39 protein-coding genes (1 of these 39 only partly in view) are annotated in these 45,158 nt (G+C 63.1%); 8 read left to right on the top strand and 31 right to left on the bottom strand.

The window, feature by feature from the left end; translation table 11 throughout:
- Positions 1–38: 38 nt before the first annotated feature.
- The 14 genes from AC0V2Y_RS11555 to leuS all read right to left on the bottom strand — a co-directional run bounded on the left by AC0V2Y_RS11555 (position 39) and on the right by leuS (position 21,900).
- Entirely contained in the window at positions 39–1,949 is a 1,911-nt protein-coding gene (locus AC0V2Y_RS11555) for an SLBB domain-containing protein (RefSeq protein WP_475414111.1), read from the bottom strand.
- 55 nt (positions 1,950–2,004) lie between these two features.
- Positions 2,005–4,920 (bottom strand): YjbH domain-containing protein, encoded by a 2,916-nt coding sequence (locus tag AC0V2Y_RS11550; RefSeq protein ID WP_475414213.1) that lies wholly within the window; start codon positions 4,918–4,920, stop codon positions 2,005–2,007.
- Positions 4,921–5,300: 380 nt separating this feature from the next.
- Entirely contained in the window at positions 5,301–6,005 is a 705-nt protein-coding gene (locus tag AC0V2Y_RS11545; protein ID WP_475414112.1) for a DUF4197 domain-containing protein, read from the bottom strand.
- Positions 6,006–6,186: 181 nt separating this feature from the next.
- Positions 6,187–7,776, bottom strand: coding sequence for an SEL1-like repeat protein (locus AC0V2Y_RS11540; RefSeq protein WP_475414113.1), 1,590 nt, complete (start codon positions 7,774–7,776; stop codon positions 6,187–6,189).
- Positions 7,777–7,778: 2 nt separating this feature from the next.
- Positions 7,779–9,983 (bottom strand): EAL domain-containing response regulator, encoded by a 2,205-nt coding sequence (locus AC0V2Y_RS11535; protein WP_326459796.1) that lies wholly within the window; start codon positions 9,981–9,983, stop codon positions 7,779–7,781.
- A gap of 5 nt (positions 9,984–9,988) precedes the next feature.
- Positions 9,989–12,142 (bottom strand): HDOD domain-containing protein, encoded by a 2,154-nt coding sequence (locus tag AC0V2Y_RS11530; RefSeq protein WP_475414114.1) that lies wholly within the window; start codon positions 12,140–12,142, stop codon positions 9,989–9,991.
- A gap of 203 nt (positions 12,143–12,345) precedes the next feature.
- Entirely contained in the window at positions 12,346–13,626 is a 1,281-nt protein-coding gene (locus AC0V2Y_RS11525) for a multidrug effflux MFS transporter (protein WP_475414115.1), read from the bottom strand.
- Between the two features lie 180 nt (positions 13,627–13,806).
- Complete coding sequence (locus AC0V2Y_RS11520; RefSeq protein WP_475414116.1) at positions 13,807–15,009, bottom strand: THUMP domain-containing class I SAM-dependent RNA methyltransferase; 1,203 nt, start codon at positions 15,007–15,009, stop codon at positions 13,807–13,809.
- 197 nt (positions 15,010–15,206) lie between these two features.
- Positions 15,207–15,827 (bottom strand): DsbA family protein, encoded by a 621-nt coding sequence (locus AC0V2Y_RS11515; protein ID WP_475414117.1) that lies wholly within the window; start codon positions 15,825–15,827, stop codon positions 15,207–15,209.
- A 10-nt stretch (positions 15,828–15,837) separates the two neighbouring features.
- Positions 15,838–16,275 carry a CopD family protein gene (locus AC0V2Y_RS11510; protein ID WP_034745744.1) on the bottom strand — a complete coding sequence of 146 codons (438 nt, stop codon included), beginning with the start codon at positions 16,273–16,275 and terminating at the stop codon, positions 15,838–15,840.
- A gap of 70 nt (positions 16,276–16,345) precedes the next feature.
- Positions 16,346–17,629: a glutamate-5-semialdehyde dehydrogenase gene (locus AC0V2Y_RS11505; protein WP_475414118.1), complete on the bottom strand. Its 1,284-nt coding sequence runs from the start codon at positions 17,627–17,629 to the stop codon at positions 16,346–16,348.
- Between the two features lie 11 nt (positions 17,630–17,640).
- The gene (gene holA / locus AC0V2Y_RS11500) at positions 17,641–18,657 is read right to left on the bottom strand and encodes a DNA polymerase III subunit delta (protein WP_058048018.1); all 1,017 of its coding nucleotides are present in this window, start codon (positions 18,655–18,657) and stop codon (positions 17,641–17,643) included.
- Between the two features lie 10 nt (positions 18,658–18,667).
- Positions 18,668–19,258, bottom strand: a complete 591-nt coding sequence (locus AC0V2Y_RS11495) for an LPS-assembly lipoprotein LptE (protein ID WP_475414119.1) — start codon at positions 19,256–19,258, stop codon at positions 18,668–18,670.
- A gap of 2 nt (positions 19,259–19,260) precedes the next feature.
- Complete coding sequence (leuS, locus tag AC0V2Y_RS11490; protein WP_475414120.1) at positions 19,261–21,900, bottom strand: leucine--tRNA ligase; 2,640 nt, start codon at positions 21,898–21,900, stop codon at positions 19,261–19,263.
- A gap of 132 nt (positions 21,901–22,032) precedes the next feature.
- Between leuS and AC0V2Y_RS11485 the strand changes: the two genes are divergently transcribed.
- Both AC0V2Y_RS11485 and AC0V2Y_RS11480 read left to right on the top strand, forming a co-directional pair.
- Positions 22,033–22,821 (top strand): DUF6597 domain-containing transcriptional factor, encoded by a 789-nt coding sequence (locus AC0V2Y_RS11485; RefSeq protein ID WP_475414121.1) that lies wholly within the window; start codon positions 22,033–22,035, stop codon positions 22,819–22,821.
- A gap of 77 nt (positions 22,822–22,898) precedes the next feature.
- Entirely contained in the window at positions 22,899–23,264 is a 366-nt protein-coding gene (locus AC0V2Y_RS11480) for a VOC family protein (RefSeq protein WP_475414122.1), read from the top strand.
- Here the strand turns inward: AC0V2Y_RS11480 and AC0V2Y_RS11475 are convergent.
- Positions 23,261–24,157 (bottom strand): LysR substrate-binding domain-containing protein, encoded by an 897-nt coding sequence (locus AC0V2Y_RS11475; protein WP_475414123.1) that lies wholly within the window; start codon positions 24,155–24,157, stop codon positions 23,261–23,263. The genes AC0V2Y_RS11480 and AC0V2Y_RS11475 overlap by 4 nt on opposite strands.
- Before the next feature lie 160 nt (positions 24,158–24,317).
- On the opposite strand from AC0V2Y_RS11475, the gene AC0V2Y_RS11470 reads away from it, so the two are divergent.
- Complete coding sequence (locus tag AC0V2Y_RS11470) at positions 24,318–25,496, top strand: acyl-CoA dehydrogenase (protein WP_230539163.1); 1,179 nt, start codon at positions 24,318–24,320, stop codon at positions 25,494–25,496.
- A gap of 8 nt (positions 25,497–25,504) precedes the next feature.
- Positions 25,505–26,755: a CaiB/BaiF CoA transferase family protein gene (locus tag AC0V2Y_RS11465; RefSeq protein WP_475414124.1), complete on the top strand. Its 1,251-nt coding sequence runs from the start codon at positions 25,505–25,507 to the stop codon at positions 26,753–26,755.
- 113 nt (positions 26,756–26,868) lie between these two features.
- On the opposite strand, the gene AC0V2Y_RS11460 is transcribed toward AC0V2Y_RS11465, so the two are convergent.
- From AC0V2Y_RS11460 to AC0V2Y_RS11450, 3 genes are read right to left on the bottom strand one after another with little or no spacing between them, the layout of a single operon-like run.
- Positions 26,869–27,195: a barstar family protein gene (locus tag AC0V2Y_RS11460; protein ID WP_475414125.1), complete on the bottom strand. Its 327-nt coding sequence runs from the start codon at positions 27,193–27,195 to the stop codon at positions 26,869–26,871.
- A gap of 8 nt (positions 27,196–27,203) precedes the next feature.
- Entirely contained in the window at positions 27,204–28,013 is an 810-nt protein-coding gene (dapB, locus tag AC0V2Y_RS11455; protein WP_475414126.1) for a 4-hydroxy-tetrahydrodipicolinate reductase, read from the bottom strand.
- 19 nt (positions 28,014–28,032) lie between these two features.
- Positions 28,033–28,662: an outer membrane protein assembly factor BamE gene (locus AC0V2Y_RS11450; RefSeq protein ID WP_052139921.1), complete on the bottom strand. Its 630-nt coding sequence runs from the start codon at positions 28,660–28,662 to the stop codon at positions 28,033–28,035.
- Positions 28,663–28,857: 195 nt separating this feature from the next.
- On the opposite strand from AC0V2Y_RS11450, the gene fur reads away from it, so the two are divergent.
- Positions 28,858–29,289 carry a ferric iron uptake transcriptional regulator gene (gene fur / locus AC0V2Y_RS11445; protein ID WP_034745717.1) on the top strand — a complete coding sequence of 144 codons (432 nt, stop codon included), beginning with the start codon at positions 28,858–28,860 and terminating at the stop codon, positions 29,287–29,289.
- A 36-nt stretch (positions 29,290–29,325) separates the two neighbouring features.
- On the opposite strand, the gene hrcA is transcribed toward fur, so the two are convergent.
- Entirely contained in the window at positions 29,326–30,342 is a 1,017-nt protein-coding gene (gene hrcA, locus AC0V2Y_RS11440) for a heat-inducible transcriptional repressor HrcA (protein ID WP_475414127.1), read from the bottom strand.
- 104 nt (positions 30,343–30,446) lie between these two features.
- Positions 30,447–31,172 carry an HAD family hydrolase gene (locus AC0V2Y_RS11435; protein WP_475414128.1) on the bottom strand — a complete coding sequence of 242 codons (726 nt, stop codon included), beginning with the start codon at positions 31,170–31,172 and terminating at the stop codon, positions 30,447–30,449.
- 244 nt (positions 31,173–31,416) lie between these two features.
- Between AC0V2Y_RS11435 and AC0V2Y_RS11430 the strand changes: the two genes are divergently transcribed.
- Entirely contained in the window at positions 31,417–32,016 is a 600-nt protein-coding gene (locus AC0V2Y_RS11430) for a hypothetical protein (protein ID WP_475414129.1), read from the top strand.
- A 41-nt stretch (positions 32,017–32,057) separates the two neighbouring features.
- Positions 32,058–32,639: a hypothetical protein gene (locus AC0V2Y_RS11425; protein WP_475414130.1), complete on the top strand. Its 582-nt coding sequence runs from the start codon at positions 32,058–32,060 to the stop codon at positions 32,637–32,639.
- 187 nt (positions 32,640–32,826) lie between these two features.
- On the opposite strand, the gene mmsB is transcribed toward AC0V2Y_RS11425, so the two are convergent.
- The 5 genes from mmsB to AC0V2Y_RS11400 form a co-directional block, all read right to left on the bottom strand.
- Positions 32,827–33,729, bottom strand: coding sequence for a 3-hydroxyisobutyrate dehydrogenase (gene mmsB, locus AC0V2Y_RS11420; protein ID WP_475414131.1), 903 nt, complete (start codon positions 33,727–33,729; stop codon positions 32,827–32,829).
- Between the two features lie 122 nt (positions 33,730–33,851).
- Entirely contained in the window at positions 33,852–34,982 is a 1,131-nt protein-coding gene (locus AC0V2Y_RS11415) for an enoyl-CoA hydratase/isomerase family protein (protein ID WP_475414132.1), read from the bottom strand.
- Positions 34,975–35,760: an enoyl-CoA hydratase gene (locus AC0V2Y_RS11410; protein WP_475414133.1), complete on the bottom strand. Its 786-nt coding sequence runs from the start codon at positions 35,758–35,760 to the stop codon at positions 34,975–34,977. Before AC0V2Y_RS11410 ends, AC0V2Y_RS11415 begins: the two co-directional genes overlap by 8 nt.
- Positions 35,757–36,917 carry an acyl-CoA dehydrogenase family protein gene (locus AC0V2Y_RS11405; RefSeq protein ID WP_436500134.1) on the bottom strand — a complete coding sequence of 387 codons (1,161 nt, stop codon included), beginning with the start codon at positions 36,915–36,917 and terminating at the stop codon, positions 35,757–35,759. Before AC0V2Y_RS11405 ends, AC0V2Y_RS11410 begins: the two co-directional genes overlap by 4 nt.
- Positions 36,918–36,926: 9 nt before the next feature.
- Complete coding sequence (locus AC0V2Y_RS11400; protein WP_475414134.1) at positions 36,927–38,435, bottom strand: CoA-acylating methylmalonate-semialdehyde dehydrogenase; 1,509 nt, start codon at positions 38,433–38,435, stop codon at positions 36,927–36,929.
- 157 nt (positions 38,436–38,592) lie between these two features.
- Between AC0V2Y_RS11400 and AC0V2Y_RS11395 the strand changes: the two genes are divergently transcribed.
- Positions 38,593–39,975: a short-chain fatty acyl-CoA regulator family protein gene (locus AC0V2Y_RS11395; protein ID WP_475414135.1), complete on the top strand. Its 1,383-nt coding sequence runs from the start codon at positions 38,593–38,595 to the stop codon at positions 39,973–39,975.
- Position 39,976: 1 nt separating this feature from the next.
- Here the strand turns inward: AC0V2Y_RS11395 and AC0V2Y_RS11390 are convergent, their stop codons facing one another.
- The 6 genes in view from AC0V2Y_RS11390 to AC0V2Y_RS11365 are tightly spaced (at most 25 nt apart) and all read right to left on the bottom strand, a layout consistent with a single transcriptional unit that may run on beyond the window.
- On the bottom strand, positions 39,977–41,032 hold the full coding sequence (locus tag AC0V2Y_RS11390; protein WP_475414136.1) for an adenosine deaminase family protein: 1,056 nt from the start codon (positions 41,030–41,032) through the stop codon (positions 39,977–39,979).
- Between the two features lie 25 nt (positions 41,033–41,057).
- On the bottom strand, positions 41,058–42,002 hold the full coding sequence (locus AC0V2Y_RS11385) for a nucleoside hydrolase (RefSeq protein WP_475414137.1): 945 nt from the start codon (positions 42,000–42,002) through the stop codon (positions 41,058–41,060).
- Between the two features lie 18 nt (positions 42,003–42,020).
- Positions 42,021–43,052 (bottom strand): ATP-binding cassette domain-containing protein, encoded by a 1,032-nt coding sequence (locus AC0V2Y_RS11380; RefSeq protein WP_474293273.1) that lies wholly within the window; start codon positions 43,050–43,052, stop codon positions 42,021–42,023.
- Between the two features lie 13 nt (positions 43,053–43,065).
- A complete protein-coding gene (locus tag AC0V2Y_RS11375; RefSeq protein WP_070290842.1) occupies positions 43,066–43,845 on the bottom strand; it encodes an ABC transporter permease in 780 nt (259 codons plus the stop codon).
- Positions 43,842–44,681 (bottom strand): ABC transporter permease, encoded by an 840-nt coding sequence (locus tag AC0V2Y_RS11370; protein ID WP_436533310.1) that lies wholly within the window; start codon positions 44,679–44,681, stop codon positions 43,842–43,844. Before AC0V2Y_RS11370 ends, AC0V2Y_RS11375 begins: the two co-directional genes overlap by 4 nt.
- A gap of 21 nt (positions 44,682–44,702) precedes the next feature.
- Positions 44,703–45,158, bottom strand: partial view of an ABC transporter substrate-binding protein gene (locus AC0V2Y_RS11365; RefSeq protein WP_475414138.1) — the end only. Its footprint extends 567 nt past the window's final position; 456 of the gene's 1,023 nt are visible here — the last part of the coding sequence; the start codon falls outside the window, past its right edge; its stop codon occupies positions 44,703–44,705.

Here is a 45,158-nt window from a genome sequence, read left to right as displayed (position 1 = left end):
AGTTTCACCTGCCAAGTCTGGCGCAATGGTCAAGAGCATTAATCTTTAAGAACCTTCAGGCCCGCTGCGCCCAAACCAAACTGATAGAAAATCGCAGTCCATTCCTTCAGGCTCTGCATAAACGTGCTGCGTTCGATTTTCTCGGGCACCACTACCGTGTCACCTGGATTAAGCGCCGTGCCGCCAATACCACTGAACCAGCCGGTTCCCTGGCCACTCTGCGCCGTGCCATCGGCCCGAATCACATACATTTCGGATTTATCTGCATTTGCGGTGATACCGCCAGCTTGCTGAACATAGTCGTTGACCGTACGTTGTGGGCGGTAAACGAAGGCGTTTTGCTGGAAGACGGAACCCAGCACATCCACAGTGCCGGGACGGCGCGGAATCATAATCGAATCACCGTCCTGCAGCGGCAGGTCGGGCAGATTCTTGACTTGCGTATCGACACCTGGCAGATCGAGAACAATACGGCCCTCAGCCTTGATGGTGCGCAGTTTTTGCACGATGCGGCGCTGCTGCTCCACTTCGGCTGCGGTCTTCGCTGCATTTTCCTTGTCACCAGATGCAGACATGCGCTGGGTCGCATTCGATTCCAGCTCCCGTTCAAAGCGGTCAGCCACCTGATTCAATTTGATCTGCTGGGCGCGACGTACGGATTCACGGTTCAACTGAGTGGCGTACAGGTAACCGTTTTCATTGGCGCCGCCGACACGGGCGATCAGCTCGCGCAGGGTTTCACCTTTTTTCAGCAGGAAAATACCGCTCTGCTTTGCTTCGCCAGCCACGCGCACGTATTCATTCTGGATTTGCGCCTGGACCGGTACGGCGCCTGGTGCGAACACGCGCAGGATATCGGTCGGCTTGACGGCAATGCCTGCCAACTGGCTGCTGGAGATACCTTTGTCAGCAACCAGGTCCAGTACGGTTCTATATTGATTGTCGATGTTCTTTTCGACGACGATTTGCTTGGTCTCTGCTGCCGAATCAAAACCACCAGCCCAGCTCAATACGTCGGCCAGTGTCGCACTGCCTTTCAACTCGAAAATGGCGGGCTGCTTCACGTTACCGGTCAGGGCTACCAGCGGGCCCACTTCAGGAATATAGATCACGTCGCCATCGCGCAAGGTGACGTCGCGGCTCTTGTCACCCTTGACCAGCATGTCATACAAGTCGAAGGTACTGACGGTATCCTTGCCGCGCTTGAGCTGGATATTGCGCATGCTGCCGGTAGCGTCCGGGCCACCCGATGTAAACAGGGCGTTGAGCAGGGTACTCATGGAATTCAAGGTATAGGTGCCAGGACGTACGGCATGGCCAACCACGTACACTTGCACGGCACGCGTTTGCGCGATACTCGCCGTCAGGTCGAAATTGGTGTAGATCTTGCCAATGGCTTTCTTCAGGTAGCCCTGCAAATCCTTGTACTGCACGCCGCTGACCTTGACGGATCCGACGCGGGGAATGAAGATCGCACCGCTGCGGTCGACCGTGGCACTGACGTCAATGTCAACCATGCCCCAGCCGCGTACCTGCAACTCGTCGCCCGTGCCGATCACATATTCCTGATTCACCTGGACACCATCGAGCGGCGCAAAGGTGGATGGCACATCGCCGAACAGATCCTTACCGAAGATGTTCAGTTTCTTACCCGTCACGCCATCGACATACTCTTCGAAAGCGCCAACCTTGGCCTCGGCCGCAGCCTGCTTGCTGAGATTATTGGCAGCCAGCGTTTTCGCTTGGCGCGGGTCGCTGCGGCCGCTACGGATACTAGGCAAGGTACCGGCACCCAATTCGCTTGCTTGTGAACGAGACGGGTTCGAGCGCGGCATGTCAGCCGTGTCCAGATCCTGCCCTGCGGCATAGGCCGAAGTTGCACCCAGCAGGAAAGCCGAGAAAATCACGTGTTTCACGAAAGGCGGGGGAGTACGAAGTTGCTTTTTCATGCTGGTCTTTGTCTGGATGAATGATGTTGTATGAGTAAAGGGGCGCGATACGCGTTTAATACTTGCCCTGCCAGGTCACGCTGATTTCTTTCGGTCCGGGATTGATCGACAGGCCCGATTTACTCTGGTCGCGCTGCGCGTGCCACAGCCAGCTGCCCATGGCGTAACCTATGATGCCGCCGGCGACCGTGTCGGAGACCCAGTGCTTGCGGCCAAACACGCGGCCGGCGGAACCGACGGCGGCCACGCTGTACAGCCATGGCGCATCGTATTCCTTGGCAAACGGCGTCACGGCGGCAAAGCCGATCGCGGCATGCGCGGAAGGAAATGAGGAATTCGAGCGGGACGTACCGCTGCCGACACGGCTCCACGCTCCGCGGTCTTCTTCCGGACGGGCGCGACCAAATGCATATTTTCCAGCCACCGCCACGCCCGTTGCCGCGGCAACCGATTGCAGGGAAATGAGTCCCGTATTTTGCAGGCGCTCATCGCCCAGGGCGAAAGCGGCGGCGGCGGCGCCCACTGCCGCGTAGGGCATGGCCTTGCCCAGCTTGTCCCAGTTGCGGTAGACCTTGGAATCTTCATGTTTCTTAACGAAACGGTCGACGGGTTTGTCGGCCAGCGCGGAAGCGACCACCACGCCGCCGATCAGGGCCGTGGCCTTGACCCACTCGGCCGGTTGGGGCAAGGCGGAAGACGACTGATCCAGGCGTGCGCGAAACGCCGGCCATGGGTTGACGAATGGCCGGTCCGGCGGATTGACGGCAGGCAGGTGCTGTTCGTCCGGGCGCTCGGCAAAATTGCCCAGGCCATCGTAGCTGTGCATGTCGGCGCGCGGACGCTCGAACATGTCGTACAGGTCGCCCGGCGAAGCCACCATCTGCCCGACGTCGCGCGTCCATGGCGAGATGGCGAAGCCGGCCGTCGATTGCGTGTCCATCGGCAACATGCTGTTCAGCGGTACGGACAGGAAAATACCGCGGTCCTGGTATGGCTTCGACGGCGTGCCAGGGCTGGTGATGTCGTTGCCGTTCGTATGCGTGTACCAGGCACCGACTTCGATACCGGACTGGAAGCGGCGCTTGAATTCCATGCGCACGCCCGTGTCTTTGGCCAGGAAGCGGCCGGCGCGTGCCGTCACGGTAATGTCGTGCGGCAAGCGGTAATGCAGGGAACCGATCGCCGTCACCGTCTTGTAGTCGCGCGAATCGAGCAATCCCTTGAATCCACGCTGCTGCAAGGCATCAACGGCCACGTCAGCCGCCCAGCGGCTATCCTTCGGCAAGTACAGCACCTGGCCGCCCACACCGCGGAACATGTCTTCATACAGGCCGGCCGACATGCGGGTATACACGCGTTCGGCGGGGTTGTTGTATTTGTTCAGCAAGACGCGGCTCAGCGAGAAACGCCCGCCGCGCAGGTATTCCGCCACATCGGTACGCACATGCGGCAAGTTGCTGTTCGATGGCTGCTTGACGCCCGACACCGTTTCCAGCAACTGCAGACTAGCGGCGGTATTCAGGTACAGGCCGTCGCCCAGGCGGCGGTCGTAATTGGCCACCGCCGAAATCGAATAGCGGAAGGCGCCGCTCGGGTCATTGAAGAAGAAGCCGACCTTGGGAGCGACCTTGAAACGGTTCGCCTCCCGGTCCAGCGACTTGATCTGCACCACGTCGCCGTCGACGCCGACACCGACGGCCAGCTTGCCATCGTCCTTGAGGACATCGGCGGGCTTGGCCGGAGCAGGTGCGGGGGCCGCAGCCAGTACCGGTGCGGGCGCAGGTGCCGGTGAAGACGTAGGTGAAAGCGCAGGCGCAGCGGCAACGACGGGCGCCGGCTTGTCGAGGAATTCCTGCAGCCAACCTTGCTGATCGTCCCGGATGACATCGCTTTTTTCCGGATAGCGCAGCAGCACGACGTCGAGGAAAGCCTTGCGGTCGATCTTGCCTGCCAAATAGTCATTCAGTTTGGGCAAATCGAAGAATTCGTAGGTGGCGATCGGCTGGTCCAGCTTGGTATACGTGATGCGCAGGGTCGTCACGCCCTTCGGCGTGAAGGCAACCGCCGTGCGCGCGGCACGGCCGACGGCGCGGCCCATGTTGGAAATACGGCTGTTGGTCAGGCTCAGGCTGAGGACATTGCCCTCTTGCTCGACGCGGATATTCTTGTAGTCCTGCTTCACGAGGGCATTGACCAGGTCGGCGCCATAGACGGCATCGCGGTGCCATTCTTCCTTGCTCGGCAGCGGCGGCGGATTCTTGTCGTCCACGAAATACGCTGGTTCGTACACCTTGGGGATGAACTCGCGTTCGCCAAATGGAATGCTGATAAAGGCGTTCACGCTGAACTGATCGCGGCTCCGGGCCGCTTGCAGGGCAAGCCAGCCCCAGCGGTATTCCAGGCCCACGGAAGCGCCCTTGCGACGCTTGCCCGCATTCGTTTCGCTGGCGCGGAAGTCGCGCAAGTAATTGGTGGTATCGTATTCGGCCACCACCGACCAGCGCGGCAGCGCGGCAGGAGTCCAGCGCGCGCCGGCAAACACGCCGTCCGGGCGTTTATGGGCATAGCCCAGGCTCGCTTCGATATTCTTGCTGGCGCCAAAAGTCTTGGTGGCAACGACATATTGCCCCTTGAACAACTCGGTACCGAACAGATCCGTCATGCCGACGGCGACAGACGGCATCCACTCCGTTTCCGTCCACAGGCGCAATTTCCCGTCGACGACCTTATCTTTGTAGCGGCCATAGCCGCTGCCATATTCGCCGGGCACATTGGTAAAACCGGGAATACCCGTGATCGACACATAACGTCCCGTCATCTGCAGGAAAGGCAGGATATTCGCCGTGGCCCATAACTGGCCATACGGACTGTCGTAGCTGTAGCCGACGCTGAAGGTGCCGTCCGTTTCCACCACGGCGCTGGGCATATTGATATAGCCGGATTGACCACCATGATTCGGGGTCGCGGCCATCACCGAAGGCGCGCCAAGCACCAGACAGCCACACCAGGTATATTTGATTGATTTTCTGAGTACGCTTAACAAATCCGGCTACCTAAAATATCCTGCATCTGGAATTCCTGAGAATATATTCAGAAAATCAATGAGCTTGGGGAAACGTGAATAAAACGAAAAAAGGCCAACCGACGGGCATGTTGCAATGCCACACATCAGTTCGCCACTAAAACCGGGCACTCCCAGGCAGCTGATCGTTGCTTAACCATGCCTCAGGAGTGTATGCCGCAGAATTTTAACATTGTTTTCTTGTAGCAAATGCTTAACTTGTTTCCCTTGCGCCACACCTGTCTCTGCCGCGCAAACGCCGTCTGCGGTCCTGCCGCACGCTGGAACGGTCACTTCAAACTGCCAAACACTTTGCCGATAATCTTGCTGCCGTAGGCAAGCGGATTACTGCGGATGGCTTTTTCTTCCTCGCCGATCATCAGGTACAGGCCGTCAAGCGCACGGTCCGTGACGTAGCCTTCCACCGTCGACTGCTGCTGCGGCACGAGTCCCGTCTTGCCGATCTGGCTCATGGTGCTGTTGTATTTACCGGCCAGGCCGGAACGGTCGGTGACGGATTTCACGATGGGCAGGAATTTGACGGCCAGGGGCGCCGATGTTTTCTGGCGGAAAAAGTCCGTCACCGACGTGTCGCCGCCGGACAGGATATTTTTCGCATCCGTCACGCTCATCGACTTGACCGCATCGAGCAGCAGGGGCTTGGCCATGGGCACGGCCGACTCGGCGGCACGGTTCATCGACACCACCAGATCGTCCAGCTGCTGGCCGCGGCCCGTCATTTTCAGCAAGGGTTTGGCTTGCTCCAGGATGCCGGGCAGCTTGATCTTGACCTTGTCGTTGTTCAGGAAACCATTTTCGATGCCCAACTTGGCAACGGCGGCGGCCGAACCGGCTTCCAGCGCCGCCTTCAAGCCATTGCTGGCATCCTGGTTGCTGAGGGCATCGAGGGGCCCGGCGGCGCCCGCGCCGGACGACAGCAGCGCCAGCGCACACAGGATGGCGGCCGGACGGCCAGGGAAAGGATTCAGGCGCATGGTTTTCCTTTTCAAAAGAATAGACGGACCACCTTCTTCAGGCACCTTAGCACATCAAAACTGCAAATGCCGCAGCAATTTTATGCGTCTGGGAGGAAACAAGGGGGCCGCAGATGGCGAAGGGAAAGGACTATACAGCACCTGCTGTTGTATTCGCGCACGCTAACGCGCGCGGCGCAGCTTAGCCTGCTATTGCCGCCAGTTGTTCGCGCACCCGCGCCAGATCCGTCTCGCGCATGCGTGTCGCCGTCTGGCGCAAGGATTTTTCCGCGCCGGCCACGCCGGCCGCCGCCGCCATCGACAGCCAGATATACGCCTGCTGCAAATCGAGCGGACTACCCTGGCCGCTGGCTGCCATCAGGCCCAGATTCATTTGTGCCCGCGCATGGCCCTGGCGCGCGGCCAGCGCATACCAGTCCCAGGCGGCGGCATAGTCCTGCGGTACGTCCTGGCCATTGTCATGCCGCAGGCCCAGCGCGAACTGGGCCAGGCTGTGGCCCTGCGCGGCGGCGCGGCAATAGCAGGCGCAGGCTTGCTGGCTGTCGGGCGCCGGTCCATCGTCGCGATCGTGCAACACGCCCTGCATGTACTGCGCGGGCGCGTAATCCTGTTCCGCGGCGCGACGGTACCATCCCAGCGCCAGCGACAGATCCTGCGGCACGCCCTGGCCATGTTCATAACGCAGGCCCAGGTCGAACTGCGCCCGCACATGCCCCTGGTCGGCCGCCTTGCGGTACCAGAAGATAGCTTCCTGCGCATCGGCTGGCATGCCCTGGCCATGCTCGTACAACAGTCCCAGCTGATACTGCGCGGCGGGAAAGCCCTGCTCGGCGGCCTGACGGTAAAACGCTTGCGCCTGGGCATAGTCCTGTGCGCCATGCTCATGGTGCAGGCCCAGGTTGTGCTGGGCCGCCGCATGGCCCAGTCCCGCCGCCTTGACATACCATTCCAGCGCCGCCTGTTTATCGCAGGGCACGCCCTGGCCATTGTCGTAGATCAGGCCCAGGTTGAACTGCGAACTGGCATGGCCCTGATCGGCCGCGCGCCGGTACCAGGCGATCGCCTGCCGGCTGTCCTGCGGCAGCACGTCGCCATTCTCATAGCGCAGCGCCAGGTTGAACTGGGCCGGCGCATACCCCTGCTCGGCCGCCTTGCGCATCCAGGCCGTCGCCTGCTGGCGGTCCTGCCGCACGCCCTGGCCATTGTCGTAGCGCAGGCCCAGGTTGAACTGCGCGCGCGCATAGCCCTGTTCGGCCGCCTTGCGGTACCAAGCGATGGCTTGCGCGAAATCCTGCGGCACGCCCTTGCCATTGTCATACATCATGCCCAGATTATTCTGCGCGCCCGCGTCGCCCTGTTCCGCCGCGCGGCTAAACCACAGCATGGCTTGCCCGCTATCTTGCGCGATGCCCTGGCCCTTGGCATACAGCCAGCCCAGGTTGTATTGCGCCGCCGCGTAGCCCTGCTCGGCCGCCTGCTGGTACCAATGCGCGGCCTGGACAAAATCCTGCGGCACGCCCTGGCCCTTCTGGCACATCACGCCCAGGTTGTACTGCGCGTGTTCGAGTCCCTGCGCGGCAGCCAGACCATACCAGTGCAGCGCCAGCGCATAGCTTTGGCCGATGCCCTGGCCATTGAAATACATGAAGCCCAGACTGTGCTGGGCATTCGCATTGCCCTTCTCGGCCAGCCCCTTCAGGCGCAGGTAGTCAGCCGTGTAATGAGCAGCCGTGTAATGCGCAGCCGTGTAGCGGGGATCGGCGAGCGACACGGTCAAGCCTCGATGGCCAGCGTCTGCGGCAGCGCGGGGGCGGCATCGGCGATCAGGCGGTTCTGCTCCTGCAGCACGCCGATGAAGCTGCCCAGCGAAATGGGACGGTGGTACAGATAGCCCTGCATCGTGGTGCAGCCCTTGTCCTGCAGGTAGCGCGCCTGGCCTTCCGTCTCCACGCCTTCAGCGATCAGGTGCAGGCCCAGGCCGCGCGCAATCGAGATGATGGCCAGGATGACGGGATAGTGTCCGTGCTCGTCGTGGATCTCCTTGACGAAGGACTGGTCGATCTTGATGGTGTGGATGGGGAAGCGGTGCAGGTACGACAACGACGAATAGCCGGTGCCGAAATCGTCGATGGCCACCGACACGCCCAGCTGGCACAGCTTGTTCAACTGCTCGATCGCATACTGCGGGTTGCGGATGCAGATGTTTTCCGTGATTTCCACTTCGATCTTTTCCGGCGCGATGCCGTAGCGCGTCAGCGCGCCGCGCATCTTCTCGAAAAAGTCGCCCCGGTCCAGGTATTGCGGCGACAAATTGAGCGACAGGCGCACGGCCTCGCCGCCGGCCGCGTTCCACTGCACCAGGTCGCGGCACAGGGCGCCCAGCATCCAGTCCGAGATCGGCAGCATCAAGCCGTTTTCCTCGGCGAACGGCAGGAATTCGCCGGCCGTCAGCAAGCCCCGCTGCGGGTGGTTCCAGCGCATCAGGCCTTCGGCGCCGACGATGCGGCCCGTCATCACGTCCACCTGCGGCTGGTAATACATCTCCAGCTGGTTCAGCTCCAGCGCCTTGCGCAGGCTCTGCTCGAGCGCGATCTTCTGGTGCGACACGTCGAGCATGGACTCGTGATAGAAACTGTGGCCGTTCTTGCCCAGCGCCTTGACCTGGTACATAGCGATGTCGGCGTGGCGCAGCAGCTCGTCGATGGTCTCGCCGTCGCCCGGATAGATGGCGATGCCGATGGACGCCGAAATATGCACCTGGTTGCCATCGAGGTCGAAAGGCTGGTGCAGGCATTCGAGGAATTTGTCGGCGATCAGGCGCGCATCCTGGCGGTCGCGCAGTTCCGGCAGCACGATGGTGAATTCATCGCCGCCCTGGCGCGCCAGCGTATCGCCGCGGCGCAAACAATCCTTCAGGCGCAGCGCCACCTGCTGCAGCAGCTCGTCGCCCTTCACGTGGCCGAGCGTGTCGTTGACCAGCTTGAAACGATCGAGGTCGATGAACATCACGGCCAGTTCCGTCAGCTTGCGCCGCGCCTGGATCACGGCCAGCCCCAGGCGGTCCTTGAACAGCATGCGGTTCGGCAGGTCCGTCAGGATGTCGTGGTAGGCCTGGTAGGAGATGACTTCCTCGGCGCGCTTGCGGTCGGTGATGTCGCGTGCCACGCCGTAGGTGCCGAAATACTCCTGCTTTTTCGCTTCGTGATCGTGGCCGTGCATGCCGATGGAATTGAGCGGAATCGTCATCAGCGTATTGCTGAAAGTCCGGTCGCTGCCGCTGCCGCTATGGCATTTCAGGCGCAGTTCCACGTTGCGCGAGGCGCGCTCGTCGAGGCGGCGCTCATTGAAGGCATAGCGCGCCCGCTCCTGATCTTCATCGTGCACGAGGATCGAATAATGGCTGCCGATCAGCTCTTCGCGGCTAAAGCCCAGCAACTGGTGCACCCGGTCGTTGATGAAGGTGATGCGGCCTTCGTGGTTCAGCGTATAGATGATGTCGGGCGAGCTGTCGACCAGGTAGCGGTACATCTTTTCCGAGTTTTCCAGCTGCAGCGCGATGCGCTCGTTCTCCAGCGCCAGCTTGCGCTTTTGCAGCGCGTTCTCCACCGTCTTGAGCAGCTCCTCGCGGCTGTACGGCTTGCGCAGGTAATCGTAGGCGCCGCGTTTCAGGGCACCGATGGCCGCCTCGATGCCGACGTCGCCGCTCATGACGATCACGTCGCCCTCGATGCCGCGCCGGTTAATGTGGTCCATAATTTCATGGCCGCTCATGTCGGGCAGGCGCAGATCGAGCAGGATCAGGTCGAAGCGCAGTTTCGACAACTGCGCCAGCGCCTCGCTGCCGCAGGTGGCCGTGTACAGCTGGTAGCCGCGGTCCTTCAGCAATTCGTGGAGGGAAGCGAGCAGACGGGGCTCGTCGTCGACCAGCAGGATGCGCGGGCTGTTTTCCAGGTCAAACGGAATGGCGGAGGAGTTCATGGACGTTACGAGGACAAGGCGGTATTGCCGGGCGCGGGCAGCGCGGCCGCGGCGCTCGCCGGCATGGGAATAGGCAGCAGGATTTCAAACGCGGTGCCGGACTTGCCGCTGCGGCAGCCGATCACGCCATGCAGGCGGGTGACCAGGTCATGCACGATGGACAAGCCCAGGCCGTGGTGCGCCCCTTCCTTGCTGCTGCGCACGGGCGAAAACAGATTGGCCAGCACGTCCGGCGCCAGGCCGGCGCCATTGTCGCTGACGCACAATTCCAGATACAGGCGCCGGTCGCGGTTGACGTGGCCACGGTTCGCCACTTCGATGCGCCCGCCATCGGGCAAGGCTTCGACGGCGTTTTTCAGCAGGTTGAGCAGGATTTGCTTGAGCATGCCGGCATCGGCCTCCACCTCGCATGGCGCGTCCTGCATGCGCGTGACCACCTCGATCTTCGGCGGCAGGAAGTCGGTGGCGCGGAACAGGCGCAGCACGTCGTCGACCACGCGCGCGCAATCGGTCACGCCGCTGGCGGCCACCGGCTGCAGATCGGCCAGGCCGCCGATCAACTGACCGACCCGGTCGATTTCCTCGTTCAGGATCGCCATCTCGCCCGTGACCGGCTCCTGCTTCTCCAGCTTGTGATCGAGCACGCTCAGGTAGTTCTTGATGATGGACAGCGGGTTATTCACCTCATGCACGACGCGACGCGACGCGGCGCGGTACTCCTCGGCCACGTGATCGAGCTGGCGCCGTGCCAGGCCGCGCGCGCTGATGGCCGCTTCCAGCGCCGTGGCGGCCTGGTTGGCATAGGCGCGCAGGAAACCCTCGCGCTTCTGGCAGGCGGGAATCTGCCAGGCCGCCACGCCGCCGATCAAGACGCCCAGGCTGCGCTGGCCCGACGCCAATGGCACGCAGACCAGGCTGTCGGTACCGAGAATGCGGAACAGCTGCTCCTCGACGATGCCCAGCGCCGGCATGTCGCGTTTTAAAAAGGCCAGCTGACACTCCAGCGCCGAGGCGGCCAGGGGCCCGCCCTTGGCCAGCGGGATCGAGAAGCCGGCCAAGCGCTGCTGATGTTCGCCCGCTGCCACGCCCACCAGCGCATGACCGGTGGGGTTTTGCAGCAGGATGACGGCCGTCTCGAAATCGAACAGGATGCGCGCCGAGCGCGTGACGGCTTCGAGCAGGCCGCTCTCGCCCTGTTGCCGGGCGAAGGTCTGGCCCACTTCCGACACCAGCACCATGTTGCGCACTTCGTCGGACAGACGCTGCTGCACCGGGTCGACGGCTGGCGGCGCATAGGCGGGCGGCGTGGCGATTTCGTCCGCGCCGGCCAGGTCGATGCCCAGGTGCTGCGCGGCCTGGACCACCTGGCGCGCGACGCTGCCGGCCAGTTCTTCCAGTACCCCGGCGTCCAGCGCGCACAGGCTTGCCGCCTGCGCGATCGATTCCGCATCGTCGGCATGGCAGCACAGCAGGTGCGCCAGGCGCACGATGCGGATCAGGGGATGGCTCGCTTCCAGGCGCGCCAGCGGTTCATGGTGATACAGCACGCTGTCGGCCAGGAAGGAGTCGAGATGCCAGCGTTCGATCAGCCAGGCGCCCGCTTCGGCATGCGTGATTTGCAAGGTGCGCTGCTCCACCGCGCACAGGGCGGCATCGTCGCGCGCCGTGAAGTTGAACGCGTATTCCTTCGGCGCCGTGGCCAGCAAGGCCAGGCGGCCCACGTTGTGCAGCAAGCCCGCCAGATACGCTTCCTCGACGTGCGGATACGCCATGGCCTTGGCCAGCGCGCGCGCCATGACGGCGGCCGACAGCGAGCTTTTCCAGAAGGCGCGCAGATCCGTGCTGCCGGAATGGGGAAAACTGCTGAAGGTCTGGAAGACGGATTCGCTGATGACCAGGGTCTTGATCATGTCCGTGCCCAGCGACACGAGCGATTGCTCCAGGCTAACGACCTTGCTCTGGCGATGGTAGGCCGAGCTGTTGGCCACGCCGAGGATCTTGCTGGTCATGCCCGCATCCTTGGCGATCAGGGCGGCCAGCTCCGGCATGCCGGCATCGTCGGCCTGCAGGTGGGCGATCAGCTTGATGAGGATCTGCGGCATGGCCGGCAGGCGGGCAATCAGCAGGCGATTGCGAATATCTTGATCAGATTGATGCATCGTATCAGGCATTGCCGGTTCGAAAAGGAAGAGCGCTCAGCAGCAAAGCGCGGCCACGTTCAGAGGAATCCTCCACTCCTGTAACCCAAAAAATGTCGCCTGAGAGGATGCCGGGAAAAGAGATCATCTTATCATAAGCGCCGGATATTACTTGCAATATAGAAAATTAAGTTGAAATAAATCCAGCGTTCTGCAGTGGAAACTTATGCCCTGAAGGAACCCAGCAAACGGTGGCGGAAGCGCCGCGATAGCAGCCACAGGGCCAGCGCCAGCCCCGTAAATGCCAGCTGACCCGACGCCAGCCACAGCACGGAACCGGACAGCAGGGGCGAGATCACGCCGGCCACCACGGCACCCAGCAAGGTGCTGGCAAACGACTGGCACGAGGCCACCGTGCCGCGGATGTGCGGGAACAGATCGAGCGCCAGCAGGGTCGCGCCCGGCCCCACCAGCGACATGCCGAAGGTATAGAAGAACAGGGGCAGCACCGACCAGGGCAAGGAGGGCGGCAGGAACAGGTGATACACGACATTGACGCTGGCGGCGCACAGCAGGAAGGCAAAGCCGATGCCGATCTGGCGCGCGAACGTGACCTTGCCGGCGATGCGGTTGGCCGCCGCGGCCCCCATGAAGATGCCGCTCACGCAGGGAATGAACAGCCAGGCGAATTGCGACGGCCCCAGGCCCAGCTGCTTGGGCAGCATTTCCGGCGCGGCCGTGATGAACAGGAACAGGCCCGCGAAATTGAGGGCGACGATGCCGGCCTTGATGTGGAACAGGGGCGAGCGCAGGATCTGGCCATAGCTCGACGCCAGGAAGCGGGGATTGAAGGGCTGGCGCTTTTCCATCGGCAGGGTTTCGGGCAGGCGCCAGTAGCAGAACGCCAGCAGCACCACCGTGTAGAAGGCGAGGAACAGGAAGATCGAGCGCCAGTCGAACCAGATGACGATCCAGCCGCCCAGGATCGGCGCCACGGCCGGCGCGATGGAAAAGATCATCGTCACCAGCGACAGCAGCCGCGCCGCCGCCGCATCGGCATACAGGTCGCGGATGATGGCGCGGCTGATCACCACGCCTGCGCCGGCCGAGACGCCCTGCATGATGCGGAAGAACCACAGGTAATGCACCGTGTGCGCCGAGGCGCAGCCGAGCGAGCCGATGGCAAACATCAGCAGGGAGACGAGAATGACGTTGCGCCGGCCGAAGGTATCCGAGATCGCGCCATGCCACAGCACCATGCCAGCGAAGGCCAGCATGTAGAACGTCAGCGACTGCTGCACTTCCAGCGGCGACGCCTGCAGCGAACCCTGGATCGCGCCAAACGCGGGCAGATAGGTGTCGATCGACAGGGGCCCCAGCATCGACAGCCCGGCCAGCATCATCGCCAGCGCACCGCGGCTCAGTGGCGCCATGTGGCTCGGTGTGGGAGGCGGAACGGGCGTGACCGGGTCGGGCGGCACATCGGCCGGAGGGGTGGGAAACATGGCGGGTCCAAAGTGGCGCGCGGACCGGTTTCGGTCCGCGCGCGTGATACAGCATTTTTTAGCGCTTAAAACATTTGAGAAAACCGTAGCGAGCGGCCGCCAATTGTGGCCGAGAAGCGCAACCGTACGAAAGTACGGTGAGCATCGCAAGCCGCAAGTGGCAACGCGCAGTAGGTTTAATCAAATGTTTTTTGGTTTGGCTTCTTCGCGACGGTTGTAACCGGCCACCATATCGAAGCGGAACAAACGGCATTCCAGCGCGCCGTTGAAGAAAGGCGTCTTGCGCGCTTCCTTCAAACGCAGCAGCTTGGGCAGGCCCAGGTCGGCCGTGAACAGGAACACGGTCCAGCCGGCGAAACGCTGCTTCAGGGTCGTGCCCATGGCCGAATAGAACGACGTCGACAGTTCATCTTCGGGGATGGTGCTGTCGCCGCGCACGCCGATACGCTCGCCGTACGGCGGGTTGGTCAGCATGATGCCCGGCACGTCGCTTGGCGGCTTGACTTCCTGCGCCTCGATCTGCTTCAGGGGTACGTCGAAGCGCACGCCGGCGCAACGCAGGTTATGGCGCGTCATGGCGACCATGTCGCCCGAAATGTCGCTGCCGAAAATGGTCGGTTCGGCCGGCAGCGGATTGACCTTGATGGCGTTTTTCATGGCATTCCACGGCGCCGGATCGAAGTCGTGGAAGTTTTCAAACGCGAACTGGCGCGAGGCGCCCGGCGGAATCCCCTGCAGCATCTGCGCCGCTTCGGCCAGGATGGTGCCGGAACCGCACATCGGGTCGAACAGCACCATGCCAGGCTTCCAGCCCGACACGCGCAGCAGGCCGGCGGCCAGATTTTCGCGCAGCGGCGCGTCGCCCGTCTCTTCGCGCCAGCCGCGCTTGAACAGGGCTTCGCCCGAAGTGTCGAGGTAGACGGTGAACGTGTGCGCGTCGAGGAAGCCGACGATGCGCATGTCCGGCGTCTTGGTGTTGACCGATGGACGCTCGTTGAACTGGTCGCGGAAACGGTCGCAGATCGCATCCTTGATTTTCAGTGTCGTGAATTCCAGGCTGCGCAGCGGCGATTTGACGGCCGTGACGTCGACGCGGATCGTGTGATGCACGCCGAACCAGTCTTCCCAGGCTTGCGCCAGGGTCAGGTCGTAAATATCGTTTTCCGTCTTGTAGCCGGAATGGGCCATGCGCATCAGCACGCGCGAAGCGATGCGCGAATGCAGGTTGATGCGGTAGGAATCGAGCAGGTCGCCCGAACAGTGGACACCGCCCGGCACCTGGTTGTGGACCTTCATGGTCGCACTATCCTGGGCGATCTCGCCCAGTTCCTCGGCCAGCGCCGCTTCCATGCCGCGCGGGCATGGGCAAAAATATGAAGCCATGGTGTACCTTTTATCCGTTGAAAAACAATTAACTAAAAATTTCAAAACTTGTCGGATTACGCGCGCAGCGCCAATCCGTCCTACATCCAATATCTTGCGCAGGTCGGCGTAGGTTGGCGTAGGTCGACTTAGCCCGCCAGGGCGTAAGCCGACATGCCGCACACTGCGCCTGTCGGATTACGCGCGGCTTTGCCACGCTAATCCGACCTACCCAGCGCGCGCTCGACAAAGTCGAGGCGGTCCTGGCCCCAGTACCCTTCGCCATCGACGATGTACCACGGCGAACCGAAGACGCTGGCGGCCGTGGCCGCTTCCGTGTTGGCGTCGTATTCGGCCTGCACGCTGGCCGTCTCCGACGTTTTCAGCAGCTGGCGGCCATCGAAACCGGCATCGAGCGCGATCTGCACCAGGGTTTCCTCGTCGCCGATGTTGCGCTCTTCGGCCCACAGGCCGCGCATGATGGCGTGCGCCAGGTTCAGCGATGCTTCCACGCCGTGCGCCAGGCGCGTGGCGATGATCAGCTTGGCCGACGCTTCCGGCGACACGGGAAAGAACTTCGGCTGCAGGGTCAATGGCACTTGCAAAAAGGCCGACCAGCGCGCCAGCTCGGCCAGGCGGTACGCCTGGCGCTGCGGTGCGCGCTTGGCCAGCGGCAGGCCGCCCGAGACGCTGAAGACCTTGCCCAGGTCAAAGGGACGCACGTCGATCTGCGCACCCGTCTTCGCGGCGATGGCCATCAGGCGCGCATGCCCCAGGTAGGTCCATGGCGAGTGAGGCGCAAAAAAATACTGCACGACTTTGCTCTGGCTTGCACTCATCTCGACTCCCTTAGAAAGGCTTGACCACGACCAGCACGACGACGGCCAGCAGCATCACCACCGGCACTTCATTAAACCAGCGGAACCAGGTGTGGCTACGCTTGTTGAGACCTTTTTCAAACTTGCGCAGGATGGAACCGCAGGCGTGGTGATAGCCGAGCAAGAGCACCACGAACGTCAGCTTGGCATGCATCCAGCCCGGCATCTTCATGCGGCCTTCGCCCCCGCCGTACAGCATCCACATCAACGCGAGCCCCAGCACCATGGCCGGCAGCGCCAGCAGGGACATGAAGCGGTACAGCTTGCGCGCCATCAGCAACAGGCGCTCGGTCGCCACCGTTTCCGTCTCCATCGCCAGGTTCACGAAGATGCGCGGCAAGTAAAACAGGCCGGCGAACCAAGACATGACGAAGATGATGTGGAAGGCTTTGGTCCAGAGAAAGAGCATGGGGTTCCCAGTGTCGGAGGTGGAGAAAAATGAGAGCACGGGCCGCCTTGTGGGCAGCCCGCGAAAGAGGCTACTTACGGACTTCGCCGTGGCCAAAGACCACGTATTTGAGCGAGGTCAGGCCTTCCAGTCCCACCGGACCGCGCGCGTGCAGCTTGTCGTTCGAGATGCCGATCTCGGCGCCCAGGCCATATTCGAAGCCGTCGGCGAAACGCGTCGAGGCGTTCACCATCACCGAGGCGGAATCGACTTCGCGCAGGAAGCGCAGCGCATCGCTGTAGTCTTCCGTGATGATGGATTCCGTGTGCTTCGATGAATACCGGTTGATGTGGTCCATCGCTTCGTCGATGCCGTCGACCACCTTCACCGACAGGATGGCGGCCAGGTATTCGGTGGACCAGTCTTCCTCGGTGGCCACTACCAGGTGCGGATAAGCGGCGGCGGCCAGGATCGCATGGCTTTCCGGATCGGCGCGCAGTTCCACCTGTTTGGTCAGATACAGTTCGGCCAGCTGCGGCAGCACGGTGGCGGCGATGGCGCGCGACACGAGCAAGGTTTCCATGGTGTTGCAGGTGCCGTAGCGGTGGCACTTCGCGTTGAAGCCGATATCGATCGCCTTCCTGATATCGGCCTTGGCGTCGATGTAGACGTGGCAGATGCCGTCGAGGTGCTTGATCATCGGCACGGTGGCCTCTTCCATCAGGCGCGCGATCAGACCCTTGCCGCCGCGCGGCACGATGACGTCCACGTACTGCGGCATGGTGATCAGGGAGCCGACGGCGGCGCGGTCGGTGGTGTCGATCACTTGCACGGCATCGGCAGGCAGGCCTGCTCCCAGCAAGCCCTCGGCCACTAGCTTGGCCAGCGCGCGGTTGCAGTGAATCGCTTCCGAGCCGCCGCGCAAGATCGTCGCGTTGCCGCTCTTGATGCACAGGCCGGCCGCGTCCACCGTCACGTTCGGACGCGCTTCATAGATGATGCCGATGACGCCCAGCGGCACGCGCATCTGCCCCACCTGGATGCCCGTCGGGCGGAATTTCATGTTCGAGATTTCGCCGATCGGGTCGGCCAGCGATACGATTTGCGTCAAGCCCTCGACCATGGTGGCGATGGCGGCGTCGGACAGGGTCAGGCGGTCGAGCATGGCCGGCGCCAGGCCGGCGGCGGCTGCCGCATCGAGGTCGCGCTGGTTGGCCGCGCGCAGCAGGTCGGCATCGCGCACGATGGCGGCGGCGATCAGGCTCAAGGCGCGGTTGCGCGTGGCGCTGTCGGCACGCGCCATGGCGCGCGAAGCGGCACGCGCGCGCGTGCCCACGTCCTGCATATATTCTGTGATGTCCATGCTCGTATCCATATAGTAAAAAACTAGCCTCGGGCGATCTTCAGTCCCAGCTGCAGCATGGCGTCCCAGGCATCGCCCGCGTAGCCCTTGGCGCGCAAGCCCTTGATCATCTTGTCCACCTGCGCCGCCTGCTGCAGCGCCGCTTCCAGCACAGGCAGCGAAATGCGCCGCAGGGCCGGTTCCATCATCCGCTCGCGCGGACCCCAGATGCGGTATTCCTTCAGCAGCGCGCCCAACGGACGCCCTTGCGCCATGCCGGCCTTCAATTTTAACAGCGTGCGGATTTCTTCGGAGACGGCCCACAAGACCAGCGGCAGCGCCTCGCCCTCGCCTTTCAAGCCTTCGAGCATGCGCACCAGGCGCGCCGGATCGCCGGCCAGCATGGCTTCGGACAGCTTGAAGACATCGTAGCGGGCCACGTTCAGCACCGCGTCCTGCACTTGTTCGTACGTCAGCTTGCCCGCAGCATGCAGCAAGCCCAATTTCTGGATTTCCTGGTGCGCCGCCAGCAAATTGCCCTCCACCCGTTCGGCGATGAAGTCGATGCTGGCACGCTCGGCGCTTTGCCCCTGCGCGGCCAGGCGCTGGGATATCCACGCCGGCAACTGTGCCCGTTCCACATTCGGAATGTCGATATACACGGCCGCCTGCTGCAGGCTGGCGACCCAGGCCGCCTTTTGCGTGGCCCAGTCCAGCTTGGGCAAGGTGATCAGGGTCAGGTTGTCGGGACTGAGGTTTTTCGCGTAGCTTTGCAGCGCCGCGCCGCCATCCTTGCCCGGCTTGCCCGTGGGGATGCGCAGTTCGATCAGTTTTTTATCGCCGAACAGCGACAGCTCCTGGTTCGCCGCCAGCAGTTCACCCCACTTGAAGCTGCGCTCCACCGTCAGCACGTCGCGCTCGGAGTACCCCTGCGCGCGCGCCGCGCGGCGGATCTTGTCGGCCGCTTCCAGCGCCAGCAGGTGTTCGTCGCTGGTGATCACATACAGCTGCGCCAGCGGCTTGGCCACATGCCCATCGAGCGCGTCTATCCGCAATTGCATGGCGTCCCCGTTACTGCTGCGGGGCGACCGGCGTCACGGGCGCCACCGGCGCCACCGACATGGCCGGCAGCACCGGCTTGATGGCGGCCAGGCGGCGCATGATCTGCTGCACCATGTCGTTGCGCATGTCGCGGTACAGCGCCGCTTCCTCGGTTTCCTTGGCCAGCACCTGCGACTCGTCGAAGGTGATCGGACGCACCAGGCTGATGGTCGTCGGCGCCAGCAACTGGTTGCCGGCCTTGTCCAGCACGCGGAAATTGATCGAGTAACCGAGCTGGTACTCTTGCACGCGGCCATTTTTGTTCAGCGACAAAATGGTCTTGGTACGATTCCTCTCCGGGTCGGTGAGCACCTCAAGGACGGCGTCGGCGCCATCCTTGGTATTGACCACCTCCGTGCTGCCAATGGCGCGGATATAGCGCTTCAGGCCGATCGCCAGCGGCGACGTGTCGGGCAAGCCGATGTACATCGTCGCGAACGGCAGCATGAAGCTGCCGTTCGAACCGCGCAAATGAAAGCCGCAGGCCGACAGCAGGACGGTCAGGCCCAGCGCCAGCACGGCGCGGCGGCCCAACAGCGATACTTGAGAGGAGGTCGTCATGATTACACCACGATGCTGATTAACTTGCCTGGCACGACGATGATCTTTTTCGGCGTGGTCTCGACGTACTTCCGCACACTTTCGCACGCCAGCGCGGCCGCCTCGATGCTGGCCTTGTCCGCATCCTTGGCCACCGTGATCGAGCCGCGCAGCTTGCCGTTCACCTGGATCATCATCTCGATCTCGGACTGCTCCAGTGCCTGCGGGTCGACCTGCGGCCATGCCACGTTCAGCAGGTCGCCGTGTACGCCCGCATAGCCCAGCTCTTCCCACAAGACGTGGGTGATGTGCGGCGCGACGGGATTGAGCAGGCGCAGGAAGATGGAGAAGCCTTCGGCGATCAGCGCCTTCGACTGCGCGCTATCGTCCAGCTTGGCCGATTCCAGGGTGTTGAGCATCTTCATGCAGGCCGACACCACGGTGTTGTACTGGATGCGCTTCAAGTCGTAATCGGCTTGCTGCAGCAGCTTGTGCAATTCGCGGCGCAGGTTTTTCTGCGCGTCGCCCGTGGCCGGTGCGGCGCCGCCAGCCAGTGCGGCCTGGATCGTCGCCGACTGGGCATAGCCGAAGTTCCACACGCGGCGCAGGAAGCGGTTCGCGCCTTCGACGCCGCTGCCCGACCATTCCAGCGTCTGTTCCGGCGGCGAAGCGAACATGGTGAACAGACGGGCCGTGTCGGCGCCGTACTGCTCGATCTGCGCTTGCGGGTCGATGCCGTTGTTCTTCGACTTCGACATCTTTTCCGTGCCGCCGATTTCCACCGGCTGGCCGTCGGCCACCAGGACGGCGCTTTGCGGGCGGCCCTTGTCGTCGAGCGACAGGCGCACGTCGTCCGGGTTGAACCAGGTGGTCTTGCCCGCGGCGTCCTTGCGGAAATACGTTTCGTTGAGCACCATGCCCTGCGTCAGCAGGTTGACGAAAGGCTCGTCGAACTTGACCAGGCCGAAGTCGCGCATGATCTTGGTCCAGAAGCGCGCGTACAGCAAGTGCATGACGGCGTGTTCGATGCCGCCGATGTACTGGTCCATCGGCATCCAGTAATCGTTGCGCGCGTCGACCATGGCGTCGTTCGAGCCTGGCGAGGTATAGCGCATGTAGTACCACGACGAATCGACGAAGGTATCCATGGTGTCCGTCTCGCGGCGCGCCGGCTTGCCGCACTGCGGGCAGTCGCACTGCAGGAAAGCTTCATATTTGTTCAGCGGGTTGCCCGTGCCGTCCGGCACGCAGTCTTCCGGCAACACCACCGGCAGGTCTTTTTCCGGCACCGGCACCACGCCGCAATCGGCGCAATGGATCATCGGGATCGGCGTGCCCCAGTAGCGCTGGCGCGAAATGCCCCAGTCGCGCAGGCGGAACGTGGTTTTCTTTTCGCCCAGGCCCAGTTCCGCCAGGTCGGCGGCCACCGCGTCGACGGCGGAAGCGAAATGCAGGCCGTCGTATTTGCCGGAAGCGACGCACACGCCATCCTTGCTGCCATACGATTCCTGCCAGGCGTCCGTCGAAAATTCCTGGCCCTTGACTTCGATCACTTGCTTGATCGGCAGATTGTATTTCTTGGCAAAGCCGAAATCGCGTTCGTCGTGCGCCGGCACGCCCATCACGGCGCCGTCGCCGTAGGTGATCAGCACGTAGTTGCCGACCCAGACTTCCACCTGCGCGCCCGTCAGCGGATGGGTGACGAACAGGCCGGTCGGCATGCCCTTCTTCTCCATCGTCGCCATGTCCGCTTCGATCACGGAGCCCAGCTTGCATTCGGCGTTGAAGGCGGCCAGCGCAGGATTGCTTTGCGCGGCGTGGATGGCCAGCGGGTGCTCGGCGGCCACGGCGCAGAAGGTCACGCCCATGACGGTGTCCGGGCGGGTAGTAAAGACGTACAGCTTGCCGTCCCCGATCAGGGCGCCGTTCGCGTCCTTGATCTCATGCGGGAAGGCGAAGCGCACGCCCGTCGACTTGCCGATCCAATTGGTCTGCATGGTGCGCACGCGCTCGGGCCAGCCCGGCAGCTTGTCGTCCACATAGGCCAGCAGCTCTTCCGCGTAATCGGTGATGCGCGCGTAGTACATGGGGATTTCGCGCTTTTCGATCAGCGCGCCGGAACGCCAGCCCTTGCCGTCGACCACTTGTTCGTTGGCCAGCACGGTCTGGTCGATCGGGTCCCAGTTCACGGTACCGGTCTTCTTGTAGATGATGCCTTTTTCCAGCATCTTGAGGAACATCCACTGGTTCCATTTGTAGTATTCAGGCTTGCAGGCGGTCATTTCGCGCGACCAGTCGATCGCCAGGCCCATCGATTCCATCTGCTGTTTCATGTGGGCGATGTTCGAATACGTCCATTGCGCGGGCGGCACGTTGTTGGCCATGGCCGCGTTTTCCGCCGGCATGCCGAACGCATCCCAGCCCATCGGCATGAGCACGTTGTAGCCGTTCATGCGCAGGTAGCGGTACATCACGTCGTTGATCGTATAGTTGCGCACGTGACCCATGTGCAGCTTGCCCGAAGGGTAAGGCAGCATCGAGCAGGCAAAATACTTGCCTTTTGGGAAACGCGGGTCGTGTTCGACGGCTTTATAGGCGTCGATCGCCTTCCAGTGCGATTGGGCGGCTTGTTCGACGTCGGCGGGACTATATTTATCTTGCATGATGTGCGGCCAATAGTGGATATGAACCGAGCATTATACTGGTTGTCGCCGCCCGATAGCGCGGCGCGCTGGCGGCCCGGGCCGGCAAATTTTGGCAAGCGCACAATTATGCTGTGTAATATATGGGCAATCTTGTTCTTTGCATCAAAGCCGGCCATGATCGTCTACCAGGAATATCCGCCCCTCCCCGCCCTGCGGCCCTGGCTGGACTGCGTCTGGACCTGCCGCGTGCAGACGGGCGCCACGCCCCTGACGCACCAGGTCTTGCCCGACAATTGCATCGATATTTTGTGCCAGGACCAGCAGGACGCCAGCTTTGCCGTCGGCATGATGACGACGCCGATTGCCGTCGTCAGCCAGGGCCTCGTGCAGACGGTGGCGGCCCGCTTCAAGCCGGGCGCGGCGGCACGCTTCTTCCAGCTGCCCTTGTGCGAACTCAATGATGGACGTGCCGATCTGCGGCAGCTGTGGGGCCGCGAGCTGGCGGCGCGCCTGGGCGACGCCCTGTGGAGCGAACCCTTGTCCAACGCGCAAAGAATTGCCATTTTGCAAGATTATCTGCTGCTGCGCCTGCGCGCCGCGCCGCCACGGCGCCAGGCCGGCGTGGCCGACCATGCCATCGCGGCCATCGAGCGCGCATGCGGCCAGGTGCGCGTGGACGGCCTGGCGCAGCAGCTGGGGGTGTCGCGCCAGCACCTGGCGCTGCAATTTCGTCAGCACGTGGGCATCAGCCCGAAGCTGTTTGCCCGCATCTGCCGTTTCCGGGCCGCCAGCGCTGGCTTGAAAAGCCTGCCGCAGCAGCCGGATTGGGTGCAAGTGGCCTTGCAATACGGCTATTTCGACCAGTCGCACCTGATCCACGACTTCCAGGAATTCACCCGCCGCTCGCCCGAAGCGTGGCTGACGGGCCGACGCGCGTGAGCACCTTCCATTTTTCCAATCGCGCGGCGCGCGCCGGTGGCATGATGGCGTTATTCTTCATTCACCAGGAGCAGAACATGATCAAGGGTTTACGCACCGTCACCTATCCCGTCCCCGACCTGGAGCAGGCCAAGGCCTGGTACAGCCAGGTGTTCGGCACGGCACCGTATTTCGACCAGCCGTTCTATGTCGGCTTTGCCATCGGCGGCTTCGAGCTGGGCCTGCTGCCGGACGGCCAGCCCGGCACGCAGGGCAGCGTGACGTACTGGGGCGTGGACGGCATCGAGCAGGAGGTCGAGCGCATCGTGGCACTGGGCGGCACCCTGCATCACCCGATCACGGACGTGGGCGACGGCATCCGCACGGTGGAATTGCTCGACCCGTTCGGCAATCAGATCGGCCTGATCGACAATCCTCACTTCGATACGGCCAAGGTCGTCTAGGCCGCCTCGCCTTGCAGCCATAGCCGGAACTGCTGCAAGGCCAGCTTTTCATGCGCCGCCTCGGGCGTGATCAGGTAATACGCGCGCTGGCCGCGCAGTGGGCGCTCGCATGCGATGCGTAGCTCGCCGCGCGCCAGTTCCGCCTCCACCAGCATACGGGGCAGCAAGACCACGCCCTGCCCCTGCACGGCCGCCATGGCCAGCATGGAAAACAGCTCATAGCGCGCGCCGTAGCGCGCCCCTTCTCCATCGACCTGCATGGCGTCAAACCACTGGCGCCAGGCACCCGGGCGCGTACTTTGTTGCAACAAAGTCAGGTCCAGCAAATCCTGCGGCTGCCAGGCGCTGCGCGCCGCCAGCAGGCGGGGGCTGGCGACGGGCACGATTTCTTCATGCATCAGCAAGGTGGCGCGCGTGCCGGGCCAGCGCGCCAGCTGCTCGGGCGTGCCCGCGTACAGCGCGCCGTCGTATTCCGTATCGGCAAACATGAACGGTTTCGTGTAGGCATCGATATGCACGACGATGTCCGGGTGCATGCCCGCCAGTGATGACAGCCGCGGCATCAGCCAGCGCGTGGCAAACGTGGGTACCGAGGCCAGCTGCAAGGTCCCGCCACCGCCCTGGCGCGCCATGGTGTCGAGCGTGTCGCGCTCCAGTCCATCGAGGCGGGCCGCGATCTGCCGCGCATACGCGGCGCCGGTGCTGGTCAGCAGCACGCCATGGCGCGTGCGCTGGAACAGTTGCACGCCAAGAAAGCTTTCCAACGATGAAATCTGGCGCGACACGGCGCTTTGCGTCAGCGACAGTTCGCGCGCCGCGTGCGTGTAGCTCTGGTGGCGCGCGGCCGCCTCGAAACAATTTAGCGCCTGCAGCATGGGAATTTTGCGTGACATGGGGGTATCCGGCCGGTGAAATTCCTCTAGTATGCCGCAAGATATGCGTAGCACGCATGTCTGGGTGCGAAAAAATCGTTTGCGCAAGGCTAGGCAAGAACCTACCATGAGCCATATTCAATCTTGCGCCGATCACCGGCGCTCACCTGCGAGGCCTGTGATGAGCAAAACCGTATTCGACTGGAATTCCCCCCTGCTGCTGGAAGAACAACTGACGGGCGACGAACGCGCCGTGCTGGAAGCGGCGCGCGATTATTGCCAGGGCAGCCTGGTGCCCAGGGTCCTCGAATCGTTCCGCCATGGCCGCACGGATGCGGCCATCTTCCGCGAAATGGGAGAATTGGGCTTGCTGGGCACGACCATTCCGGAAGAATACGGCGGCGCCGGCCTGAACTACGTTTGCTACGGCCTGGCCGCGCGCGAAGTCGAGCGCGTCGATTCGGGCTACCGCTCGATGATGAGCGTGCAATCGTCGCTGGTGATGGTGCCGATCAATGCCTTCGGCAACGAAGAAACCAAACAGAAATACCTGCCGAAACTGGCGACGGGCGAATTCATCGGCTGCTTCGGCCTGACGGAACCGAACCACGGCTCCGACCCTGGCAGCATGGTCACGCGCGCGCGCAAGGTACCGGGCGGCTACAGTATCTCCGGCGCCAAGATGTGGATCACCAACAGCCCCATCGCCGACGTGTTCGTCGTCTGGGCCAAGGACGACGAGGGCGCGATCCGCGGTTTCGTGCTGGAAAAAGGCTGGAAAGGCCTGTCGGCGCCCGAGATCCACGGCAAGGTCGGTTTGCGCACCAGCATCACCGGTGAAATCGTCATGGATGAAGTGTTTTGCCCGGAAGAAAACGCCTTCCCCGACGTGCGCGGCTTGAAAGGCCCGTTCACTTGCCTGAACAGCGCGCGCTACGGCATCGCCTGGGGCGCGCTGGGCGCGGCCGAAGACTGCTACCTGAAGGCGCGCCAGTACACGATGGACCGCCAGCAATTCGGCCGCCCCTTGGCCGCCAACCAGCTGGTGCAAAAGAAACTCGCCGACATGCTGACGGAAATCACCATGGGCTTGCAAGGCTGCTTGCGCCTGGGCCGCATGAAGGACGAGGGCTCGCCGGCCGTGGAAATCACGTCTATCATGAAACGCAACAGCTGCGGCAAGGCGCTCGATATCGCCCGCGTGGCGCGCGACATGATGGGCGGCAACGGCATTTCCGACGAGTTCGGCGTCATCCGCCACCTGGTCAACCTGGAAGTGGTCAACACCTATGAAGGCACGCACGACGTGCACGCGCTGATCATCGGCCGCGCCATCACCGGCATCGCCGCCTTCAACTAATGGATGCCTTGGCTTCCACCCTCGCCTCCACCCTGCGGCCCGCGCCGTTGACCGGCTTGCGCGTGCTGGACCTGTCGCGCGTGCTGGCCGGCCCGTGGGCCGGGCAAATGCTGGCCGACCTCGGCGCCGACGTCGTCAAGGTCGAGCAGCCGGGCCGCGGCGACGACACGCGCTCCTGGGGGCCGCCGTATCTGAAGGACGAGGACGGCCGCGACACGGCCGAAGCGGCCTATTTCCAGTGCGCCAACCGCAACAAGCGCTCCTTGTGCATCGACCTGGCCGCCCCTGAAGGGCAAGCCCTGGTGCGCAAGTTGGCGCAAGAGGCAGACGTGCTGCTGGAAAATTTCAAGCTCGATGGCTTGAAGCAATATGGCCTGGACTCAGCCAGCTTGCTCGAACTCAATCCGCGCCTCGTGTATTGCTCGATTACCGGCTTCGGCCAGGACGGGCCGTACGCGGCGCGCGCCGGCTATGACTTCTTGATCCAGGGCATGGGCGGCTTGATGAGCATCACGGGCGTGCCCGATGGCCAGCCTGGCGCCGGGCCGCAAAAAGTGGGCGTGGCGCAGACGGACATCATGACGGGCCTGTACGCCACCATCGCCGTGCAGGCGGCGCTGGCCGAACGGGAGCGCTCGGGCCTGGGCCAGCATATCGACCTGGCCCTGCTGGACGTGCAAGTGGCGGCCCTGGGCAACCAGGCGGCGAACTACTTGTGCGGCGGCAAAGTGCCGCAGCGCATGGGCAATGCGCATCCGAACATTGTTCCGTATCAAGACTTTCCCACGGCCGATGGCGACATGATTCTGGCGATCGGCAACGATGGACAGTTTTCGCGTTTTTGCGCCGTCGCCGGCCACCCGGAATGGGCGCAGGATGACCGCTTCGCCACCAACCCGCAGCGCGTGGCGCACCGGGCCATCTTGATTCCCCTGATGCGCCAGACCACGGTCATGCGCACGACGGCCGAGTGGATCAGCGCCTTCGAGGCGCAAGCCGTGCCGTGCGGCCCCGTCAACCGCATCGACCAGGTCTTTGCCGACCCGCAAGTGGTGGCGCGGGGCTTGAAAGTGGAAATGCCGCACCCGACGGCGGGCACGGTGGCGCTGGTGGCCAATCCCGTGCGCCTGTCCGGCTCGCCGGTGCAATACCGCTTGCCGCCGCCCTTGCTGGGGCAGCATACGAACGAGGTGCTGCAGCAGTGGCTGGGGTTGGACGGTGAGGAGATTGACGGCTTGCGTGAGCGCAAGGTGGTGTAAATGTTGGTCGTCTGGACGTAGGTCGGATTAGCGCTTGCGCGTAATCCGACTTGCACAGCCAATAATGTTGTCGGATTACGGCCCGCAGGGCCTAATCCGACCTACGATTCTATTCACTTGAGTACCAGCTTCAACGCCGGCTTTTCACCATAATCGTCATAGCGTTCATTGATGCCGGCGATGCAAAACGTGATTTCTTCCAATAAATCAGGCACTTGCGCCTTCATCGCGTCAGCGTCCTGCACCACGATTTCCAGCACTTCGTTCGACTTCAAACGGAACTGCGTCATGTTTTCATCGTCGCGCAGGTAGCTGAGGCAATCGACCCAGGCATCCATGCTGTTGCCGTAGAACTCGGGGAAACCGAAGGCTTGCACGCATTGCGCGTGGAAGCTTGCTGCGTCGGTGATGTCTTTTCCATTCAGGATGGCAGTGGCCATGGTCTTCCTCAGTTCTTCAGCGACAGCACATCCTGCATGTCGAACAGGCCAGTCGGCTTGTCGGCCAGGAAACGCGCCGCGCGCAGGGCGCCGTGGGCGTAGGTGACGCGGCTGCTCGACTTGTGGCTGATCTCGATGCGTTCGCCGATACCGGCAAACAGCACCGTATGGTCGCCGACGATATCGCCGCCGCGGATGGTGGCAAAGCCGATGGTCGACGGGTCGCGTTCGCCCGTCACGCCTTCGCGGCCGTACACCGCGCACTCCTTCAGGTCGCGGCCCAGGGCGCCGGCCACCACTTCACCCATTTGCAGGGCCGTGCCCGACGGCGCATCGACCTTGAAGCGGTGATGCGCTTCGATGATTTCGATGTCGTAGCCTTCGGACAGGCTTTTCGCGGCCAGTTCCAGCAATTTCATGGTGACATTCACGCCCACGCTCATGTTCGGCGCGAACATGATGGCCGTCTTTTCGGCGGCGGCGGCAATGGCGGCCTTGCCCGCGTCATCGAAACCGGTGGTGCCGATGATCATCTTGACGCCGTGCTCGGCGCAATACGCCAGGTGCTGCAAGGTGCCTTCGGGACGGGTGAAGTCGATCAGGTAATCGGCATTGGCCAGGCCGGTGGCAAGGTCCGACTCGATCAGCACGCCGGCAGGCTTGCCAAGAAAGGCGGCGGCATCCTGGCCGACGGTCGGCGAGCCGACGCGGTCGAGGGCGCCGGTCAGCACGGCGTCGGGCGCGTTGCTGACCGCTTCGATCAGGATATGGCCCATACGGCCGCTGGCGCCAGCGATGGCGATTTTCAGTTCAGTCATTTTATTCTCTTACAGCAACTTATTTGGTGGGTTCGGCGGCAGGCGCAGGTGCCGGCTCGGCGGCAGGTGCCGGTGCAACTTCAGGCTTGCTCACAGGAATGGCAGGGGCGGCATCGGCCGGTACCGGCACGGCGCTTGGCGCCACGGGCGATGGCACGGCGGCGGCAGGCACGTCGGCCTTGGCGACCTTGGCGAATGGCGACGGACCGGCGATACGGTCGATATATTCTTTCTCCGTCGGCAAGTTGCCGCCTTCGAAACGCTCAACCTTGCCATCCTTGCCGAAGTACACGACCACGCGGCTGCTGGTGGTTTCGCCACTGCCCCGGGCCAGACGGAATGGATAATCCCAGCGGTCGGCATGGAAGATATCGGTCAGCAGCGAGGTGCCGAGGACGAAACGCACCTGGTCGCGCGTCATGCCCACTTTCAACTGGGCCAGCATCTCTTCGGAGACAAAGTTGCCTTGTTGAATGTCTGGACGGTACGGCGAGAAAAACCACATGAATTTTTGCAGCGGCGTAATGGTGGTCGTCTGCGCGCCCTGTTCGGGGACCAGTTCCTTGCCTTCTTTTTGAGCAGCTGCCGGCTTTTCGCCAAGGATGCCACGGCTGGCGCAGCCGGACATGGCCAGCGCGACACAGACCATGCCTGCCACGACTGGTGCTCGAAATGAAAGACGGTGCCAGAGAGATGGCAATACAGCCGGGGTTACGCGCATAAATGACCTCAATTGGATGAACAAAACGCCAGGAGTGACCGGCCCGCCAAAAAATGCATATTTTGGCACTCCCCGACAAAACGCTATATGATAAAGCACCTGACCCACATACGAGCAACAAACATGAGTAACAATCCTAGTGATCTCAAGGCAAGCGGCCTGAAAGCCACCCTGCCACGGCTGAAGATACTCGATATCTTCCAGAGTAGCCCGGTACGCCACCTGACCGCGGAAGATGTCTACAAGATTCTGCTGGCCGACAATATGGATGTCGGTTTGGCAACTGTCTACCGCGTCCTCACGCAATTCGAACAGGCAGGCTTGCTCAACCGCAACCATTTTGAAACCGGCAAGGCGATTTTCGAACTCAACGAAGGCTCCCACCACGACCACCTGGTGTGCCTCGACTGTGGCCGGGTCGAAGAATTCTTCGACGAAGAAATCGAAATCCGCCAGCAAAAAGTGGCCGAAGAGCGCGGCTTCAAGATCGCCGAACACGCCCTGGCCATCTACGGCAACTGCACCAAGACAGCCTGCCCGCACAAAACAGCCTGACCCACGCCGGCCGCTCCCGCAAGGGAAGGCCAGCCATCAATGCTGGCTGAGCGCGCTCGACAGCAGCTTGGCCGTGATGTCGACGATCGGAATGACGCGCTCGTAAGCCATGCGCGTCGGTCCGATCACTCCCAATGTTCCCACGATCTTGCCGTTGACTTCATACGGCGCCGTCACCACGCTCATCTCATCCATCGGCACCAGGTTCGATTCTCCGCCGATGAAAATCTGCACGCCCGTCGCCTTGCTCGACACGTCGAGCAACTGCATCAAGCCCGTCTTTTGCTCGAACATGTCGAACATCTGGCGCAGCGAATGCATATTCGATGACAGATCGCTCACGCTGAGCAAGTTGCGCTCGCCGGAAATGACCATGTCGTCGCTATGGTCGGCCATCGCTTCGCTGCCCGCTTCCACGGCCGCCTGCATCAGGCTGCCCATATCGTCGCGCAACTGGCGCAATTCACCCTGCAGGCGCACGCGCACGGCGTCGAAGGACAGGCCGCCGTAATTCTGGTTGATGTAATTGGCCGATTGCACCAATTGCGCCGGCGTATAGTCGGCTTCCGTCAGCAATAAACGGTTCTGCACATCCCCGCCGGGAGCGACGATGACGAGCAGGATGCGTTTTTCTGACAGGCGCAGGAATTCGATTTGCTGGAACACGGATTCGCGGCGCGGGCTGAGCACGACGCCGGCGAACTGCGACAGCGACGACAGCATCTGCGCCGCGTTGGCGATGGTTTTTTGCGGCTGCGGCGTCTGCAGGCGCATGCGCGATTCCACCAGGTGCTCGTCCAGGTGCCGGACGGTCAGCAGGGTGTCGACGAAGATGCGGTAGCCGCGCGGCGTGGGGATGCGTCCGGCCGAAGTATGGGGACTGGAGACATAACCGAGCTCTTCCAGGTCGGCCATGATGTTGCGGATCGTGGCCGGCGACAGGTCGAGGCCGGAAATTTTCGACAAGGCGCGCGAACCGACCGGCAGGCCGTCGGCGATATATCGCTCGACCAGGGCTTTCAGCAGTGTTTGGGCACGTGTATCGAGTTGCATGGTGTTTTAGGTAAGCAAATAATCTTTATTAAGCAAGCGGCAGCGAAAGCGGCCGAACCTGCATCAACAGCGCCTATTATGCACGTTCGCCCGGCCAGCGGCGATCAATCTTCCAGTTGCCCCTGCAGCCACAGCAGCAATTCATCAAAGTTGGCGCAGATGGCGTCGGGCTGCACGCCGGCGGCCAGGTGGGCGTCGCTGCCCTTGCGGTTCATCCACACGGCACGCATGCCCGCCCCTTGCGCCCCCGTCACGTCGAAATACAGATCGTCGCCCACATACACGGCTTCATGGGGCGCCACGCCCAGCGCGGCGCAAGCGGCCAGGAAGATGCTGGCGTCGGGCTTGGCCACGCCGAAATCGCTGGCGGCAATCGACACCTTGAAATGCTGCGCCAGTCCGATAATTTCAAGGTCCGCATTGCCATTCGAGATGGAGCCGAGCAGCAGGCGCTGGCGCATCCAGGCCAGGCCCGGCAAGACGTCGTCATACGGCTGGACCCGATGGCGCGCGGCCAGGAACTGCGCGATGGCGCCGTCGACCAGGGCGGCATCCTCGCCAGCGGCCTCGAAGGCGGTCAGCAGGCCCGCGCGGCGCAACTCGATCAGATTGCCATGGAAATGCGGTTGTTCCTTGAGCATGGCCAGGCGGTGCTGGCGCAACAGCTCGATGGAAAACTGCTGCGCCACCTTGGGCGCATGCGTGGCCAGCCAGTCGTGCAGCAGGGTTTCGGCGGCGGCAATCACGGGCGCGATGGGCCACAAGGTATCGTCGAGGTCGAACAGGATGGCCTTGGGCGGCACGGCAGGTTTTACAGGAGCAAGGGACATGGGACTCACGGTGGATGCCGCGCCACAGTGCGCAGCCTGCATCTATTGTCGCATTGATCGACGCCGCCAGCATGGCGGCGCCCCCATGAAATGGGGCCGGGCCAGCGCTTCCCGGCGAAAAATTGTTACAGGGTGATACAAGGCAAGATCATCCGGCTTGCCAGATAGACTAAAATAGGCGCCATTCCAATGCGGCGCCAGCGTCCGCGTTGCGCTACCCAACCTAATTCGTTTTGGAGAATGTATGAAAAATTTGTACCTGCGCTCGATGCTGGCGGCGGCTTGCGCCGTCACATTGGCGGCCTGCGGCGGCAGCGGCGGCAACCTGTATCTGAGCGGCCAAGTCTCCAATCTGGCAAAAGATGGCCTGATTCTGCTGAATGATGGCGAACGCCTGCCTGTCGCCTCAGGCCAGACCTCCTTTGTTTTCACCAAGCTGGTCAGCACCGATGACCGCTACGACATCACCATTGCGCAACAGCCAAAGGGCGCCGTCTGCACTATTACCAATGGCGTCGGCAAGGCATCGAGCTATACCGTGACCACGGCCTTCGTGAGCTGCGTGACCAACTCCTACCCGCTGAGCGGCACCATCACGGGCCTGACCGCCGACGGCTTGACCCTGGCCATCGGCAATACCACCACCAGCCCGCTGAAAGGCAGCACCAGCTATACATTCCCGAATGTCAATGACGGCATCGCCTACAATATTTCCATCGCGACGTATCCAACGGGCCAGACGTGCAGTTTCGTGGGTTCTGCCAGCGCCAACGGCCGCGACGTCGTCGGCACCATGGGTTCAGCCGCCACGACCGGCGCCACACTGAACTGCACGGCGCTGTAAGCCACGCGATTCGTCACCACTATATTGGATTGGAGAAATACATGAAGTTATCCTGCCTGCGCCCTGTCGCCGCGCTGCTGTTGACCCTGGGACTGGCTGCTTGCGGCGGCAAGGCCTCGTATGATGTCAGCGGCACCATCAGCAACTTGAACACCAACGGCCTGGTCCTGGCCAACGCCGGCGTCAACCTCCCGATTACAGCGGGCCAGACTTCGTTCACCTTTGCCAAGCGCATCGACTATGGCACCGACTACAACATCACCGTGCAGACCCAGCCAGCCCACATGACTTGCACCGTCAGTGGCGGGACCGGTTCGGCCGGTCACTACCTGAGCATCCAGGCGGCCGTCATGTGCACGCAAAATAGCTACACGGTAGGCGGCACGGTGACTGGCCTGACAGCCGACGGCCTGATCCTGATCAACGGCAATGCGCAAACCTCGGTGGCCAAGGACAGCACGACCTTCACCCTGGCGTCGCGTGTTCCCGATGGCGACACGTATGGCATCAGCATATTTGCCCAGCCGACCGGCTTGAAATGCAGCGTGGCGCCGAACACCGGCGTTGGCGTCATGGGCGAAGCGAACGTGACGACCGTGCAGATCGCCTGCAATCCGGCCTGATGCGGTGACGCTGGCAGCCGCGACGCGGCTGCCAGGAAGAGATATCATGGAAATCTATAGTTGATATTCGAAAGATAAATTGGAATTATATGTGGCGATGCAGCATAATGCATCTGTCTCCTCCAACTCTTCCAAGAATTGGATTTAGCCCGCTTTCACCAGCGGGCTTTTTTTTGTCCAAAATTTCTCAGGCCGGTTGATTCAAGCCCGGCTGCAGCATCTGCACGATGCTGGAGAAATCCTGCTGCGCATAACCGGCTTGCGCATGCATCTGGTACAGCTGGCGCACCAGCCCGCCCAAGGGCGTGGGCGCGTTCGCCGACAGGGCCGACTGCTGCGCCAGGCCCAGGTCCTTCAGCATCAGCGCCGTGCCGAAGCCGCCCGTGTAATTGCGCGAGGCGGGCGTGCCGTCCATGACGCCGGGCCACGGGTTGTACACTTCCAGGGTCCAGTTGCGGCCCGAACTCTTGGCCATGATCTCGGACAACACTTTCGGATCAAGGCCATGCGCCACGCCCAGGTTCAGCGCCTCGGCTGTCCCCGCCATCAAGATACCCAGCAGCATGTTGTTGCAAATCTTCGCTACCTGGCCCGCGCCCGCCTCGCCCGCATGGAAAATGTTCTTGCCCATCTTTTCCAGCAAGGGCCGCGCCTGCTGCAAGGCCACTTCGCTGCCGCCGACGATGAAGGTCAGGGTGCCGGCCGCCGCGCCCGCCGTGCCGCCCGAGACGGGCGCATCGATCATGGCAAAGCCGCGCTCGCTGGCCGCCTGCGCCACCTGCCGCGCCACGTCGGCCGCGATGGTGCTGCAATCGATGAACAGGGCGCCCGGCTTGGCCGAATCGAGCACGCCGCCGGCGCCCAGATACAGCTCCTGCACGTGCTTGTTGGCCGGCAGCATGGTGATAACGGCGTCGGCCGTCTGCACGGCCGCACTGGCGGACGCGGCCGCCGTGGCGCCCGCCTCGACCAGCGACGCCACCGCCGCCGGCGCCAGGTCGAACACGGACACGTGGAAGCCGGCGGCCACCAGGTTGCGGGCCATCGGCGCGCCCATGTTGCCCAGGCCGATAAATGCGATATGTTGCATGGTAAATATCTCCTGTAGCGCCTAAAAAAGCCCATGGCGTTGTTGCCTTGCCTCGTCGTACTAGTCGTACTGCCTTCGGCAAGGCGCCTAGCCCTGAGCATTTTTATGCACTACTTAAATGTTTAAATGTGTAGGTCGGCAAGTGGATGCGTGCTCCACGGCGCCGCAAAATACTCGTCCAGATACGCTGCGCTGACCTCGGCCAGGCTGGCCGGTTGCCACTGCGGCGCGTTGTCCTTGTCGATCAGCAAGGCGCGCACGCCTTCGCTGAAGTCTGCGTGGGCGCAGCATTGCACGGCAACGATCAGTTCCAGCTGGAACACTTGCGCCAGACTCATGTGCCGCGTGCGTACACGCATGTCCCACACCAAGGCGGCCGAAGTGGGCGCGCCCTTGTCCAGCGAGTGGGCCGCCTTTTGCAGCCAGACCGAATCGCCGTCATACGCGGCAATGGCGGCCACCACTTCGGGCAAGGTGGGTGCTTGCGTCAGCGCGGCGATGGCGTCGAAGTTGGCGCGCACTTCGGAGACGGGCAGCATGGAGGCTGGCGCCGAGAAGCCGCGCAGCAAGCGGCTCAGCTGCTGGTGATTCGCCTGCGGATCAGCTTGCCATTGCGCCAGCGCCAGCGCGTCGAGCACCATGTTCCGCTCTTCCTGGCGCAGGAAATAGTCGCCCAGGCCCGCGAACAGCGCGTCGGCCGCGTTCATCGGCGCGCCCGTCAAACCGAGGAACAGGCCGCTGCGGCCCGGCATGCGGCCCAGGAACCAGCTGCCGCCCACGTCGGGGAACAGGCCGATCGTGATTTCCGGCATGGCAATGCGCGTGCTTTCCGTCACCACTTTGTGGCTGGCACCGGCCATCAGGCCCAGGCCGCCGCCCATGACGATGCCGCCGCCCCACACCAGCAGCGGTTTCGCATACGTATGGATGCGGTGGTCGAGCCGGTACTCCTCGGCAAAGAAGGCCAGCGCCTGCGGGTTCGGCACGACACCCGGTTGCTCGGCCACGGCCGAACGCAGGCTGCGCACGTCGCCGCCGGCACAGAAGGCCTTGTCCGTCGACGATTGCAGCACCACGCAGGCGATGGCGTCGTCAGCATCCCAGCGCACGAGGGCGCCGTCGATGGCGCGGATCATGTCCAGGGTCAAGGCGTGCAAGGACTTCGGCGCATCGAGGGCGATGACGCCCAGCTTCTTGCCGCCGGGACAGTCGCGTTCCTCGATTTTCACGGTTTCAAGCAAAGTCTCAACCATTCTTCCACTCCGCCGGACGTTTTTCCAGGAACGCCTGCACGCCCTCTTTCTGGTCTTGCGTATCGAACAGGCCCAGGAACAGGGTGCGCTCGTCGGGCAGGGAATCGACCAGCGGATGGCTGCGCGCGCCCTGGATCAGGGTCTTGCACGCCGTCACGCTGCTGGGACTCTGGCGCGCCACCTTGGCGGCCAGGGCCAGTGCCGTGGCGGCAGCCTTGCCAGTTGGCACGACTTCCTCGACGAGGCCGATGGCCAGGGCCTTGTCCGCATCGACGCGCTCGCCACATAAAATCATGCGCTTGGCCCAGCCTTCGCCCACCAGCCACGGCAAGTGCTGCGTGCCGCCCGCGCACGGCAGCAAGCCGACGGAGGCTTCCGGCAAGGCCATCTGCGCGTGTTCCTCGGCGATGCGGATATCGCAGGCCAGCGCGCATTCGAGCCCGCCGCCCATGGCATAGCCATTGATGGCGGCGATGCTGACGCCACGAAACGCGGACAGTGCCTCGAAGGCCTCGCCAAACGCGGCGGCCATGGCGAACGCCGTGTCTTTATTGCCGTCAGCAAACACTTTCAGATCGGCGCCAGCCGAGAAGAACTTGGCGCCGCCGCCCGTGATCACGAGCGCGTACACGTCCGGATCAAGGTTCAGGTCGGCCACCAACTCTTTCAGGGCGCGCAGGCTGGCCAGGGTCCACGTGTGGGCGGGCGGGTTGTCGAGAGTCACCAGGGCCGTGTGGCCGCGGCGTTCCAGCAGCAGATTGGTATACACTTTAGTCATCGTAAGGTCTCCGTGGCGCCGTCTTTCAGAATCGCTCGCGCGACGATCAGGCGCATGATTTCATTCGTCCCTTCCAGGATCTGGTGCACGCGCGTGTCGCGCACATGGCGCTCGAGCGGGTACTCGCGGATGTAGCCGTAGCCGCCATGCAATTGCAGCGCATCGTTGGCCACATTGAAACCCACATCCGTGGCGAAACGTTTGGCCATGGCGCAATACGCCGTCGCATCCGGGCTTTCCTGGTCGAGTTTCCAGGCCGCCAGGCGCACCATCTGGCGCGCCGCCACCAGTTCCGTCAGCATGTCGGCCAGCTTGAATTGCAGCGCCTGGAACTGGGCCAGCTCGCGGCCGAACTGCGTGCGCTCCTTCATGTACGCCTGCGCCCGCGTCAGGGCCGCCTGCGCCGTGCCCACCGAGCACACGGCGATATTGATGCGCCCGCCATCGATGCCCTTCATGGCGATGGCAAAGCCTTCGCCTTCCGCGCCCAGCAAGTTACCGACAGGCACTTTCACCTGATCGAAGCTGATGATGCGCGTGGGCTGACTGTTCCAGCCCATCTTTTCTTCTTTCTTGCCATACACGATGCCGGGCAAATTCGCCGGCACGGCAAAGGCGGAAATACCGGCCGCGCCCTCGCCGCCGGTTCTCGCCATGACGATCAGCATGTCCGTCTGGCCCGCACCCGAAATAAACGCTTTCGTGCCGTCCAGCACATAAAAGTCGCCATCCTTGACTGCCTTGGTACGCAAGGACGCCGCATCCGAGCCCGACTGCGGTTCCGTCAGGCAATAGCTGGCCAGCTTCTGACCGGCGGCCAGGGCCGGCACCCACTCGTCGCACAGCGCTTCCTGCCCCCAGCGCGACAGCATCCAGGTAGCCATGTTGTGGATCGTGATGTAGGCCGTGGTCGAGGTGCAGCCGCCGGCCAGTTCCTCGAAGACGATGGCCGCGTCCTGGCGGGAGAGGCCCAGGCCGCCCCAGCGCTGCGGCGTGTACAGGCCGCAAAAGCCCATCTCGCCCGCCTTGGCGATGGTTTCCACCGGGAAGATCGATTCCGCATCCCAGTGCGCCGCGTGCGGCGCCAGTTCGCCTTCGGCAAACGCGCGCGCCGCCTGCTGGAACTCGCGCTGTTCGTCGCTCAATTCAAAGTCCATGGCCACTCCTTACTTGAGGCTGATGGTGGTGTTGACCTTGCCCACCGAGGCCGCATCCGTGAACCAGCGCTGGGTGATCGTCTGCGTCTGCGTGTAGAACAGCACGACCTGCTTGCCGAACGGACCCAGGTCGCCCAGCTTGGAGCCGCGCGAACCCGTAAAGCTGAACAGGGGCACGGGCACGGGAATGGGTACGTTGATGCCCACCTGGCCCACGTCGATTTCTTCCTGGAAATAGCGCGCGGCCGCGCCGCTTTGCGTGAACAGGGCCGTGCCGTTGCCGTTCGGATTCGCGTTCACCAGCGCAATCGCTTCGTCCAGGGTATCGACTTCGACGACAATCAGGACGGGGCCAAAGATTTCCTGGTCATACACGACCATGCCGGGCTTCACGCCGGACAAAATCGTCGGGCCGACGAAGTTGCCGTTCGGATAGCCATCGACCTTCACGTCGCGGCCATCGAGCGTCAGCACGGCGCCCTGTTCGATGCCCTTGGCGACCAGGCTGTGCACGCGCTCTTTTGCCGCGCAGGAAATCACGGGGCCCAGGTCCGGGTTGTCCTTGCCTGCGCCCACGCTCAAGCCTTGCGCCTTGGCGGACAGTTCCGGCAGCCACTCGCGCGCTTCGCCCACCAGCACGGCAACGGACGCGGCCATGCAGCGCTGTCCGGCCGCGCCGAAACCGGCGCCCAACAGCTGGTTCAGGGTCTGTTCTTTATTGGCATCCGGCAAGACGACGGCATGGTTCTTGGCGCCCATCATGCATTGCGCGCGCTTGCCGTTCAGGCTGGCGCGCTGGTACACATGCGTGCCCACCTTGCTCGAGCCGACAAACGAGATGGCCTTGATATCCGGATGGTCGCACAGGGCGTTGACCACGTCTTCGCCGCCGTGGATGACGTTCAGCACGCCGGCCGGGATGCCCGCCTGCAAGGCCAGGCGCACGAGTTTTTCCGTCACGAGCGGATCTTGCTCCGATGGTTTCAGCACGAAGGTATTGCCGCAGGCAATCGCCATCGGGAACATCCACAGGGGGATCATGGCGGGGAAATTGAACGGGGTAATGCCGGCGCACACGCCCAGCGGCTGCATCACGCTGTAGGTGTCGACGCCGCCAGCCACGTTTTGCGCGTATTCGCCCATCTGCAGGGTGCCGATATTGGCGGCATGCTCGACCACTTCCAGACCGCGGAAGACGTCGCCTTCCGCATCGAGCAAAGTCTTGCCCTGTTCCATGGTGAGGGTGGCGGCCAGGTCGGCCATGTTTTCACGGATCAGCTGCTGCAATTTCAGGAAGATGCGGGCACGGGCGCCGATCGGCGTCTTGCGCCAGGTTTTGAAGGCGCGCTGGGCCGAGGCGATGGCCGCGTTCACTTCATCGGGCGTGGCGAACGGTACCTTGGCCAGGACTTCCTGCGTGGCGGGGTTGACGACGTCGCGCCAGACGGTGGTGCGGGATTCGACCCACTCGCCGTTGATCAACAGTGGAACGGTCGGAATTGCGGTTTGCGTGGTCACTCGGTGTCTCCTCGTTGGGGTATAGGTCTGTTTGCATTATTCGCACAATCCAGCCTGCAAACAAGGCGTGAAAATGCGAGATAATGCAAAGATGAATCTGTTAATCTGCAAAGATTGTAAATTTGCAGATTCCACAAACCGGGGAAGAGGAAACGCGATGGCAAAGGTTTTCATGGGCGTGCGCCTGCAGCGGCTGCGCGAGGAACGGCGCATGACGCAGGTGGCGCTGGCCAAGGCCCTGGGCATCTCGCCCAGCTACCTGAACCAGATGGAGCGCAACCAGCGCCCGCTGACGGTGCCGATTCTGCTGCGCATCGGCAGTGTTCTCGGGGTCGATCCGCAAATCTTTTCCGAACACGACAGCGCCAGCCTGGTGGCGGACGTGCGCGACGTGTTCGGCGAATTGCCCGACGCGCCGCCCACCTCGATGGCGGAATTGAAAATGTTGGTGGAAAACATGCCGGAGCTGGCGCGCTCGATTTTGCTCTTGCAGCGGCGCTACCGCGTGATGGCGGAACGGGCCGATACGCTGGCCGCGCGCCTCGACGACGGCAGCCGCGGCGCCAGCTCGGCGGCGCCCTCCACGGACGAGGAAGTACGCGAATACCTGAACCGGCGGCAAAACTATATCGATGAACTGGACCGGGCGGCGGAGCGGGTGGCGGGCGAACTCGATCCCGCCCTGCGCACGCTCGACGCGCTGCAAGGCCGCCTGCTGGAGCGCCACGGCATCCAGGTGCGCTTGTCCGATGGCGACGCGGGCATGGTGCGCAAGCACCGCTACGACGCGCAACACCATATCCTGTTTCTGCCCGACACCCTGACGGGCGGCCAGCGCGCCTTCCAGATGGCGGCGCAAATCAGCCTGCTCGAGCACAGCGACTTGATCGACGCGCTCGTGCTGGCGGCAGGACTCTCCGGCGCGGCCGCGCAGACGGGCGCGCGCCTGGCGTTTTCCAATTATTTCGCCGGCGCCCTGCTGATGCCGTACCAGCGCTTCCTGCAGGCGGCGGAGACGCGCGCCTACGATATCGAGCGCCTGGCGCACCAGTTCGGCGTGGGTTTCGAAGCCGTATGCCACCGTCTGAGTACCATGCAGCGCCCCGATGCGGCGGGGCTGCCGTTTTTCTTCGTGCGCGTCGACCGCGCGGGCAATGTCTCGAAGCGCCAGTCGGCGACGGACTTCCATTTTTCCAGGGTGGGCGGCACGTGTCCGTTGTGGATCGTCTACGACGCCTTCAGCCATCCGGGCCAGGTGCTCACGCAAGTGGCCAGCATGCCCGACGGCTGCACCTACCTGTGGATCGCGCGCCAGGTCAGCACGGCGTCGCCGGGTTTCCGCGCACCGGGCAAGACCTTTGCCGTGGCGCTGGGCTGCGATATCTCGCAGGCGCACCGGCTGATCTATTCGAAGGGACTCGATTTGCACGATCCATCCAGCGCCACGCCGATCGGCACGGGCTGCAAGGTGTGCGAGCGCCAAAGCTGCCCGCAGCGGGCGTTTCCCTCGCTGCTGGCCCCACCACCGGCGTCGGCCTGATTTACTCGATGACCCTGGCCCGCAGCGCGTCGAACTCGCGCGTAAATTCCGCGCGCCAGTCGCGCCGCGTGCTCTCGTCTATCCAGGCCGCGTCGAGGCCATTCAACATGAAGCCGCGCATGTCGTCGAGGCCGAAGCCGAATTCGCGCATCATCATCCAGGCGCCCGTCGGCGTCACGTGGTGCAGGGTCGGATCGTCCGTGTTCGGATGCAGTTTCAGGCCCAGCTTGGCCATGGCGCGGATCGGGTGGTCGAGCGCCCAGCGTTCGGGCGCCAGGGTGCGCAGATAATACGAATTGGTGGGCACGACGGTAAACACCAGGCCCCGTTCCACGCAGCGCTGCGCCAGTTCAGGATTGTCGACGATCGTGTAGCCGTGGTCGACCCGGTCCACCTGCAATTCGTCTATCGCCGTCGCCACGTTCATCCACGGCATGCCGAATTCGCCCGCGTGCGCCGTGCACTTGAAGCCGGCGGCGCGCGCGGCGCGGTAGGCTTCGATGAAGAGCTCCGGCGGACGGTCGTTTTCGCGGTAGTCGATGCCGATGCCGATCACTTCCGGCGCGCGGTAAGCTTTCATCCACTCCACCATCTGCGCGGCTTCGGCGGGAGCCGCTTCGCGGTCGATGCTGGGGATCAGACGGCCGATCACGCCAAAATCCCTTTGCGCATCGCGGATGGCGGCCACGATGGCGTCTTGCGCCGACTCGTAGCGGATGCCCGAGACGCGCACGGTGCCGGTCGGATTCCAGAAGAACTCCGCATAGCGCACGCCATGGCCATGCGCGTCTTCCAGGTATTCATACGCCAGGCAATACAGGTCCGTCGGCGAGACGATCAGGTGCGCGTCGAGCGCGCGCAGCACGCGCAGTACGCCGACGGGCTTGTCGCCGCGCGTATAGAACGCGTCGATTTCCTCGGGCGTGACGACATTGCCCGTCTTGGCGGCCAGCGCGCGGAAAGTAGCCTGGCGCACCGTGCCGAACAGGTGGCAATGCAGCTCCACTTTCGGCATGGCGCGTAAAAACTGTTCGATGCTCAGGGGAGAATTAGACATGAAGCTCGTTTCGTAGTGAAGTGGGTCAGACGAGAATGGCGGCCAGGCGGCGCATCAGGCGCTCGATGGCGGCGGGACCGTCGGCCAGCATCGCCACCTGCGTGTTGATGGCGGCGCGGCGCGGCACGCGGAATTCGCACACCGTCATGCCGCGCGTCAATTCGCCCGTCAATTCGATGGCCACGTGAGCCGGCTGGAACTGGAACAGCTGCGGCGCTTCCAAATACAGGGCCACCACCGGGTCGTACATGGGCATGGGCACGGAACCGTCGCTGCTGCGGATGCGCACATACGCTTCCAGGTAGCCTGCCAGACGTAGCGCGCGCGGCGTGCCGAGGGCGCGCAGGCGTTCCACTTCCGCATTCGTCACCAAGAGCTGACGGCACAGGTTCAGGCCGAACATGCGCAGCGGGATGCCGGATTTGAACACCTGGGCGGCCGCTTCCGGGTCCGCATAGATATTGAATTCGGCCGCCGCCGTGTGGTTGCCCTGGTCGGTCGAGCCGCCCATCAGGATGATTTCGACGATTTTCTCGGCGATGTCGGGCGCGCGGGTCAAGGCGGTCGCCAGGTTCGTCATCGGCGCGATCGCCATGATGGTGATCTGGCCCGGATGCTTGCGCACGGCGGCGATCAGCGCGTCGACGGCGTGGCCGGCAGCATCGCTGTCGGCGCCGGGCGGCAGCACCTCGCCCGTGGTCGGCATGCCGCTGTCGCCGAGGATGCGCTGCGCCGTTTCGATGACGCCGGCCAGCGGCTCTTCGCAGCCGCGGTAGATCGGCACCGTCAAGCCGTCATGCGCCTTGATGCGCAAGGCATTGTCGTAGGTGATGTCGACGGGCGCATTGCCCGCCACCACGCTCACGCCCAGCCACTCGATAGCGGGATTGCTGCCCAAGAGCAGCATCGTCAGCCAGTCGTCGAAACCGGGATCGGTGTCGAGCCAGATCTTTTTCAAGGCTTGGGTCATGGTGGCTTTCAGTCGAGGTTAGGCGGCCAGGCACAGGGCGCTGTCGGACGGCAGCACGAACGAGACGGCCGTGCCTTCGCGCCAGGCGGCGCCGCCGGCCGCGCAAATGCCCTTGACCTGGCCCAGCGGCGTTTGCAGCAGGTATTCGACGGTGTCGCCCAGGAAGCCGCGCGCCAGCACGGTGCCCGGGTAGTGAGCCGCCGCGTCATCGGGCGCGCAGACGCGCACCTTGTCCGGACGCCAGCCCAGCACCGTGGTGCCGGCAGCGACGGGGGACGTGTACGGCAGGCTGGCGCCGGCATGGTGCAGCGCGCCGTCGCGGTAGTCGAACAGATTTTCGAAACCCATGAAGTTGGCGACGAAGCGCGTCGACGGCGTATTGAACACGGCTTCCGGCGCGGCCAGCTGCTCGATGCGCCCGCCGTTCATGACGACGATGCGGTCGGACAGGGCCAGCGCTTCTTCCTGGTCATGCGTCACGTACAGCATGGTGATACCCAGTTCGCGCTGGATGCGGCGCAGCTCGGCGCGCATCTGCACGCGCAGCTTGGCGTCCAGGTTCGACAGCGGCTCGTCGAGCAGCAGCAGGGCCGGCTCGACGACGATGGCGCGCGCCAGCGCCACGCGCTGCTGCTGGCCGCCGGACATCTGCGCCGGCAAACGCGTTTCAAAACCCGTCAGGCCGACGGCGGCGATCACGGCTTCCACTTTCGTTTTCAGCAAAGCTGGCGCCACCTTGCGCAGGCGCAAGCCGAAGGCGATGTTGTCGTACACGTTCAGGTGCGGGAACAGCGCGTAGGACTGGAAGACCATGCCGATATTGCGTTTATTCGGCGCCAGCTTGCCGATTTCGCGGCCGTCGAGCACGATGCGGCCCGACTGCAGCGGCATCAGGCCGGCGATGGCGCGCATGGTGGTGGTCTTGCCGCAGCCGCTGGGGCCCAGCAGGGAAATCAGCTCGCCCTGCTCGACGTGCAGGTCCAGGTCCTTCACGGACGTCGTGTTCTTGGCGTAGCCGAGGTTCAGCTTGTGCAGTTCCAGATAACTCATCGTGTGTTGCCTCTTACATGTATTTAGAAATGCCCAGCACCTTCTCGGTCACCATCACGAAGGCCATGGTGAACAAGACCAGCAAGGTCGACAGGGCAGCGATCGACGGATCGAAGCTGTTTTCCATATGCCCCAGCATCTCGATCGGCAGGGTGCTGATGCCAGGCCCCGTCAGGAACAGCGAGACGGGCACCTGGTTGAACGAAGTGACGAAGGCGAGGAAGAAGGCGGCGATCACGGCGTTGCGGATATTCGGCAGCACGATCATGAAGAAGGCGCGCAAACGCGACGCGCCCAGCGTGATGGCGGCATCTTCGATATCCACGCGCAGATTCACCAGGCTGGCGTACACGACGCGCACCGAGTACGGAATCAAGAGCGCGATATGGCCGATCAGCAGGCCCACGTACACGGGCGCATTGATCGTCAGCACCAGGTGGTGCAGCAAGCCCAAACCGACCAGGATGGCGGGAATAATCAGCGGCGACGTCAGGATTTGCCGGATGGCGCCGATGCCGGGCGGCGGCATGCGCGAAAACGCATACGCGACGGGAATGCCCAGCAGGAGCGCGATGACGGTGGCGATCAGGCCGATTTCCAGGCTGGTCTGGAAGGCGCGGCGGAACTCGGGCGCAGCCCACACTTCGAGGATCCAGCGCAGCGAATACGACTCGGGCGGGAAGGCCAGCGTTTCGCCGCCGGAAAAGCCGGCCAGCACGACGATGGCGAAAGGCCCCAGCAGGAACAAAAACACCAGCCACAGGACGGCGCGCGAGAATAGGCTTTCTTTCATACGGAGCTCCGGCTCGAGGAAATACGTTTAAGGCCGGCATTGACCAGCAGGGTCATGCAGACAAGGATGACGGCGATGACGTTGGCCGCGCCAAAGTCGCTCTCCACGCTGACCTTCTGGTACAGCAGCGTTTCCAGCATCAGCACCTTGGTGCCGCCCAAGAGGGCCGGCGTCACGTAGGCCGTCACGCAGCCCGTAAATACCAGCGTGCCGCCGACCACCAGGCCTTCCTGCGTCAGCGGCAGGGTGACCTTGCAGAATACTTGCCATGGATTCGCGCCCAAAGTCGCCGCGGCCGGTTCCACGTCGCGCGGCAGGTTTTCCAGCGCGCCGGCCAGCGACATCAGCATCAGCGGCAGCAGCAGTTGCAGCAGGCCGACAAAGACGGCGAACTCGCTGAACAGCAAACGCAGCGGCTCTTCCGTGAAACCCATGTTGACGAGCGCCGCGTTGACGGCGCCGTTACGGCCCAGCAAGACGATCCACGCATAGGTACGCGCGATGGGCGAAACCATCAGCGGCAGGATCATCATGCCGACCACCAGGCCGCGCCACTTCGGCGACACGCGCGCCACGGCTTGCGCGGCCGGGTAGCCGAGGATGATGGACGCCAGGGTTACCAGCGCGGCGATGCGCAGGGTGCGCCAGAAGATGGTGCGGTTGAATTCCTGCGAGAAGAATTCGATGAAGCGGTCGACGCCCCACTGCATGCCGTCGCCGACGCGGAAGGCGTCGACCAGCAAGGCCAGCACGGGCAGCAGGAAGCAGACGACGATAAAGATCAGCGCAGGCAGGACCAGCAGCAGTCCCAGGCGCTTTTTTGGATCAGCAAACATGGCGTTCTCTCCTCGTCACCACTATTTGCTCATGGCCTTGTTCCACTGCGTCATCCAGTTGCTGCGCTGTTTGATGATGGTTTCCGGCTTGACGAATTTCAGCGAATTGATCTGGTCAGGGCCATAGGTGTTGAATTGCGCGGCGGCCACCGACAGGCGCACGTCCTTGTTGACGGGCGAGTCGACCAGGTTGGTCGCCAGCTGCGTCTGCACTTCCTTGGACAGCCAGAAATCCATCAGCTGGTAGGCCAGGTCCGCGTTCTTCGAACCGGCGACGATGCCCATCACGTTCATGCCGGCCGCCTGGCCTTCGGCCGGGATGCTCCATTTCAGGGGCAGGCCCGTCTTGAGCATTTGCGACCAGGTAAAGCGCGCCACGGGCGCGGCCCAGATTTCATCCTGCGCGAACAGGGCAGCGAGCTGCGCGCTGTTTTTCGAGAACGTGACGACGTTGCCCTTCATGCCGACGATCTTGGC

The sequence above is a fragment of the Janthinobacterium sp. BHSEK genome (genome assembly GCF_056174685.1).
The sequence above is the reverse complement of the archived record's forward strand: the minus strand, read 5'-3'. Positions and strand labels throughout refer to the sequence as shown.

Coding starts and splice junctions, on each gene's coding strand:
- AC0V2Y_RS11555 (WP_475414111.1), bottom strand. CDS start 1,949: ATGAAAAAGCAACTTCGTACTCCCCCGCCTTTCGTGAAACACGTGATT.
- AC0V2Y_RS11550 (WP_475414213.1), bottom strand. CDS start 4,920: ATGGCCGCGACCCCGAATCATGGTGGTCAATCCGGCTATATCAATATG.
- AC0V2Y_RS11545 (WP_475414112.1), bottom strand. CDS start 6,005: ATGCGCCTGAATCCTTTCCCTGGCCGTCCGGCCGCCATCCTGTGTGCG.
- AC0V2Y_RS11535 (WP_326459796.1), bottom strand. CDS start 9,983: ATGAACTCCTCCGCCATTCCGTTTGACCTGGAAAACAGCCCGCGCATC.
- AC0V2Y_RS11530 (WP_475414114.1), bottom strand. CDS start 12,142: ATGCATCAATCTGATCAAGATATTCGCAATCGCCTGCTGATTGCCCGC.
- AC0V2Y_RS11525 (WP_475414115.1), bottom strand. CDS start 13,626: ATGTTTCCCACCCCTCCGGCCGATGTGCCGCCCGACCCGGTCACGCCC.
- AC0V2Y_RS11520 (WP_475414116.1), bottom strand. CDS start 15,009: ATGGCTTCATATTTTTGCCCATGCCCGCGCGGCATGGAAGCGGCGCTG.
- AC0V2Y_RS11515 (WP_475414117.1), bottom strand. CDS start 15,827: ATGAGTGCAAGCCAGAGCAAAGTCGTGCAGTATTTTTTTGCGCCTCAC.
- AC0V2Y_RS11510 (WP_034745744.1), bottom strand. CDS start 16,275: ATGCTCTTTCTCTGGACCAAAGCCTTCCACATCATCTTCGTCATGTCT.
- AC0V2Y_RS11505 (WP_475414118.1), bottom strand. CDS start 17,629: ATGGATACGAGCATGGACATCACAGAATATATGCAGGACGTGGGCACG.
- holA (WP_058048018.1), bottom strand. CDS start 18,657: ATGCAATTGCGGATAGACGCGCTCGATGGGCATGTGGCCAAGCCGCTG.
- AC0V2Y_RS11495 (WP_475414119.1), bottom strand. CDS start 19,258: ATGACGACCTCCTCTCAAGTATCGCTGTTGGGCCGCCGCGCCGTGCTG.
- leuS (WP_475414120.1), bottom strand. CDS start 21,900: ATGCAAGATAAATATAGTCCCGCCGACGTCGAACAAGCCGCCCAATCG.
- AC0V2Y_RS11480 (WP_475414122.1), top strand. CDS start 22,899: ATGATCAAGGGTTTACGCACCGTCACCTATCCCGTCCCCGACCTGGAG.
- AC0V2Y_RS11475 (WP_475414123.1), bottom strand. CDS start 24,157: ATGTCACGCAAAATTCCCATGCTGCAGGCGCTAAATTGTTTCGAGGCG.
- AC0V2Y_RS11470 (WP_230539163.1), top strand. CDS start 24,318: ATGAGCAAAACCGTATTCGACTGGAATTCCCCCCTGCTGCTGGAAGAA.
- AC0V2Y_RS11460 (WP_475414125.1), bottom strand. CDS start 27,195: ATGGCCACTGCCATCCTGAATGGAAAAGACATCACCGACGCAGCAAGC.
- dapB (WP_475414126.1), bottom strand. CDS start 28,013: ATGACTGAACTGAAAATCGCCATCGCTGGCGCCAGCGGCCGTATGGGC.
- AC0V2Y_RS11450 (WP_052139921.1), bottom strand. CDS start 28,662: ATGGTCTGTGTCGCGCTGGCCATGTCCGGCTGCGCCAGCCGTGGCATC.
- fur (WP_034745717.1), top strand. CDS start 28,858: ATGAGTAACAATCCTAGTGATCTCAAGGCAAGCGGCCTGAAAGCCACC.
- hrcA (WP_475414127.1), bottom strand. CDS start 30,342: ATGCAACTCGATACACGTGCCCAAACACTGCTGAAAGCCCTGGTCGAG.
- AC0V2Y_RS11435 (WP_475414128.1), bottom strand. CDS start 31,172: ATGTCCCTTGCTCCTGTAAAACCTGCCGTGCCGCCCAAGGCCATCCTG.
- AC0V2Y_RS11430 (WP_475414129.1), top strand. CDS start 31,417: ATGAAAAATTTGTACCTGCGCTCGATGCTGGCGGCGGCTTGCGCCGTC.
- AC0V2Y_RS11425 (WP_475414130.1), top strand. CDS start 32,058: ATGAAGTTATCCTGCCTGCGCCCTGTCGCCGCGCTGCTGTTGACCCTG.
- mmsB (WP_475414131.1), bottom strand. CDS start 33,729: ATGCAACATATCGCATTTATCGGCCTGGGCAACATGGGCGCGCCGATG.
- AC0V2Y_RS11415 (WP_475414132.1), bottom strand. CDS start 34,982: ATGGTTGAGACTTTGCTTGAAACCGTGAAAATCGAGGAACGCGACTGT.
- AC0V2Y_RS11410 (WP_475414133.1), bottom strand. CDS start 35,760: ATGACTAAAGTGTATACCAATCTGCTGCTGGAACGCCGCGGCCACACG.
- AC0V2Y_RS11405 (WP_436500134.1), bottom strand. CDS start 36,917: ATGGACTTTGAATTGAGCGACGAACAGCGCGAGTTCCAGCAGGCGGCG.
- AC0V2Y_RS11395 (WP_475414135.1), top strand. CDS start 38,593: ATGGCAAAGGTTTTCATGGGCGTGCGCCTGCAGCGGCTGCGCGAGGAA.
- AC0V2Y_RS11390 (WP_475414136.1), bottom strand. CDS start 41,032: ATGTCTAATTCTCCCCTGAGCATCGAACAGTTTTTACGCGCCATGCCG.
- AC0V2Y_RS11385 (WP_475414137.1), bottom strand. CDS start 42,002: ATGACCCAAGCCTTGAAAAAGATCTGGCTCGACACCGATCCCGGTTTC.
- AC0V2Y_RS11380 (WP_474293273.1), bottom strand. CDS start 43,052: ATGAGTTATCTGGAACTGCACAAGCTGAACCTCGGCTACGCCAAGAAC.
- AC0V2Y_RS11375 (WP_070290842.1), bottom strand. CDS start 43,845: ATGAAAGAAAGCCTATTCTCGCGCGCCGTCCTGTGGCTGGTGTTTTTG.
- AC0V2Y_RS11370 (WP_436533310.1), bottom strand. CDS start 44,681: ATGTTTGCTGATCCAAAAAAGCGCCTGGGACTGCTGCTGGTCCTGCCT.